Genomic DNA, 54,930 nt, shown 5'->3' with positions numbered 1-54,930 from the left:
CGGGCGGGGAGCAGCTGCTGCCGCGCGGTGGTTCAGCCCGTCGTGGTCGCTCCGCGTCGGTGCCCGTATCGCTGTGGCTGGGCAGCGTGTCGTAGACGTATCGCGCATCGCCAGCGTCGAACCCACCTCGCCGTGCGTGCCTCGCACTTGTCACCGTCCCTTTCTTCACCTGGATTCTTCCGGGGCAAGGCGGTGCCGAAGCGGGCACGACGACGTCCCCGGTACCATCGGCACCGGGGTCCTGATCAGGGACTTCCGACCGGACCACCCCGCGCCTGCCAGGGTTTGAGGGGTGGTCCGGTTTGCTTGTGAGGTTGTTGTGCGCGGCCCGGCTCCCTTCCCGCGGAACGGGTTGGAGCGAGCAGGGGAGCCGGACCGCTGACGGCGGACGGTGCAGTGTCCGCCGCCCCCGGGGCGTGGTGGGTGACATCCGCGCAGTGGCGAACGGGGCGATGTCCGCCGCACAGTCACCACGCCCACAGGAATTGAGGGCGGAAGCTGCGGGTCCTTCCCATGGGCAGCAGCTCCCGCCCGGTCTTCAGATCACCGATCGCGCTCCTGGCCGAGTCCGGCGTTGCCGAGCAGGAACTGCAACGTGTAGCCCAGGCTGCGCACGTGCCAGTCAGCGGACTGCAAGCCGGAGCCGAGGCCCTGAGTCAGCTCGTGCGGGATGGTCTTCAATCTGCTCTGCTTCTCGTACCAGGCCACGGTGCCCCGGTTCAGACGGGCGATCTGCTTCTCTGCCAGCGGCATCAGTGTCTGGACGTGCTCCACCAGTGCCTTGTGCAGATCACTCAGTTCCTCGTACGGAGGCAGTGCCGTCCGCTTCACCAGGGCGCGGACGATCGTCGCGTTGATCGCGTCGACGTCCACGTCTGCTCGAAGAGTCTTGTCGGTGCCCATGAGAGGCATCCTCTGGCCGTTCACCAGGACGTAGGAACCACCGCCAATTCCCACTTGAGGACGTCCCGGTCGGGTAAAACGTCCCTAGTGCCGTCCCCGGATACAGAGAGAGACTCGGATGCCGAACGAGAGGCTACGCGCCGCCATGGCGGCTGGCTGCTGGACGTACGCCACCCTCGCGGAGAAGGTCGAAGTGGACCCCAAGTCCGTTGAGCGATGGGTGAACCTCGGACGTACGCCGCGTCGAGCCACGGCCATGAAAGCGGCTGAAACCCTGGGAGAAGACGTGCACGCAATATGGCCATCGCTCCGGCAGTCGCGCCCCGCCCGCGCGGTGAGCCCCGAACTCGTCGCGCTCTACGACCAGCGGGCTGACCTCCCTGTGTCCGCGTTCGTGGACATGCTGGCCCAGGCCCGCGAGCGCATCGACGTCCTGGTGTACGCCGCCGTCTTCCTGCATGAGGCGTATCCCCGGCTCAACGACCTCTTGCAGGAGCGAGCCGCCGAAGGCTGCGCGGTCCGTATCGCCATCGGCGACCCCGACAGCGAGAACGTCCGACTGCGCGGCGAGGAAGAGAAGTTCGGGCACGGGATCGAATCCCGCTGCCGCCTCGCCCTCATGCACTACCGCTCCCTCATCGGGACACCGGGCATCGAGGTGCGCACCCACGCCACGACGCTCTACAACTCGATCTACCGCGCCGACGACCAAGCGATGGTGAACGCCCACGTCTGGGGCGTGAATGCCTTTGCCGCCCCCGTGTGGCATCTGCGGCGAAATGGGGTAGGCGGCATGTTCGACACCTACGCCGCCAGCTTTGACGCGGTGTGGGCGACAGCGACACTCGTAGAGGAAGACTGACCGTGGCACGCACCGAGTACTACGACGACCCGAACGCACCCGAGCCGAACAGCTTGGTGGTGGCCGCGTCCGCCGTCGTCACCGACGAGGAGGGCCGCATTCTCCTTCAGCGCCGCCGGGACAACGACCTCTGGGCACTCCCAGGCGGCGGCATGGAGATGACCGACTCCCTGCCGGGCACGGCCGTCCGTGAGGTCAAGGAAGAGACCGGGCTGGACGTCGAGATCACAGGTCTCGTCGGCACGTATACCGACCCACGCCACGTCATTGCTTACACGGACGGCGAGGTGCGCCGACAGTTCAACGTCTGCTTCACGGCCCAGGCGGTCGGCGGCCAACTCGCCATCTCCGACGAGTCCACAGAACTCCGCTTCATTTCACGAGACAAGCTGGATGAACTGCCTATGCATCACACCCAGCGCCTGCGCCTCCGTCACTTTATGGAGCGGCGGGGTAGCCCATATTTGGGCTGATGCCCCGTACCATCGACCTATGAGTCGGAGTGTCCGCGCCGCGTCGCTCATAAAAGAATCTATCCCCGGACCCCAGCGCCCCCAATTGGCGTAGTTTGTTGACCTCCAACGCGCCCATTGCCGTGGTCGGCTCTAGGGTGCTGTTTCGTAGGTCGCCGGTAGGGTCCTGGTCGATGAAGGTCCATCGTTGGATTTGTGGCAAGTGGAAGGGGTTATTAGTGGTGAGGGCTCCAGAATCACGAAAGAGTGACGCGCGCGCGGCTTTCCGGGAATCGGTTGATGATGTCCTTTCGGCTGTCGATGACTTGCCTGGCATTAATTCCGATCAGCGAAAAATGATGCGCGCGAAAGTATTGCCCTGTGTTTGTCGACCCCGTGCGACCGCGCGCTATTTCTTGCAATTATGGATCACGCGCCTGCTGGTCCTTGTGGCGTTTCTGGTGGCGGGGCTTGGCTTCGTGTCCGTGGTATGGGTTCACCGTTGGTCTGGAGAATCAGACGGAGGGGCTGTCATTGGCGGGCTACTCTCTGGAATGCTGGTAATTCTGGCTAGGATGGGCCTCTTGAGGCGGATTGGCGGGAAGCGCCGCAGATCTCGCACTCTTATGAACTTTTTCCTACTGATGTTTTTCTTTTACCTATTCTTCATTTCTGCCTACCCTCTGCTGGGGGGAGCTTGGGTTGCATTTATGGGTGGGCTCTCGATTATTTCTATTGCGTTCTTCATTGCTACATTCTTTCATGCGGCGCTTCTGGTTATAATTACGGCGCGGAGGTCGCGACTTGGGGGTAGTGTTTATGGTGGGCTTGCCCTGATGATGCTGGAGACGGCTACCTTGATCGCGGGTAGCCGAGCGGATTGGCAATCCAGCAAGACTTCGCGTCACATGATTGCGGAAATCGAGGGCCTAGCAAAGGCGTGTCAACGCGATTTGTCTCTCCGTTATCGCATCGGCCTGTGGCACGCGGATGTTTTCTCGCAGACGGCAGTAGAAGCCTTGAGGGTTGCGCACGTGGTAAGGCAGCACAAGAGGTTGATTGCTTCCGCGTCTTGCGCCCAAGATTTCGACAACGTCGCAACCTCTTTCGCTAACGGCGCAAGCGCCCTTCTAGTTAACGATCGGAGTAAATTGTTGGAGAATGCGCCTGATGCTGTATTTCGAGATCGCGTTAAGGCTATCGCTGAGCGTGTGTTTCCGTTCGTTCTGCTATTGGTCGCTGGGATCTTCATTCCGTTGCTGTTGCCCTTCTCGGGGCGCGATGAGATTGCTGGTTATATTCGGTTCATGCTGATCGTAGCGGCGGTTCTGGCATTGGTGGCTCCGCGGAGTGAAGCATCGGCGAAGATTTGGGACTTGCTAGGTAAAAATATGCCTTCGCGTTAACCCGTCGGCTGCGGAGGCGGATTAGAGGGACTGAGTAAGGAAGCAGCTCAGTTCGGCCAACCAACAGAAGTTAGTGGCATTAACGACCGGGCACGCCGCATGCGAGTTGCTCATTCTGATGGGGGAGGAGCAGGGGCTAGTCGCAAGGGGAGGCACTCCGAACCGAACCTGCGGTGGCCCGACGGCAGCCGTTGACGGCAACCGGAGTGCACATCGCCCCACCGCGAGACTCGTGCGCGCGGCAGGCGGGCCAGGGTCAGGCGTCGACGAGCTGGTCACCGCATCTGCGTGTCGAACTTGTAAACCAAGGTTCGCCGGGCCATGGAGACCTCGGGCTCATGTCCATCCATCGGCACGTCGTCGTCCAAGAGGAGGACTTGTGGGGCGTGGCCGCAACATGTGGATCGCTCGCACATGGAGTACGTGCCGCCCAATCCTTACCTTTTTCCAGCCCAGCCGGAAATCTTTTCCTTCTCTAGGCAGAGGAAGGTTTTCAAGCGTTTCCAAGAGTTCTCGCAAAGAGCTTGCAGGTAGGAATGCTTCAACAAGACGCAAGCTGACAGAAGGGATAGCTGATCCCGTTCGCCGTGAATCCAGGAAGCGTGCCGTCCCTACAACCCATTTCCATTCAATATCATAAAAGCTAGGCCATCCATGGGGGAATTTGACCTTGACGTCGCCTCCCATTCGCGCCTGAAGTCTTTCGATTTGCGATCGACCCTTGTCTACGGCATCTTCTTGTTTTCGGGCGTCGCTCAAGGTTCTGGCGTCAACAGGCCACTTAGCCTCAATGATCAGGCCTTGCATTTGACCTCTGTCGAGCGCCACGATGTCGAGATCGCCCAGCTTCTTATTTCCAGCGTCAAAGATCTTTACCTCTTCAGCAACCTCGACACCTGGAATACCCCTCAAGCGGGCCGCCCACTGACTACACAGGTCACCAAGTGCGACGCCCAGTTTTCCGGAACTGGCGTGGTCTGCCGACGCTGCGCGAAGAACCATACGTTCTGTCAGGGAGTCATGCAGCAAGTGTGGAGTTACGGTCAGTGTGTCATTCCACTGAACGAGTGGCGCAGAAAGTGGAGACCTGCCGTTTTGGCCTTTGTACGTGAACAAATCCAAGAAGCGTTCAATTTTATCGCTACGCGGGTTGTAGCGGGCGATCATCTGTGCGAGGTCGCTTCGCTTGAAAGCCGGATTCGCCATGGTCAGGCTTGGGTACCGGGCGAACACTTCAGCGCCTGTGGCTGCGATCCCCTGCAAGGTCCCAAGCAGGGGGATTGCCTCATCGAGGGTCATGCCTCCGATATTGGTGGATCTCGGCACCTCCCAGTATTGTGCGCGTAGATTGTTCTTGGCGTGCTGCACAAATAGGCCCATCACTTCCCTGGGGACTGTCGCCGAACCTCCAGGTGTCGAAGCGCGCATCGAATTTAGGTAGCAAATCGCAGGACTGAGATCAGGGCCCATCTCGGGAGTCGGCGCCGCGAGAGTATCGACTCCCTCTAAGACGATGTCTAGGACTTCCAGTCGTGGATCACTAAAGGGATCGATCCAAAACCCCCGCTTCGTCTGCGAGATTTTGGCGCGACCAGCCCTTCCTGCATTGAAGGCGATGTCGATCGCCTTCCATTTTTCGGCTAGATCGACAGCCGCTGCGGCATCTTGCTCAGTCGGCTCTCTTCCTTCTTCGGTCTGATTTCCGTAGCGAAAAGACCATTCCACCAAGTGGGCCACTACGGATGCCCACTTGCCTCCGATCTCACCATCGTCGTTTACGGGGGCGCCAGCTCCAATCCGCTCGATTTTATTGGTGAGTCGCCTTCTGGAAACCTCGAACAAAGCAATGGGGAGAGCCGATCGCCCGGATTTCCAAATCGCTAGATCACCTGGAGCTGAATTCGCGATTTCTCGGATCCGCTCGTACGGACTTTCCTGCGTCATCGGTTCCGAACCTCCCCCAAAGGCAGCGTCATCTGCCAACCGTGAAGCTTAGCTGCGCCTACAGGTCGGTGGAGGCTCAATGACCGAGGACGGCTGCGGGTCCCTGATCCATTGCGCCATTGTGGCGGTGTTCATCGCCGCAGAGGCGGCGCGTGCCCGCGCCGTGCGGCGGGCCTCGAAGAGGCAGAGAAGATTGGATCGCTCGGGCTGGGGTGTACGCCAATCTTTGAGCGGTGAGGACTGCATGCAGTCCGGGCCACTGGTAGCCACAGTTGACATCGATGCTGACATCAACGAGGGCACACACAAGCGGTCAGCCGCTCGCCGTGACTCGCTGTCGGGGAGGTCCAGCGGAGCCCTGCCCGCACCCTGCCCGAACCTACGGATCAAGAGGTTGCAGGTTCGAATCCTGCCGAGCGCGCAGCAGCTCAGAGGCCCCTTCCAGAGATGGAAGGGGCCTCTCGTGTTGGCCGTTGACGGCAACCGCCGAGCGCTGGCGATCAGACGGCGACCAGGGCATCGCCCGCGCGGTCATCTCTGTCCGGGCCACGAGCTTGTAGCCCGTGGCCGCCGCCCGCTCCTTTCTGCCGCCCCGCTCAGCCGCGCCCCCGGGCCACTCAGCGCCCCACCAGACGCAGTAAGCACCGGGAACAGCCGTCGCGGTGCGCCCCGACGTTCGCAGCGGACGGGCACTGACAGCGGCGCGACCAGGACCATGTGCCCAACCTGCCGTTGAACGGCGGCTACGCGGAGCGGTGTACATGGCCGACCGTCCGCCGGCTGCGGCCATCGCTGTTGTGCGCGGAACGGCCAGCGGCGGGAGAGGGAGCCCGGGACGAGGTATGTCGCCCGTCGGCTCCGGTCTGATGTGGCCTCGGGGAACCTTCTGGTGAAGGACGGTGCGCTCGCGGCTGTCATCGACTTCGGCACCTGCGGAGTCGGAGACCCGGCCTGCGATCTGGCGATCGCCTGGACGATGCTTACCGGCAAGAGCCGGGCCGCGTTCCGCGACCGGCTAGCGGTAGACGAGGCGACCTGGGAGCGTGGACAAGGCTGGGCGCTCTGGAAGGCCCTGGTCGTCTGCGCCGGAGCGGTTCGCGAGGGCGACGGCCTCCCGGCGGACGCGTCGTTCGTTCTGGAGGAGATCCTCGCCGCTCATTAAGGGCTGTCCCGTAAGTGACCTTCCAGGTCTCGCAACCTGACCCGGAAGGCCCATACACGGGAGTTGTGGACACCGCTCCCGTTGACCGGGCTGGGAGAGGACGCTGCGCCTCGCGGGATTCCCGCTGGCGGAGTGCCTGGACGGTGGGGCTCGGAGTCACGGGGTCCGGTTTCGCGCCTCATCGTCCACACCAGATGCATCAGGTGATCAGGCCGGCGCTGGTCAGCCAGATGTGTTCACAGGTCGACGATGCCTTTCGCAACTCCTCGCGGGATTCCTGCGAGGCGTGGTAGAAGGTCCGCTCGATCATCCAGCACAGGGCGCGTGCCATCGCCGACGCTTGCTCTGGTCCGGGGCCGGCCTCAACGCCGGCTCGTTCCAGGACGGCGGTGATGGCCGTGATGAACAAGTCAGCCGTATGGCTCCACAGCTCGCCGATCTCCGGCACGGTCAACGACAGGTCGATCGCCGTGCGCATGACCAGGCCGTGCTCGTTCCACAGCTCAACCGTGCGCTGCATGGCTGCTGCGATGGCCCGGCGCGGCTCGTCGGTCTGCGCGGTGGCCCGGGACCGCTCCCACAGGTGCTCTACGGTCCGGGCCACGAGTGCCGTGACCACTTCTTGCTTGGAGCCGAAGTAGAAGTACAGGGCGCCGCGTGTGATGCCGGCGCCCTGGGCGATGTCGCCGACGGTCATGGCGTCGTAGCCCTTCTGTGCCAGCAGAGCTTCGCAGGTGTCCAGAATGGCCCGCTCCCGGACATCGCCCTTGCGTTCGGTGGCGCGCCGGCTCCGCGCGGGGTGGTGGCTGGGCATCAGAGCTGAGCGCCCTCGGCGAAGTCGGTCGTACGGGAGAGGGGCTCCCATGCGCGGATGTCCTCGTCCACGGCCGTGCGCGCGGCGGTGACCAGTCGTAGCGCGTCCGAGCCAAGGACGAGGTGGGCCGGCGGCTGGTCGACCGACGTGATGTGCACGACGGCGTCCCCGGCCTTGGCCGGATTGCCCAACTGGTTCCCGCTGGCCTTCTGCCGCGCTTCCCGGATGGGAGTGAACAGCTCGTCGTAGTCGTCGATGGACTGCGCGGCGCGTGTCATGGACCGTCCGGCCCAGTCGGTGCGGAAGGAGCCGGGCTCGATCGCCGTGACGTGGATCCCGAACTGTGCGACCTCCTTGCCCAGTGCTTCCAGGATGCCTTCCAGGGCGAACTTGCTGCCGCAGTAGGCGGACATGCCGGGCACTGCCATGAGCCCGCCCATGGAGGTGACGGCCATCAGGTGTCCGCGGCGGCGCCGGCGCATGTGGGGCAGGGCTGCCTGCAGGGTGGCCACTGCCCCGAATACGTTGACCTCGAACTGTCGCCGCACCTCGGCCAGCGGGGTTTCCTCGAAAGTGCCCTCCAGGCCGTAGCCGGCGTTGGCGACGACGACATCCAAAGGACCGACGCTCTGCTCCACCTCCGCGACCACATTCGAGACGGCGTCGCCGTCAGTCACATCCAGGATGCGGCCGAGAGCGTGCCCGGGTTTCAGCCCTTCGAAGGCCCGCAGGTCCTCCTCGGAGCGGACCGTTCCAACGACGGTGTGCCCGGCGGCCAGGGCGGCCTGGGCGAAGGCACGGCCGAGGCCCGTGCTGACGCCGGTGATGAGCCACTTCTGCTGCTGCACTGTTTCCTCCAGAAAGGTCTCACGAGGAGCTGGGCTGCCCTCTCACCCGGAAAGTCTACACTGCGTCGAGTTTAATAAACGTGATGTTGATTCTGTCGTCGCCAACGGCACCATGCTCAGCCGAGGTCAATCCGGCCCCGCACCGACCCGCTCGCCTCGGCTGAAACGATCACGGTGTGGGTGGAGTGATCACGGCACCGGTGCCGTCCTCGACAGGGCCCTTAACGGGGCTGAGCCTGTGCTGCTTCGGCAAGTTGGTAGCCGCGGTACGACGTGAGCAAGCCGCAGATCGACCGCGCGGCCGGCCCTGGAGTCTGTCGCTGGAGGATCGCGTCCTGCTGGTCACGGCGTATTGGCGCACAAACTTGCCCATGCGCCAGCTGGCGCCGCTGTTCGGGATCTCCAAGTCGGCCGCAGACCGCATCGTCGACCACATAGGTCCCCTGCTGGCACTCCGGCAGCAGAGCCGGTTCCACAGGGACACGGTCCTCATCGTCGACGGCACCCTCGTGCCCGCCCGCGACCACTCGGTGGCCGAGCAGGTGTAATGGGCAGGGCGGCCCGCTTGGTCGGGCCGCGGGCGGCGGCTGGGGGCAGCCGCCCGCTGCTGCGGGAACTCACTTCTGGATCGGCGGGTGAGGACGAGGCTCCGGTTTCGCCGTCCTGGCGGGCGGTGAGTCCGAGCGCGGCGACAGCGAGCACCATGGCGGCGGCGGACTGGGTAGGGTCTGGGCGCATGGGAGTGAACTTCAACGATCACTACCACCAGCTGCTGCTGAAGCAGGTGCCGGACGGGGCACGGACCGCGCTGGAGGTCGGATGCGGGGCCGGGCGGTTCGCTCGGCTGCTCGCGGGGCGGGGGCTGGACGTCGACGGGGTGGACGCCAGCGCGGACGTCATCGCGGCGGCGCGGGCGGCCGGGGGCGGGCCACGGTACCGGCAGACCGATGTGCGCGATGCGGGCCTTCCGGACGGCCACTACGACTTCATCTCGTGCATCGCCAGCCTCCACCACATGCCGTTCGAGACGGTGCTGACGTTGCGGAGGGTGCTTGCCCCGGACGGGGTTCTGGTGGTCCTGGGGCTCTATCCGGTCAGGACGGTCACCGACTTCGTGTGGGCCCTCCCGGCGCGGGCCCTCCTCAAGACGGACCGCCTGCTGAGCAGGGGGCGCCCCGCGCCGTCCGTTCAGGTCCCGATCGTCTGGCCGCCGCCGCTGTCGTATGACCGGACTCGTGCGGAATCCGCTCGGCTGCTGCCCGGTTCGACGGTGCGGCGTCTGCTGTTCTGGCGGTATCTGCTGGTGTACCGGGCGCAGCCCGTGGAGGGGGCTCGAAGGTGACGTCGGCGGCCCGGGCGATGATCTCGATCTCGTCGCCCAGGGCCCATTCGGCGACGCGCGACACCATGGCCGCCGGTACGGCGTCGCTGATGCCCGCTGCCGCGGGGATGTCGTACGTCGCGTGGGCGTCGTGGGGCATGACCACCCGGAAGCCGAGCGCCAGGGCCCTGCGTGCCGTCGCGCTGACGCACATCTCGGACATCACCCCGCACACGGCCAGGGCACGTACGCCCTGTCCGGCGAGCAGGTCGCCCAGCCCTGTCTCGTGAAAGCCGTCGTCCTCCGTCTTGCGGATCACGGCCTCCCGGTGGCCTTTGCGGACCGGCAGGTGCAGTTCCCAGCCCGGTGTCTTCGGCTCCTCGGGCGCCCCTGTGGGGCCGTCGTTCTGGAGGTGGACGACGAGCGACCCGGCGGCGCGTGCCCCGGCGATCAGGTCGGTGGTCCGGTCGAGGAGCCGGGGCGCCTCGGGAACCGCGTCGGGGCCCGCGACGAAGGCCGACTGGACGTCGACCACGATCAGGGCCTGAACGGGCGGCACGGTGTCGGTCATGCGGTGATCATTCCGGACGGCCCGCGACCAGGGCGGGGACGGGGCGTTAGCGAGGCGTTAGTGGGGTGCCACTGGCGTGTTAACAGGGCACTAGCGCGGATCGGCAGGCTTGTTGATGCGAGAGACGCTCGCATCAGCAAGGGGGTTCCCATGTCGCACATCACGCTCACCAGCCGGGGCAAGGTCATCGTCGCCAGCATGGCGGCGGTGGCGGCCATGGGAGTTACGGCTTGCCAGGGCAGCGAGCCCAAGCCCGAGGGGAAGGCGCCCGTGTCTGCCGCCTCGCAGGACGGCGGCGCGGCGACGGGGTCGAAGGCGGGCCAGGGTGCGGCCGGTGAGGAGATCGGGTCGAAGGCGGGCAGCGCGGGCGGCGGGCGGTGCGAGTCCTCGTCGATGAGTCTGCGGGTGGGGAACGCCGACATCGGGGCGGGCAACATCCGGTACTCGCTGGTGTTCACCAACAAGGGGAAGAGCGCCTGCACGCTGAACGGGTTCCCCGGGGTGTCGCTGCTGGCCAAGGACGGGCAGACGATCGGGAAGGCCGCCGAGCGCGAGGGGGCCGCGGGGAAGCCCATCACGGTGGCCGCGGGGGGCAGCGCGCACGCCGTGCTGCACACGATCAACGACGGCCTTTCGGACAAGCCGTGCTGGAAGAGCGCCTCGCTGGTGAAGGCGTACCCGCCCGGGTCGAAGGACGCCATGACCGCGCGGGTCGCCTCGGGGCTGCGGGTGTGCGGGGACGAGTTCACGGTGACGGCTGTGGAGTCCGGGGCTGGTGTGTAGGCAGAGGCGTGACCCCGGGGAGAGCAATTCCGGGGTGCGTAACTACTTGCCGTAGTGGAAAGTGGTCTGCCATTCTTTCCGACATGGAAAGTAGTTCGGGCAACTCCAATAGGGTGGACGCCAGTTCGGCACGCGCCGCCCTCGATGCCGTCGACGCGTCGCGTGCCCAGGTGGCGGCTCGTATCTCCGCGCCCTGGTGGTATCACTGGGGGCTGGGGGCCGCGCTCGTGCTCGCGTTCGTCTCGATGAGTCTGCGCATGGCGTCCTCGGTCGTGCCGCTGGTCGCCGTCGTCGTCTTCGGGCTCGAGTGGGCGGTCCGCAGGGCGACGGGGGCCTCGTTCGAGCGTTACACGGCCGCACCGGGCACCGGATCGCTCTACGGCGCGTACTGCGCGGCCCTGGTGCTGCTCGCCGCGGCGGGGATGTGGCTCGAATGGGGGATGGATGTGCGCTTCGCGATCGCCGCGGCGGGGCTGGTGATCGGGGTGCTCACCGTCGCGACCGGCTATCGGGTCGATGCCGTGGCACGCGAGGGTCTCCGAGCCGGGCGATGACCGACCCGGCCTTCGACGAAGTGATCCACGCGCCGAACCGGCTCCAGATCTGCGGCATGCTCGCGGCGGTCGACGCCCTGGAGTTCTCGGTGGTCCGCGAGGCGCTGGACGTGAGCGACTCGGTGCTCAGCAAGCACCTCAAGGTGTTGCAGGGTGCGTCGTACGTCGAGGTGAGCAAGGTGCGCGGCGGTTCCTACCCGCGTACGTGGATCTCCCTCACCTCCGAGGGCAGGCGGGCTGTCGCCGGGCATCTCGCCGAGCTGCGGCGCATCGTCGGGATGGCGGAGAGCGGCGAGGAGGGAACGGATTTCCCTCAGCGGGACAGATGACGTAGTGTTGCATTCACCGACGCGGGGTGGAGCAGCTCGGTAGCTCGCTGGGCTCATAACCCAGAGGTCGCAGGTTCAAATCCTGTCCCCGCTACTTGGACGAGGGCCCGGCACCAGATCTGGTGCCGGGCCCTCGTGCGTGCCGGGCGTTTGTGATTCCGGTGGTCGTACCGTGATCCGTATGACTGATCCTGACGTGGTCCCGGTCCGTCGCTTCTGGCAGGGGCTCGGGCTGCCCGGACTCATCGACGTGCATACGCACTTCATGCCGAAGAACGTCCTGGACAAGGTCTGGGCGTACTTCGACGCCGTCGAGCCGCTGGTCGGCATCGAGTGGCCCATCACGTACCGCGAGGGCGAGGACGAACGGCTCGCGCTCATCAGGGAGTTCGGGGTGCGGGCCTTCACCTCGATGGTCTACCCGCACAAGCCCGGCATGGCGGCGTGGCTGAACGAGTGGGCGGCCGGGTTCGCCGCCCGTACGCCCGACTGTCTGCACACGGCGACCTTCTTCCCGGAGCCGGGCGTCGAGGGGTACGTGGGCGCGGCGCTCGACGGCGGGGCGCGGGTGTTCAAGTCCCATGTGCAGGTGGGGGCGTACGACCCGGGCGACGCGCTGCTCGACCCGGTGTGGGGGATGCTCGCCGAGGCCGGTGCGCCCATCGTCATCCACTGCGGTTCGGGCCCGGCGCCCGGCAAGCACACCGGTCCCGAACCGGTGGCCCGGCTGCTGGCCAGGCACCCCCGGCTGCGGCTGGTCATCGCGCACATGGGGCTGCCGGAGTACGCGGACTTCCTGGGGCTCGCGGAGCGGTACGAGGGGGTGCATCTGGATACGACGATGGCCTTCACCGACTTCACCGAGCGGAACTGGCCGTTCCCGCCGGAGGAGCGCGGGCGGCTCGGGGCGCTGGGCGACCGGGTGCTGTTCGGGAGCGACTTCCCCAACATCCCGTACGGGTACGGGCACGCCCTGGAGGCCCTGACCCGGCTGGATCAGGACGACGACTGGCTGCGGGGGGTCTGTTACGGGAACGCGGCCCGGCTGTTCGGGCTGTGAGCCGTGCCCCCCCCCGCAGCGGTGCGTCAGCTGGTGCCGAGGGGGAGGGCCTCCGCCAGGGTGCGCCACTCCTCGCGGGGGAGGGTGGTGAACGGGTCGGGGGTCACCACCTGGACCGCCAGGTGATCCGCGCCCGCCTCCAGGTACGTGTCGACGCGGCGCCGGATCGCTTCCGCGTCGCCCAGGGCGAAGACGGACGTCACGAGGCGCTCGCTGCCGCCGTCCGCGAAGTCCTTGTCCTCGAAGCCCAACCGCTTGAGGTTGTCGGTGTAGTTGGGCAGCTTCAGGTAGATGGACAGATAGTTACGGGCGATGGTGAGGGCCCGGTCGCGGTCCGGTTCGAGGACGACCTTGAGGTCCGGGGCGAGCAGCGCGCCGTCGCCCAGGATCTCCCGCGCCTGGGCCGTGAACTCCGGGGTGACCAGGTACGGATGGGCGCCCGCGGCGCGGTCGCGGGACAGCTCCAGCATCTTCGGGCCGAGGGCGGCCAGGACCCGCCGGGACACGGGGACCGGGATCGGGGCGGAGTCCAGGGCCGTCAGGTAGTCGCGCATGGCCGAGTACGGACGCTTGTACCGCTCACCGGCGAGCGCGCTGTGGCTGACGCCGAGGCCCAGGACGAAGCGGCCCTGGTGGGCCGCGTCGATGGCGGCGTACCGGTCGGCCACGTGGGCGGCCTCGTGGTCCCAGATGCTGAGGATGCCCGTGGCGACGGTGATCTGGTCGGTGGCCGCCAGGAGCGGCGCGGCCATGTCCGGGCCGGGGCTGCCGCCGAGCCAGAGGGTGCCGTAGCCGAGCGCGTCCAGCTCGGCTGCCGCCTCGCTGATCTGCTGTGACGACAGGGAGTCCGAGACCCGCAGGGCCGCGGTCCAGATGCCGATCTTGCCGAGGGCGGGGTGAGTAGCCATAACCTCGCGAACCGGAGGGTGGATCCGGCTATTCCCGGATCCTGGCCCGTTCCCTGGGACCATCCCTTTGGAGCATTCCCTTTGGGCCATTCTCGGCCCATAGGATTCTCAGGTTATTCACAGGTAGCCGAAAGGAAGCTCTCAGACCGTCGCCGGAAGCTGACGTTCATGATGGCGACCTCGCCCCATGGGCGTACCGAGCTGCTTCGACCCGACGGAAGCCCCGTCCGGGTGCTGGTTGTGGACGACGAGTCGGCCCTCGCCGACCTGCTGTCGATGGCGCTGCGCTACGAGGGCTGGGAGGTACGGACCGCGGGCGACGGCGCCGAGGCGATCCGTACGACGCGTGAGCTGCGCCCCGACGCGGTCGTCCTCGACGTCATGCTGCCCGACATGGACGGGCTCACCGTCCTGGGCCGGATGCGCCGCGAGCTGCCCGAGGTGCCGGTGCTGTTCCTGACCGCGCGGGACGCGGTCGAGGACCGGATCGCCGGGCTGACGGCGGGCGGCGACGACTACGTCACCAAGCCGTTCAGCCTGGAGGAGGTCGTCGCCCGGCTGCGCGGACTGCTGCGCAGGTCGGGGGCGGCGGCCGCGCGCAGCGAATCGGTGCTGGCGGTCGGCGACCTGGTGCTGGACGAGGACAGCCACGAGGTGTCGCGGGCGGGTCAGGAGATCCACCTCACCGCGACCGAGTTCGAGCTGCTGCGCTACCTGATGCGCAACCCGCGCCGGGTGCTCAGCAAGGCGCAGATCCTGGACCGGGTGTGGAGTTACGACTTCGGTGGCCAGGCCAACGTCGTCGAGCTGTACATCTCGTATCTGCGGCGCAAGATAGACGCGGGCCGCAGCCCGATGATCCACACCCGGCGCGGTGCCGGGTATCTGATCAAGCCCGGGGAGTAGGAATCGTGGCGCACCCGACCTCGCCGACCCCGCCGTCCGGAACCGGCCCGGCGCGCCCCTCGCGCGCCAAGCGGAACTCCCGGTCGGCCGCCCGGCGGCCCTGGTCGCTGCGCACCCGCCTGGTCGTCTCGGCGGTGTCGCTGATCGCCGTGGTCTGTGCCGTGATCGGCACGGTCACGACGATCGCCCTGAAGTCGTATCTGGAGGGCCAGGTCGACAACGACCTGCGCTCGTCCGCGGGCGGCGCCATGCGCAAGGTGGGCGAGCAGCCCAACTCGGCCGATCCGCGCAGTCCGGAGGGCATCTTCTTCCTCAACGGGCCCGGGCAGCCCATCGGAACCGCGGGGGCCCGCCTCGGGCCGAACGGCAAGTCGGTCCAGTCCGGGAAGAGCAACGACGAGCCCATGCTGCCGGACTTCTCGAACGCCGCGCAGCGGGTGGACAAGCTGACCAGCGACCAGGAGAAGGCGCTCACCTCCGTCCCCCTCGACGACAAGGTGCACGCCGTCGACCTCCCCGGCCTCGGCAGCTACCGGGCCGTGGCCAAGTGGAACCCGAGGGACGGCGGGGTCATCCTCGCCTTCCCGCTCAACCAGACCCAGGACACCGTCAACACCCTGATCCTGGTCGAGGTCTGCGTCGCCGCCGCCGGGCTGGTCGCGGCGGGGCTCGCCGGGGCCACCATGGTCGGCATCTCGCTGCGCCCGCTGCGCCGGGTGGCCGCGACCGCGACCCGGGTCTCGGAACTGCCGCTGCACAGCGGCGAGGTGGCGCTGCGGGAGCGGGTCCCGGCCTCCGAGGCCGATCCGCGGACCGAGGTCGGCCAGGTCGGGGCGGCGCTCAACCGCATGCTCGGGCACATCGAATCGGCGCTGGCGGCCCGGCAGGAGAGCGAGACGCGGGTACGGCAGTTCGTCGCCGACGCCAGCCATGAGCTGCGGACCCCGCTCGCCTCGATTCGCGGCTACGCCGAGCTGACCCGGCGCGGCCGCGAGGACATCGGGCCCGACACCCGGCATGCGCTGGGGCGGGTGGAGTCCGAGGCCGGGCGGATGACAGGACTGGTGGAGGATCTGCTGCTGCTGGCCCGGCTGGACGCCGGGCGGCCTCTGGAGTGCGCCGAGGTGGACCTGTCCCCGCTGGTGGTGGACGCGGTCAGCGATGCGCGGGCGCTGGGGTCCGACCACCAGTGGCGGCTGGAGCTGCCCGACGAACCCGCGCTCGTGTACGGCGACTCGGCGCGGCTGCACCAGGTCCTGGTCAACCTGCTGGGCAACGCCCGTAACCACACCCCGGCCGGGACGACCGTCACCGCGCGCGTGCTGTGGGGCGGCCCGAACAGCTCGCCGCGCCCGTCGCCGTACCTGGCGCCGTACGGCATGGTGCACGGCCCGTCGTACGGCCCCCAACACGATCACGGCAACGGCAACGGCAACGGCAGCGGCAACGCCAACGGCCTCGGGCCCGGTTCGCCGTACGCCTTCGGCCACGGCCCGGGCCACGGCACGCCGCCGTCCGGCGGTGGCGGCAACCCCTACGCGGCGCCGTACGGATCCCCGTACGCCATGGCGCAGGCGGCCGCGCACCCCGGCACCTTCGGGCCGCCGCAGCCGCCCTCGTACCTCTCGCTGCAGATCGAGGACGACGGCCCCGGCATCCCGCCCGACCTGCTGCCGCATGTCTTCGAGCGCTTCGCGCGGGGTGACGCCTCGCGCTCGCGCACCGCGGGCAGCACCGGGCTGGGGCTGGCCATCGTGCACGCGGTGGTCGCCGCGCACGACGGCCAGGTGACGGTGGACAGCGTGCCGGGGCGTACCGTGTTCGGCGTCCATCTCCCCGTTCACCTGGGCGTAACGCACTCACAGCCAGGCCACAGGCTGACCACACAGCCGTGACAGCGCCGCTCGCGAATGTCGTTCCATGCGAACCGACACCCCTCTCGCGGCGCCGCCCGAGACACCTCTGCAGACCTTGCCCGCGCGGCGGCATATCGCGGTCGACCGCAGCCGCCCGGTGCTCGACGTCGTGATCCCCGTCTACAACGAGGAGGCGGACCTCGAGCGGTGTGTGCGACGGCTGCACGACCATCTGACCCGCACCTTCCCCTACCGGTTCCGGATCACCATCGCGGACAACGCCAGTACGGACCGCACGCCTCATGTGGCGGCCTATCTGGACGACACCGTCGAGGAGGTGACGGCGGTCCGGCTGGAGCAGAAGGGCCGCGGGCGGGCGCTGCGCACCGTCTGGACGCTGTCCGAGGCGCCGGTGCTCGCCTACATGGACGTCGATCTGTCCACCGACCTCAACGCGCTGCTGCCGCTGGTGGCCCCGCTGATCTCCGGCCACTCGGACCTGGCGATCGGGTCGCGGCTGGCGCGCAGCTCGCGCGTCGTACGCGGCACCAAGCGGGAGTTCATCTCGCGCGCGTACAACCTGATTCTGCGCGGCAGCCTGGCGGCCCGGTTCTCCGACGCCCAGTGCGGCTTCAAGGCGATCCGCAAGGACGTCGCGGAGCGGCTGCTTCCGATGGTCGAGGACACCGGGTGGTTCTTCGACACCGAGATGCTGGTGCTGGCCGAGCGGGCGGGGCTGCGCATCCACGAGGTGCCGGTGGACTGGGTCGACGACCCGAACAGCACGGTGCACATCGTGAAGACGGCCACCGACGACCTCAAGGGCGTCTGGCGGGTGGGGCGCGCGCTGGCCACCGGGGGGCTCCCGCTGGACCGGCTGCGCCGCCCGTTCGGTGACGATCCGCGTGACCGGGAACTGAGCGGCGTGCCGGGCGGACTGGCCCGTCAGCTCGTCGGGTTCTGTGTGGTGGGCGGGCTGTCCACGCTCGTCTATCTGGCGCTTTACACGCTCTTCCGGCTCGGTACGGGCCCGCAGGTGGCGAACGCGCTGGCGCTGCTGCTGTCCGCGCTCGGCAACACCGCGGCCAACCGGAGGCTCACCTTCGGGGTCCGTGGACGGGACCGGGCGATCCGTCACCAGGCTCAGGGGCTGGTCGTCTTCGGCATCGGCCTCGTGCTGACCAGCGGTTCCCTGGCCGCCCTCGACACCGCCCCCGGCTCCCCCTCGCACGGCACCGAGCTGGCCGTGCTCATCGCGGCCAACCTCGCCGCGACCGTTCTGCGCTTCCTGCTCTTCCGGGCCTGGGTCTTCCCGTCGGACAGCGAGGCCACCACCGACCACGACCCGAGGACCAACCGATGACGACATACGACTACGGCACCCGGGAAGCCGGTCCGCCGCCCCTCCCCTCCGCCGCTCCCCAGGTCGCGCCCGACGCTTCCGGCGGCTCGCGCCTGGCGCGGGCGTGGCGGGGCCGTCCGGAGGACCCCCGCTGGGCGCGGCCCGCGCTGTGGGCCCTGCTCGCCGTGACCACGGTGCTCTACGTGTGGAGTCTGGGCGCCTCCGGTTACGCGAACCAGTTCTACTCGGCCGCCGTGCAGGCGGGCAGCGAAAGCTGGAAGGCGTTCTTCTTCGGCTCCTCGGACGCCGCGAACTCCATCACCGTCGACAAGCCCCCGGCCGCGCTGTGGCCGATGGCCCTTGCGGTGCGCGTCTTCGGCCTCTCCTCCTGGGCGATCCTCGTCCCCGAGGCGCTGATGGGCGTCGCGACGGTCGGTGTCCTCTACGCGGCCGTGCGCCGCCGGTTCAGCGCGGCCGCCGGGCTTATCGCGGGCGGCGTGCTCGCGGTGACCCCGGTCGCGGCGCTGATGTTCCGCTTCAACAACCCCGACGCGCTGCTGTGCCTGCTCATGGTCGCGGCCGTCTACTGCGTGCTGCGCGCGCTGGAGGACGCCCGGACGAAGTGGCTGGTGCTGGCCGGAGTCTGCTTCGGCCTCGGCTTCCTCACCAAGACGCTCCAGGCGTGGCTGATCCTGCCCCCGCTCGCGGTGGTGTACGCGGTGTGCGCCCCGGCCCGGCTGGGCCGGCGGATCGGCCAACTGCTGCTCGCGGGGCTCGCGATGGTGATCTCCGGCGGCTGGTGGGTCGCGATCGTCGAGCTGTGGCCCGCGTCGTCCCGGCCGTACATCGGCGGCTCGCAGAACAACAGTTTCCTGGAGCTGACCTTCGGCTACAACGGCCTGGGCCGGATCAACGGCAACGAGACCGGCAGCGTCGGCGGCGGCGGTCGCGGTGGTGGCGGCGGTGGCGGTGGCGGGATGTGGGGCGAGACCGGCATCGACCGGCTCTTCGGCTCCGACATGGGCGGTCAGATCGCCTGGCTGCTGCCCGCGGCGTTCATCCTGCTGGTGGCGGGGGTCTGGCTGACCTGGCGGGCCAAGCGGACGGACACCCAGCGCGCGGCGTTCCTGGTCTGGGGCGGGGCGCTGCTGATCACGTTCGCGACGTTCAGCTTCATGTCCGGGATCTTCCACCAGTACTACAACATCGCCCTCGCGCCGTACATCGCGGCGATCGTGGGCATGGGCGCGACGATGCTGTGGGAGCGGCGGGGGCAGGCCGAGGGCCGCGTCGGCACCGTGGCCTCGGTGGTGCTCGCCGTCACGGCTGCGGTCACGGCCTACTGGTCGTACGTGCTGCTGGGCCGGTCCGCGGACTGGCACCCGTGGCTGCGCTGGGCGGTGCTGTTCGCCGGGCTGGCGGCCGCGGTCGGGTTGCTGTTCGCGGCGCGGCTGGGGCGGACGCTCGCGCTGGGCGTGGCCGGGCTCGGTCTCGCGGCGGCGCTGGCCGGGCCGGTGGCGTACACGCTCAACACGGTGGAGACGCCGAAGAGCGGCTCGATCATCACGGCCGGTCCCACGGTGTCGGGCGGCATGGGCGGCGGTCCCGGCGGCGGCGGTCGTCCCGGCGGCGGGCGCATGGGCGGCCCGCCGGGGATGCAGGGTGGCCAGCAGGGCCAGGGTCAGCAGGGTCAGCAGGGTCAGCAGGGCATGCCGGGCGGCGGTCCCGGCGGCACGGGTGGCGCGGGCGGCCAGCAGGGCGGCGGCTTCCCGGGCGGCGGCCAACCGCAGCAGAACGGCAACGGCAACGCCCAGGGCCAGCAGGGCCAGGGTCAGCAGGGCCAGGGCAACGGGCAGGGCCAGAGCCAGGGTCAGGCCCGGAACGGTCAGCCCGGCGGCATGGGCGAAGGCGGTCGGCGCGGTATGGGCGGCGGCGGCATGGGCGGGCTGCTCAACGGCCAGCAGGTCAACGCCAAGGCGAAGGCGAAGCTGGAGAAGAACGCCGACGACTACACCTGGGTCGCGGCGGCCATCGGCTCGCAGAACGCCGCGAGCTACCAGCTCGCCACCCAGGACCCGGTGATGGCCATCGGCGGCTTCAACGGCAGCGACCCGTCGCCGACCCTCGCCCAGTTCAAGGAGTACGTGAAGCAGGGGAAGATCCACTACTTCATCTCCTCGGGCAACGGCATGGGCGGCGGTCCGGGCGGTGGCAGCAACGGCACCTCCTCCAAGATCACGACCTGGATCGAGGCGACCTACAAGAAGGTCACCGTGGGCAGCACCACGCTCTACGACCTGACGCAGAAGAAGTCCTCCAGCTGACGCCTTCAGCCCCGTAACCACGGGCCGGTGGCCGGGTTCCCCCCGCGGCCACCGGCCCGTACTCGTATAGCCGTACGGGCGCGGAAATTCGCTGTACGGCGTAGAGTTACATTTGTACGGTGTAAGGCAAACGCGCAGCCATGCATCGTACACATGTCTCCCTGGAGTCCTCATGACGGCCCCGACCGCCGATACCGGACCCGCCGCCCCGCCCGGCACCGCCTCCGGTGGCCATCCCCAGCGCTGGCTGATCCTCGCGGTGATCTGCCTCGCCCAGCTCACCGTGTTGCTGGACAACACGATCCTCAACGTCGCCGTCCCCTCCCTCGCCCGGGAGATGGACGCGACCACCGCCGACATCCAATGGATGATCAACGCCTATTCGCTGGTCCAGGCTGGACTGCTGCTCACCGCGGGCAGCGCCGCCGACCGCTACGGGCGCAAGAAGATGCTCGTCGCGGGGCTTGCCCTGTTCGGCGTCGGATCGCTGATCGCGTCCCTGGCCGAGGGGCCGGGTGAGCTGATCGCCGCCCGCGCCGGGATGGGGATCGGCGGTGCGCTGCTGATGACCACGACGCTCGCCGTCGTGGTGCAGATCTTCGACGAGGCCGAGCGGACCAAGGCGATCGGCGTGTGGGGCGGGGTCGGCTCGATCGGCGTCGCCGCGGGGCCGCTCATCGGCGGCGGCCTGCTGGAGCACTTCTGGTGGGGCTCGATCTTCCTGATCAACATCCCGGTCGCCCTGCTCGGCCTCGCCGCCGTGGTCCGGCTCGTCCCCGAGTCCAAGAACCCGACCGGGGACCGGCCCGATCTGCTCGGCGCGCTGCTCTCCACGGTCGGCATGACCGGGGTCGTCTTCGCGATCATCTCCGGGCCCGGGCACGGCTGGACCTCGACCCGGGTGCTGCTGTCGGCCTTCGTCGGCGTCGCCGTGCTGGCCGGTTTCGCGCTGTGGGAGCGTCATATCCCGTACCCGATGCTGGACATGCACTTCTTCCGTAACCGCTCCTTCGTGGGCGCCGTCGCGGGCGGCATCCTCGTCGCCTTCGGCATGGGCGGCTCGATCTTCCTGCTCACCCAGCATCTGCAATTCGTGCTCGGGTACGACGCGCTGGACGCGGGGCTGCGCACGGCGCCGCTCGCTCTGGTGATCGTGGCGCTCAACCTCACCGGCCTCGGCGCCCGGCTGCTGCCCAAGGTCGGAACGCCGCTGACCATCGTCACCGGCATGGGGATGCTCGCGCTCGGCCTCGCGCTCATCGCCGTCCTCGGCAGGGACGGCTACGGCGGCGTGCTGCTGGGCCTGGTGGTGATGGGGGCCGGGATCGCGCTGGCCATGCCCGCGATGGCGACCGCCATCATGTCGGCGATCCCGCCGGAGAAGGCGGGGGTGGGCGCCGGGGTCAACGGCACCCTCACCGAATGCGGCAACGGGCTCGGCGTCGCCGTCCTGGGCGCGGTGCTGAACTCCCGCTTCGGCACGCTGCTGCCCGCGGCCGCCGCCGGGGCGGGCTCGCTCCCGGCCGCCCTCGCCGGGGCCCGCACCCCCGAGGACCGGGCGGCCGTCCTCGACGCCTTCGCCTCCGGGGTGGAGACCAGCCAGCTGGTCGGCGCGGTGGCCGTGCTCGTCGGCGGAGTGCTGGCCGCGCTGCTGCTCCGTCGGGCCGAGCGATCTTCACAGACGGCTCCGGCGGCATAGCATCGGATATGTATGACCCGTCGCGCATCGTGTCCGCCGGATACGCGGCGGCAACGTAGCGCAGAAGGAGAGCCGCCATGGCAACCGGCAGCCGTGTCACCCGCCCGCGGTCCAGCGTCTGGCTCTCCGAGCGCAAGGCCCCCAAACGCAAGGGCGATCAGCCGGTCGGTCTCGACCATGGCAAGATCATCGCGGCGACCGTCCGGCTGCTGGACGCCGACGGGCTCGCGGGCTTCTCCATGCGTCGGCTGGCGGCCGATCTGGGGGTCACCGCCATGTCGGTCTACTGGTACGTGGAGACCAAGGACCATCTGCTCGAACTCGCCCTCGACGCCGCCATGGGAGAGGTCGTCCTCCCCGCGGCGGCCGTCCAGCCCGCGGAGGAGCGGGAACACCTGGCGGCCGACCCCCGGTACTGGCGCGAGCAGCTGCGCCAACTCACCTCCGAATACCGCCAGGTGCTGGTGCGCCACCCGTGGCTGTCCCCGCTGATGGGGGAGTACATCAACATCGGGCCGAACTCGATGGCCTTCTCGAACGCCGCCCAGCAGGTGATGCGCAACAGCGGACTGCCGGACGAGAAGATCACCAGCGCGCTCTCCCTCGTCTACCAGTTCGTCTACGGCTTCAGCACCATCGAGGGCCGCTACGCCGTCCTCTGCCGGGCGGCGGGGGTCACCCAGGACGAGCTGCTCCACGAGGTGATGAGCTCGGTCGAGGGCCGCCCGGAGTTCGACGAATCTCGCAAGATCATGGAAGCGCGCGGCGGTCAGACCGTCGAGGAGATGCGCGACCGGGAGTTCACCGTCGCGCTGGACTTCGCGATCGCCGGTATCGAGGCCCTGCGGGACACCCCCTAGCCCGCGCCCGCGAGCGGGCGGCGCGGCGGTCACTCCGCCGCCGGAAGCTCCTCGCCCTGCACGGCCTGTATGTCGAGCTCCACCCGCAGGGTCGTACCGATCGCCGCGATGCCCGCCGCGACCACCTGGTTGTAGTTCATCGCGAAGTCCTCGCGCCGCAGCTCCGCGGTCGCCCGGAAGGCCGCCCGCACCCCGCCCCAGGGGTCGGGGCCCGTGCCCAGGTAGGTCAGCTCCAGGTCCACGTCCCGCACGACACCGTGCATGGACAGCTCGCCGTGCACCGTCCACCGGTCGGGACCGGCCGCGCTCAGATGCGTGCTCTGGTAGGTGAGGACCGGGAACCGCTCCACGTTCAGGAAGTCGGGCGACTTCAGATGGCCGTCCCGCATTCCGTTTCCGGTGTCGATGCTGGTCGCCTGGATCACCGCCTCGACCCGCGACTTCTCGATGTCCTCGGCGATCTCGATCCGCCCGCCGAAGTCCGTGAACCGCCCGTGCACACTGGAGATCCCCAGATGCTGCGCGACGGCCCCCACCGTCGAATGCGCGGGATCCAGCGTCCACGCCCCGGGCGGCGGCAGCTCCACCCCGCCCTGCCGGGCCAGCACCACCGTGCCCACATCGGCCCGCCCGGCCGCGGTGACGATCGCCGTCGACGCCACCGGTGCGTACCCCACCGCGGTGATGATGATCGTGTACGGACCGGGCGGCAGCGGCTCCTCGCTGCGCACCGAACCGTCCTCGGCGGCCTGGGCGCGCAGCACCTGCCCGCCCGTCATATCGGTGACGGTCAGCACCGCGTGCTGCACCGCCCATCCGTCGCGGGTGAGGATCCGCGCCCGCAGCCCCGCTCCCCCGCCTGCTCCTGCCCCAGTGGTCGTCATGCCGTCGTTCGTCTCCTGCTCCCGTGGTGCTGTGGTCTTCGCGCCCGGACCGGGCAGCGGTGTGAGGCCGTCCCCTGCCTGATGTACACCGCTGCCCGGCTCCGGGTTCCGGGTCCGGCGAATGTGCGCCGCCCGGTCCGGGGCGGGGGCGCGTCTCCGCTCTTCGCACGCCCCTGCCCCGGGGTTCTCAGTCGCCGGGGTGGGCGAGTTCGACGTCGTGTCCGTCGATCCCGTGCCCGGCGACCGTCAGGTTGCCCGCGACCGGCGGGTAGCCGCTCGCGATGACCGTGTAGTCGCCCGCGTCCAGGTCGGTGAAGGCGTACGCGCCGTCCTCACCGGTGGTGGCGGTGGCGACCACGTTCCCGGCCCCGTCGACCAGCGTGACCCGCGCGTCCGGCAGCGGGCGCCGGCCGGCCCCGGCCCGTACGGTGCCCTGCACCCGGGCACCGGCCTGCAGTGCGATCTCCAGCCGGGTCAGGCCCTGGGAGCCGACCTCGACGGGCAGCGCGGCGGGCCGGTAGCCGGGCGCGTTCACCGCGACCGTGAAGGTCCCGGCGACCAGCTCCTCGAAGCTGAACTCGCCCCGCTCACCGGTCTTGCCGGTGGCCAGCACCTCGCCGCGGACATCGGTGACCACGACCATCGCCGCGTCCACCGGCTGCCCGTCGTCGGCGCCGCGCACGGTGCCCACGAGCCCGCTGGTGGCCGACAGCACGATGTCGAAGCCGAGCGGCTCGTCGCCGACGACGACCGTGGATGCCTGCGGCTGGTGGCCGTCGGCGGCCGCGATCAGCACGTACGAGCCGGAGCCCGGGGCGTCCAGGGCGTACGAGCCGTCGGTGTGCGCGACCGAACGGCCGAGCTGCCGACCGGCGAGCGAGATCAGCGTCACCGCGGCGCGCGGCACGGCGCCGCCGTCCGCGTTCCGCACGAAGCCGTGCACGCCCTGCCGGGGCTGGTGTCCGGCTCCGCCGTCACCGGCCGAGGCGTACGCCGCCAGGCGCTGCGGGGCGACCGCGGCGGCCGGGGCGCGGTCGGCGTCCGACGTGGACAGACCGGCGGACGGGGCGCCCACCAGGGCGGGCTCCCGCTCTTCGATCCGGTCCGGGCCGGTCTCCGCGGCGGCCTCGGCGGCCGCGTTGTCCGCGGGGGCGGGCGTGGTGGCTTCGGCGGACTGCTGCGAGCCCGAGTTGGTGCGCAGCGCGACCTCCTTGATGAAGAGGGTGAGCAGGAAGGCGAGCAGCGCGGCAGGAGCGGCGAACAGGAAGACGTCCGCGACACCGTGCCCGTAGGCGCTCTCCATGATCGAACGCAGCGGCTCCGGGAGCTTGTCCAGGTCGGGGATGCCGCCTCCGGCGCTGCCGCCCGCCTTCTGGGCCAGCGCGGCGCCCTTGGGGCCGAGGTCGGTCAGGCCGTCCTTGACGTAGTCGGTGACCCGGGTGCCGAGCACCGCGCCGAGCGCCGAGACGCCGACCGCACCGCCGAGCGAACGGAAGAAGGTGACGACGGCGCTGGCCGCGCCGAGGTCCTGCGGGGCCACCTGGTTCTGGGTGGCCAGCACCAGGTTCTGCATCATCATGCCGATGCCGAGGCCCATGAGCGCCATGTAGATGGCCAGGTGCCAGTACGGGGTGTCGTACCGCATCGTGCCGAGCAGGCCGAGGCCCGCGGTCAGCAGCGCGCCACCGCTGACCAGCCACACCTTCCAGCGGCCGGTCTTGGTGATGATCTGGCCGGAGACGGTCGAGGAGACGAACAGGCCGCCGATCATCGGGATGGTCATGACGCCGGACATCGTCGGCGTCTTGCCGCGCGCCAGCTGGAAGTACTGGCTGAAGAAGACGGTTCCGGCGAACATCGCCACACCGACGAAGAGCGACGCCAGCGAGGCGAGGGTGATCGTCTTGTTGCGGAACAGCCGCAGCGGGATGATCGGCTCGCTCGCCTTGGACTCGATCAGCAGGAAGATCAGGCCGAGGACGACCGCACCGCCGACCATCGCGTAGCTCTGCCAGGAGAGCCAGTCGTACTTGTCACCGGCGAAGGTGACCCACAGCAGCAGGAGCGAGACGGCCGCGCTGATGAAGAGCGCGCCCGACCAGTCGACCTTGACGTTCCGCTTCACGACCGGGAGCTTCAGGGTCTTCTGGAGCACGATCAGCGCGATGACCGCGAACGGCACGCCGACGTAGAAGCACCAGCGCCAGCCCAGCCAGTCGGTGTCGGTGATCACGCCGCCCAGCAGCGGACCGCCGACGGTCGCGACGGCGAAGGTCGCGCCGAGGTAGCCGCTGTAGCGACCGCGCTCCCGGGGGGAGATCATCGCGGCCATGACGATCTGGGCGAGCGCGGACAGTCCGCCGACGCCGATGCCCTGGACGACACGGCAGGCGATCAGCATGCCGGTGTTCTGCGACAGGCCCGCGACGACCGAGCCCCCGACGTAGATCAGCAGGGCTATCTGGACCAGCAGCTTCTTGCTGAACAGATCGGAAAGCTTGCCCCACAGCGGAGTGGCGGCCGTCATGGACAGCAGCGCGGCGGTGACGACCCAGGTGTAGGAGGACTGGCTGCCGTGGAGATCGGCGATGATCTCGGGAAGCGCGTTGGAGACGATCGTCGACGACAGGATCGCGACGAACATCCCGAGCAGCAGCCCGGACAGCGCCTCCATGATCTGCCGGTGGGTCATCGGTGCCGCGGCGTCGGCACCGTGGCCCTGGTGGCCGTGGTGTCCTCCTCCGCCATGCTTGGCGTGGGCGGGGTGCCCCGCGGGTCCCCGCACACCGCCGTCCGGTGTGGTCGTTGCCATGAATGTCCTTAACTTTGCGAAGGTGTACGGGTGGTGCTTTCGACCTGGTGCGGCAGGGGCCGGTGCCGGGTGTCACCGAAGCTCGTCCGCAGCCGGGCGAGAAGTTCATTGAGGCGGCCGACATCGTCGTCCGACCAGTCGCTCAGGCAGTTCGCGAGCGCCTCCGTGTAGCGCTCGGACACCTGGCTGAGCAGGGTCAATCCGCAGGCGTTGATGCTCAGCAGCCGCGAGCGCCGGTCGAGCGGATCGGGTTTGCGGTCCACCCAGCCGCGGTCGGCGACATGGGCCACATGGCGACTGGTGACCGACATGTCGATGCCGAGCAGCTCGGCGAGTTTGCTCATGCGCATCTCGCCGTAGCGTTCGAGGAGCATGAGGACGATGGCCGAGCCCGCCGGGCAGTCTGCCGGCAGGGCGCGGCCCAGGCCGCGCTTGACGGTGCCGATGGCACTGAGCTGACGGGCCAGCTCTTCGTACTGGCTCTGCGCTGCCATCGCACCTCCTTGACTTTAGGTTGCTTTAGGCAACCATAGAAGAAGTTAGTTGCTACAGGCAAATGACAGGGTGGCTTGAGGCGGTAAATTCCCCTTAAAGGCTTGTCCTCTTATCGGTCAACTGGGGTCACTGAGGTGTGAGGTGCCTGGAGTGACCCAGGGGTGGGCGGGAATCCGCTCGTTCGCTAGGGTCTGGGCCCATGGCGAACAACCCCCAGAGCCCCAGCGGCAACCAAGATCCGTCCGGATCCACCCAGATGTTCCGCGCGTTCGTCGACGAGGGCGGACGGCAGCCGCAGACGGCGGCCCCGGCGAGCGGCGGCGGCTCGCGCGTCGGCCTGATCGTCGGTGTGGTCGCCGCGATCGTCATCGTCGCGGCGGTGGCCTGGCTGGCGCTGGGCTGACCGGCCCGTCCGTTCAGGACGCCTCGGGTGTCCCGGACTCCCGGGGCTCCTCGGACTCCCCGGGCTTCGGGGGCTTCCACGGCTTCCAGTCGACGGAGACGTCCCGGGTCTCGATGTGCATCCCCAGCGGAACCCGCCAGGCGTCCACACACACCTTCCAACTCCGCGTGCGCTTCTGACCCGCGCCGATCGGCGCGGGCAGCTTTCTCTTCGACTTCAGCGTCGCCCAGTCCAGGCCGAGCGCGTCGATGACATGCGTCGACAGCGTCACCGTGCCCGATACGACGGGCAGTCCGCCGGTGTTGCGGAACTCGATGGTCACCTTCTCGCACCAGCGCTCGTCGGTCGCCGTGCGCTCGGGGTCGCCGACCTTCAAGGCGGCCGGTCCGCTGGGCGTGGAGGGCGAGGGGGGCGTGGTGCCGGATGGGGACGAGGGGGCGGGATCGTCGTTCGTACGTCCGCCCGGGGCCGTATCGCCGTCGCCGCCCTGCTGGCCGGCGGCCGGTGAGCCGGTGCTCGGGGGCCGCGATGACGGGGACGCCGAGGGGCCGGGCGTACGCGTACCGGACTCGCTGCCGGACGCGGTGCCGGACCCGGTGGTGGGGGCCGCGCCGCTCGCTTCGTCCGTGCCGGGCGTCCCCGGTGCGCTCTTCCCGTCCGTCCGGGCGTGCTCGCCGGAGTCGCCGTCCTCGTCCAGCGGCACCAGGTCCACGCCGCCCTCCGGGGGGACGGCCTTCGTCGGGGCCCGCCCGTCGCCGGGTCCTGCCGCCCCGGTCGCGACATGGCCCGCGCCGCCTCCGGCGCAGCCGCCGAGCAGCGTGCCCAGGCACAGCGCGGCCGCCGAGGCGGCGATTGCCGTGCCTCGGCGGCCCGTTGTCCGGCTCCCTGCGGGTCGCATCGGGCCAGTGTGGCTGACGGCCCGTCAGGAGTACAGGGTCAGTCCGCGATGAGTCCCTCGCGCAGCTGGGCCAGGGTCCGGGTGAGCAGCCGGGAGACGTGCATCTGGGAGATGCCGACCTCCTCGCCGATCTGGGACTGCGTCATGTTGGCGAAGAAGCGCAGCATGATGATCTGGCGCTCGCGCGGGGGCAGTTTGGCGAGGAGCGGCTTCAGCGACTCGCGGTACTCCACGCCCTCCAGGGCGCTGTCCTCGTAGCCGAGCCGGTCGGCCAGGGAGCCCTCGCCGCCCTCGTCCTCCGGGGAGGGGGAGTCCAGTGAGGACGCGGTGTAGGCGTTGCCCACCGCGAGCCCGTCGACCACGTCCTCCTCGGAGACGCCGAGCGCCGTGGCCAGCTCGGTGACGGTCGGGGAGCGGTCGAGGCGCTGGGCCAGCTCGTCACTGGTCTTCGTCAGCGCGAGACGCAGCTCCTGGAGCCGCCGCGGCACGCGCACCGACCAGCTGGTGTCGCGGAAGAAGCGCTTGATCTCGCCCACGACGGTCGGCATCGCGAAGGTCGGGAACTCCACGCCCCGTTCGCAGTCGAAACGGTCGATCGCCTTGATCAGGCCGATCGTGCCGACCTGGACGATGTCCTCCATCGGCTCGTTGCGGCTGCGGAACCGGGCCGCCGCGTAGCGCACCAGCGGAAGGTTCAGCTCGATGAGCGTGTCACGTACATAGCCCGCTTCCTCGCTGTCCCGGTCGAGTGCGGCAAGCCGCAGGAAGAGGGAGCGGGAGAGGGTGCGTGTGTCGATGGCTTCGCAGTCGTCAAGCACGTGCGGTGCGTCGTTGGTGAGCACCTTCGAGCTGCCCAGTTCTACGGACATGCCACCCCCTTGAGGTCGCGGACGGATCCCAGTTGCGCTCTCCACGTTCAAACGCAGCCTCCCCCTGAATACCGGAGGTCGGGCCGCGGCAAACGCGACTCCTGCAGAATGTCACATGTCGGCAACACGCTGTAGCGCCATGTCGACATTACAGTGCCGGAGGGGCAGGGAGGGGGTCCCTCGTCACGATGACGGTTCGATCCGATTTGCGGATCTCAGCCTCGCGAAGCTGCGGGACAGCAGCCGGGACACATGCATCTGTGAGACACCTAGTTCCGCGCTGATCTGAGATTGAGTCAGATTGCTGTAGTAACGGAGCAAAAGAATACGCTGCTCGCGCTCGGGCAACTGTACGAGGAGGTGGCGCACCAAGTCGCGGTGCTCGACTCCGGCGAGCGCCGGGTCCTCGTAGCCGAGCCGGTCGACCAGCCCCGGCAGTCCGTCGCCCTCCTGGGCGGCCTCCAGCGAGGTGGCGTGGTACGAGCGCCCGGCCTCGATGCACGCCAGCACCTCGTCCTCGCCCAGTCCCAGCCGCTCGGCGATCTCGGCGGTGGTGGGCGAGCGGCCGTGCAGCACGGTCAGGTCCTCGGTCGCGCCGTTGACCTGCACCCACAGTTCGTGCAGCCGGCGCGGTACGTGCACGGTGCGGACGTTGTCGCGGAAGTAGCGCTTGATCTCGCCGACCACGGTCGGCATCGCGAAGGTGGGGAACTGGACGCCGCGCTCCGGGTCGAACCGGTCGATCGCGTTGATCAGGCCGATCGTGCCGACCTGGATCACGTCCTCCATGGGCTCGTTACGGCTGCGGAAGCGGGCGGCGGCGTAGCGGACCAGCGGCAGATTGGCCTCGATCAGCGCATCGCGCACCCGGTTGTGTTCGGGGGTGCCGGGGGCGAAGCCGGACAGCTCGGCGAAGAGCACCTGGGTGAGGGCTCTGGCGTCAGCCCCGCGGCTTCTGCCGCTCTCGCTGGCGCCCTCACCTCTGCCGCCATCGCGGGGCGGGGTTCTGGGCGCGGTACGGGCCGACACGGTCACGCCACCCCTTCACGATGCACTCACCCGGCAAAGCGGTCATAGCATCACAAGACATGTGCACTGTGTGCAAGCACCGCTTTACTACGTGTTGGTGGTGAAATTGCCCCATTGTTGGGCAGCCGGTTCCGTCGGTACTCGGAAGGCGGAGTCGGTGATCACCCGGGTGCTGACCCCGGGGAGCCGGTCAATTGACCAGTTGGCTCATGAACTCGCCGACACTCGTCGCGGCCTCCGATATGCCCTCGAACCCCACCTGGACGAGATCGGCCGCTCGTGCCGGGGTCTTGATGATCGTGTACAGCACGAAGACGATCAGCATGTAGAGCGCGATTTTCTTGGCCTGGGCCATCTTCGTACTGCCTCTCCCGCCGTGTCCCCTGGGGCAATCGCGGCGGAGTCTATCCACACCGCACAGACATCAGTCTTATCAGTCCGATCATCTGACAGGTGATCCACAGGTGCGGGATCCGTGGAGTGGGCGTGCGGGCGACGATGGGTGGACGCTGGAGAGGGGCGGGCGGCGAAGCTCATGGAGGGAGGCGGGGAGATGCGTGTCGGTGTGCTGACCGGTGGTGGCGACTGCCCAGGGCTGAACGCGGCGATTCGCGGCATCGTCCGCAAGGGTGTCGAGGTGCACGGCCTCGACTTCGTCGGGGTGCGGGACGGCTGGCGCGGCGCCCTCGACGGCGGGATCGTGCCGCTGGACGTGTCGGCCGTGCGCGGCATCCTGCCCCGCGGCGGGACCATCCTCGGCTCCTCCCGCACCAACCCGCTGGCGAGCGAGGACGGGGTGCACCGGGTCCGGGAGACGCTCGCCGACCATGATGTGGACGCGCTGATCGCCATCGGCGGCGAGGACACGCTCGGGGTGGCCGCGGCCCTCGCGGACGAGGGGATCGCCGTGGTGGGCGTGCCCAAGACCATCGACAACGACGTCTCGGGGACCGACAGCACCTTCGGCTTCGACACCGCGGTCAACATCGCCACGGAGGCCATCGACCGGCTGCACACCACCGCCGAGTCCCACACCCGCACCCTGGTCGTCGAGGTGATGGGCCGCCACGCGGGCTGGATCGCCCTGTACTCGGGCATCGCGGGCGGCGCCAACGTCATCCTCATACCGGAGCAGCCCTTCGACGTCGACCAGGTCTGCGGCTGGGTGGAGAACCGCTTCAAGATCAGGTACGCGCCGATCGTGGTGGTGGCGGAGGGGGCCGTGCCGAAGGAGGGGCAGATGGTGGTCAAGGACTCCGCGCTGGACGAGTTCGGCCATGTGCGGCTGTCCGGCGTCGGGGAGTGGCTGGCCCGGGAGATAGCCGACCGCACCGGCAAGGAGGCCCGCACCACCGTGCTGGGGCACATACAGCGCGGCGGTACGCCCAGCGCCTTCGACCGCTGGCTGGCCACCCGCTTCGGGCTGCGCGCGGTCGACGCGGTGAACGAGCGGGAGTTCGGCGTCATGGTCGCGCTGCGCGGTACGGACGTCGTGCGCATACCGCTCGCCGAGGCCGCGGCCGGGATCAGGACCGTCGACCCCGCGCTGTACGCGGAGTTCGGCGTGTTCTTCGGCTGAGCGGGGCAGACCCTCCCACCGCGCCCCGCCCGACCTGGGCGTACGACCGTCGGCCTCCCCGGCAGCCACCGGGTGCGGACCGTCGCCCGGCGGGGTCCGGGCGGTCGTCAGGCGGGGTGCGGTACGACGGCCACCGGGCAGTGCGCGTGGTGCAGCACCGCGTGCGCGACCGGGCCGAGGCGGCGCTCGGCCACCCGTGGGCTCGTCCGGCGCCCGACGACCAGCAGCCGGGCCCGCTCCGACGCCCGCACCAGCGCCTGAGCCGGGCCCAGCAGCACCACGTCCGGCACCACCGTGACCTGTGGGAAGGTCCCCCGCCACGCCCGCAGGGCGTCGGAGACCACCTGGCTCTCCTGGTCCTCCCACAGGCCGCGGTCCTCCTCCAGCACGGTCAGCATCCAGGCGGAGGGCGAGGCCGGGGGCAGCGCCCAGGCGTGCACGACCCGCAGCAGGGCGTCCCGCTCCAGGGCGGCGCGGAAGGCGAAGCCGAGCGTCTCGGCCACCGGGGCGTGCGCGGCGAAACCGGTCACCACCTCGTCCGCGTCCGGCGGCCGCGCCGCCGGGTCGGGCACGGACACGACGGGGCAGTCCGCGGTGGCCGCCACGTGCAGCGCCACCGACCCGACCGCGAGGCCGTCGAAGCCGCCCCAGCCGCGTGCCCCGACGACCAGCAGTTCGGCGTCCGCCGCGGCGGCGAGCAGGGCCTGCTCGGGTTCGGTGTCGCTGTGCACCCCCTCGATGTCGAGGCCGGGGTGGCGGCCCCTGAATTCGTCGGCCGTCCGCCGCAGCATCTGCTCGCCCACGTGCCGCCAGGCATCCACCCCTGGCACCGGGGACACCCTGCGCGGCAGCGGCGGACACGCGTGCGCCAGCAGCAGCCCGGCCCCGCGGCGCAGCGCCTCCCGCGCGGCCCACTCCGCCGCCACCAGGCTGCGCTCTGAGCCGTCGACGCCCGCGACGACAGGGCCGGTCATCGCCTTCTCCCTCCCGGAGCGCGAATGGGCTTTTGCGTTTAGTCTAGATACGAGGGATATATCCGCGATGTTCGGAGAGTCCCCTCCACAGAACCGCGAGGGGCAGCGGCCGCCCCCGGTCCGGGCCACCGGATCGGGGGCGGTTCTGCGTATGACCGGGGGCTGCGTATGCCGGGCCGCCGCGGATGCCGGGGCTTGCGCCGCGTTCCGCAGATGGGGGTGCCGGACAAGTCCCCCGAAGGTGGGGGCGGATGTCAGGTTTTCGGGGGACGCGGCCGGATGGGGGGCGAGCGCAGGATGGGGTCCGAGGGAAGGGAAACGGACATGCGCTCGATCTCATGGCATCTCACCTCGCGCCGATCAGGACTTGCTGCCGGATCCGTCGCCGTCGTGTCCGCCGTGGCGGTCCTGGGGACGGTCACCCCCTCCGGGCGGGCCACGGCGGCGGAATACCGCCGGGAACCGGTCGGGAAGACCTCGGTTCCGGCATTCACCTCTGCCGTCGGTCACGACCGCAGACATGTGGTCTCGCCCTCCAACGGGGGCCGGGCCTTCCAGGGCGACACCCCCGGCCTCTACGCCGGGGTCCCGGGGCGCCAGACCTGCGACCGGCGGGAGCTGATCCGCGACCTCAAGGCGAACCCGAAGAAGGCCGCCGCCTGGAGCCGGGTCCAGCACATCCGGCCGGAGCGCGTCCGGGCCTACGTCAACCGGCTCTCCGGCGTCGTCCTGCGGTCGGACACCTACGCCAGGACGTACGGCTACCAGGGCCGGGTGAAACCCGCGGCCACCGTTCTCCAGGCGGGCACGGCGGTGCTCGTCAACAGGAAGGGCGTGCCGGTCGTGAAGTGCGCCTCCGGCAACCCCATCCGTACGGCCGCCCCCAAGAAGGGCGCCGAGCTGACGTTCACCGGCCCCCAGTGGTCCGGCTTCTCCCGGAACGCGCTCACCGTCATCCGCCCGGCCCCGGACGCGGTCAAACGGATCACCGTGGTGACGGCCGGCAAGTCGGAGCTGTTCCGGCGGGTGATCGGTGAGGCCAAGGGCAAGAAGGGACGGGACAAGGTGCTGTCCCCGGCCCACTACCCGAAGTACCTGGCGATGCCGGGCGAGCAGAACGCCCCGAACCTGGCGGAGGCGCCGAAGAGCATCAGGCGCCACTCGCCCCTGGGCCTGGAGACCCTCCGTCCGTCCGAGACCCCGTCGGCGGAGCCGTCCCAGCCCACGGATCCTGGGCAGCAGCCCACGGACCCCGGCCAGCAACCTTCGGATCCCGGCCAGCAGCCGTCGGATCCGGGTCAGCAACCTTCGGATCCCGGCCAGCAGCCCTCGGACCCCGGCCAGCAGCCGTCCGATCCGGCCCAGCAGCAGCCCCCGCCGCCGCCGTCCCAGCCGCCGTCCGACCCGGGCCAGCAGCCCCAGCAGCAGCCGCCGCAGCCGCCGACGGACCCGAACCAGCAGAACCAGCAGCAGCAACCCCCGCCTCAGCAGCAACCGCCCCCGCCGCCTCCGCCGCAGCAGCCGCCGCCGCAGTGACGACGCCGTCCCTGGCCCGGTCGCCCGGGCCGGGGACGGTTCCGGCTCAGGCGGTGATCTCCAGGTGCATGGCCTGGAGTTCACGTATCGCGGCCGGAAGATCCCACTCGGCGGGTGAGGTGCCCGCGTCCTCCCAGTGGACGTACACCTGGCCCGATCGGGTCCAGGCCAGGAGGTCGATGATCTGCGTGAACGCCGAGGGGGCGAACGGCGGGACCGGGTCCTCGTCGTCGCCCTCCAGGTAGGGCGTCGTCCGCAGCTTCCGCCCGGTCAGCAGACGCAGCCAGGCCGCCGCCGCGTAGGCCGACTGCGACATCACATGCAGCTCCCGGTCCTGGTCCTCGGAGTAGCACAGGCCGACCTCGGTCAGCTGCTCATGGATCGCGTCGGCATCGGTCGGCTCCCCCGCGGCAACCGCACGGATCCCCCGCACCGCCTCCGGAGTCGAGAGCTCCGGATCGTCGCTCAGCTCCTCGTCCTCCTGCTCGAGCCGGTCGAGCAGGGGAGCGATCAGGCCGTAGAGGCAGACCACTTGCTCCTGTGGGTCCAGCCCTTCGGCGAACTGATCGATGGTCTCCAGCAGTGCGGAGTACGCGGTGTCCGTCATACGAGCCTGGATAGCACGAGGGACCGACAAGCCGGAGTCCTCTAGAACGGCATGCGGCCCCGGGCGCGCCGACCGGCGGCGCCGCTGCGGCCAACCGCCTTGGAGCTGCTGCGGAACGGCTTGCTGAGGATCCGGCCCAGGATGCCGGGGGCCTTGCTCCCGGCGCGCGTGCCGACTCCCAGCGTGCGCTGGGTGCCCCGTTCGGGGTGGCGGGACAGGCGCGGGACGAAGAAGGCCAGCACGGCCAGCAGTACACAAACGCCGACGATGGCGAAAATCATGACGAAGCACTCCTCTGTGAGGCGTACCCGCCGAGTACCCGACTCGCCCGATCGCATGCCGCCCGCACCGCCGCCCGGTGCGGAAAATCCCTTTCACCCCCGCTCCGCGCCATGGAACGATCCGTCGATGACCGATTTCGTGACATCGCCTCAGATGGCCCGCCGCACTTCCGCCGCGGTCGACGCGGCCGTCGGAGCGGGGCGCGCGCTCGGTCTCACCGTGACCGACGCCGCGGTCCTCCACGACCTGTTCTCCGTCGTCGTCCACCTGGCGCCCTCACCGGTCGTGGTCCGGGTCCCCACCGTCCTGCCGCACTACGTGGACCTCGCGTCCCAAGAGCGCCGCCAGCAGACGGAATTGGACGCGACCCGGTGGCTCGCCGACCAGGGAATCCCCGTGATCCCACCGAGCCCGCTCGTGCCGCGGGAGCCCGTGCGGCGCGACGGGTTCTCGATGACGTTCTGGCAGTTCGTCGAGGAAGACCGGGACAAGGAGCCCGACTACGCGGCGAACTCCGAAAGCGTTGCCGATCTGCACGCCGCGCTGCGCGCCTACCCGGGCCACCTGTCGTTTCTGTCCGCGGCCGAACCGCGGTTCATCGCGGAAAGCCTCGCGCTGCTCGAAAAGTACCCCGATCTGATCGGACCGGCCGACCTGGACCGCGCACGACGCGAGTGGCGGGTGCTGGAACCCCTCACCCGCTCCCGGGCGGCGTTCGAGACGGCGTTCCCGGGGATCGACCTCCAGCCGATCCACGGCGACTCCCCGCCCGCGAACATCTTCTCCGGGGTGGACGGGGACCTCTACGCCGACTTCGAGCTGGTCACCTTGGGTCCCGTCGAATGGGACCTGGCCGGGCTCGGACCGGACCTCGCATCCGCCTACGACCGCGGTGCCCGGCGCAACGGCATGAGGGCGCTGAACCAGGACGTCCTGGGCTTCGTGAACGCCGTGGGCATGCTGCGGGCCGTCGCCTGCCTCGCGCTCGCGCCGCAGCTGCCCGCGTTGGCGGAGTACGTGAAACCGGCCATCGGCCACTGGCGGACGATGCCGTTCGCCGGTGGCCTGGCCGCCGACTGACCACCGACGCCTATCCGGGCTCCTGCCCCTGCCCGGACAAGGATCGCTGCATGAGCATCGTGTCGACCCAACGGCCGTGCTTGTGGCCGACGGCGGTCAGCCGGCCCGCGTCGGTGAAGCCGAAGCGCCGGTGCAGCGCTGTCGAGGCGGCATTGCTGGTGTCGGCGGCAGCGCGGTCGTCACCGCCGGTGTCCGCGATGACCGCGATCATCTGCCGCTTCCCGGCCCGGTCCGCCTCGGCGATCAGGCCGCCCAGCAGGGCGCTGCCCAGCCCCTGGCCGGTGGCGTCGGGCGCGAGGTAGATCGTGTCCTCCACCGTGTGCCGGTAGGCGGGCTTGGGGCGCCACGGAGCGGCGTACGCGTACCCGGCGACGGCGCCCGACACCTCGGCGACTAGGAAGGGCAGACCCTGGACGGTGAGGTTCCCCAGCAACTGCTCCCAGTCGGCGGCGGAGCGGGGCGTCTCGTCGAAGGTGATCACGCTGTGGCGGACGTAGTGCGTGTAGATGTCGGCCACGGCCTTCAGATCGGCCTGGGTCCCCGGCCGGACGGCCGTTCCAGAAAGGGGCATCAGCGGAAGTCGCCTTTCATGAAAGCCTTTTCGAGATCCTCCAGCGAGCGTCCGCTGGTATTCGGCAGAGTCTTCCAGGTGAGGAAGGAGAAGACGGCGCCGAGTACGAAGAACGTCCCATAGGTTCCGGTAATTCCGCCGAAGCCGCGCATCCACAGCGGGAACAGCTCGAAAAGACAGACCCAGACGGGGAAATTCAGGGTGCGTTCTGGCTGAACCCGGCTATCTGGAGCAACTCCGTGCCGTAACACATCACCGAGTTCGCCAGGACACCCGGCAACTGGCCGCGCTCGCCGTCCAGGCCGCCGTCGAACGGCTCGACCAGGGCCGGGACGGCGAGAGCCGGGAATTCAGCCTCGCCCCCCAGCTGGTGGTCCGCGGCTCGACCGGCCCGGCACGCTGACGTACCCGGCCCGGCGGCGTCTGCGCCCCTTCGGCCCTCTCCCGGCCGGGGCGGCTCACCAGTAGGCGTCGTCGCTCCAGGGCTCGAACCCCGCGTACTCGACGGGGTCGTCGTCCTCGTCCAGCCCCGCCAGCCCCTCGGTCACGAAGGTGCCGCGCTGCCAGGCGAGGAGCGCGTCGACGAGGCCGCGGTCCCACGGCCGGCCCTGCTGGGCGTGGCGGGGCCAGACGATCAGGGGCCAGGCGTCGGGATCGTCGCCCTCGGTGAGCCAGCCCAGGTAATCGCCGTCGATGGAGTTGGCGAAGGGCAGAAAGCCGCCGGGCTCGGGCCACATCGCGAGCGGAAAGTCCTCCGGATATTTCTCCTTGAGCGTCCCGTAGCCCTCCAGAGTCGACTCCACGTGCCGTACGAAACCCCGGCCGGCCGGGCGCAGCGGGGTGTGGAAGCGCAGCCAGCCGTTCCAGCACCCGGCGCCGTACAGGTCCAGGAGCGTCACGTAGTCCCGTGGCAGCCGCGTGCCCAGCTCCTCGAAGAGCCCCTCCCAGGTTCCGCCGCCCAGATACGGGGCCTCGGGCGGCGGCGACAGCAAGCGCAGGGCATCCAGCCCGGTGCCGGTCTCCAGGGCGGTGCGGCGCTCGGCCTCGGTGAGCCGGGGAACGGTGGGCTCGGGCGGCGTCCAGGGCCCGGCCTCCGGCAGAAAGGCGGTGCGGGCGACGGTGCCGGGCAGCGGGCCCATCAGGGGGCCGGGCGGGGAGGGGAGTTCCCAGCCCTCGCGCACCATGTGGCGCAGATAGCCGGTGAGCGTGAGGTCGTAGCGATGCCAGGGGAGGAGCCCGCTGCCGGGTACGGGGCCCAGATGGCGGACCACCACCGTCCACTCGTCGGGGTCCTCCGAGACGGACGTGTCCCAGAACAGCACGTCGCTGCCGCGGGTTTCGCCCCAGGCGAGGAGTCCGCCGGGCGCCGGGTGGAAGGCCGACCGCTCCGACTCCGGCAGCGCGCGGTTCGCGATGCGGGCTTCGCGGTGGGTGTCGCGCAGCCAGCCCCCGTAGTCGAAGCGGTTCTCCTGGACGCAGGGCACGTGGATCCATACGTACGCGCCGAAGTCCAGCGGTCCGTGGGCGTCGGCAAGCCGCTTGTAGTCGCCCGGCAGCGACACCCCCAGCCAGGTCTCGACCGCTGCCCAGTCGACGGGGACCGGCGCGGGCGGCCGCTCCGGGCTGGGGGTGGTGAACGCGGCGATGTCCAAGGTCACGTGTGGTCCTCCGGGTCGGACGGTCGGGCCCCCATCGTCGCTGCCGAGGACTCCAGTCGAAGCAGGGCGTCCGAGGTCGCGTCGTCCGCCGGACGGTAGGTCCAGATCCGGTGGCCCTCGCCTCCCGGCAGCTCCAGGACATGCTGGTTGAGTGCGAGGGGCCCGACTCGCGGGTGCCGGAGCAGTTTGCGGTCCATCGTCTTCTCGTAGACGTGGTGCTCGCTCCACGAGGCGCTGAAGACCTCGCTGGCGGCGGTCAGTTCGTCCACCAGCGCCGTCAATCGGGCCGACCCCGCCTCGTAGCCGACCTGTGCGCGCAGGGCCGCGACCATGCAGCGGGCGAGTTCGGGCCACTCGGCGAAGAACGACCGCGCCCGGGGGGCGAGAAAGACCATGCGGGCGTAGTTGTCCCGGGGCCCCAGCCCCTCGTGGAGAAGGGCGCCGAGCGCATTGCCGCCCACGATGTCGAGCCACCGGTTCACGAGCAGGGCGGGCACCGTCATGGAACCGAGCAGCCGGTGCACATCCGCCAGCCGCTCCACGCCCATGCCGGGCTCCGCTCCGTCCGTGGCCGCCACACCGGCGGCGAGCGCCCGCAGATGCCGCGCCGCCGCGATGTCCAGCAGCAACGCCTCGCACAGCCCGTCCACCACCGCGCGGGACGGCCGCCGTTCCCTTCCCTGTTCGAGGCGTACGTAGTAGTCGGTGCTGATCCCGGCCAGGTACGCCACCTCGTCCCGCCGCAGCCCCGGCACCTGGCGCTTCGCCCCCGGAGCCAGCCCGTGCTGTTCGGGGCGCACCCGCTTCCGTCTGGCGCGCAGGAAGCCCGCCAGTGGACCGCCGTCCCCGCCGTGGCTGCTCGAATCCTCCATGCCACCAGCGTAAGAAGGCCGCCTTCGCCGCCTTCGCCGCCTTCGCCGCCTTCGCCGTACGCCACCTTCGCCGTCGCGCGGAGCCGTCCGCACGCGCTCTCGGGGTGGGTGTGCCACTCCTACCCGCCCCCACAACCGGATGACTACCGTGCCGACGCGTGCCGGGAGCGTAAGGGTCCCTGACGAGCGCCCGGCATCAGTACAGAGCGCGAGAGAAAGAGAGCGGTTGATGTTCGTCATCACCGGAGCCAGTGGCCGTACCGGACGGGCCGCTGCTGTGCGCCTGCTCGACCGGGGATACCCCGTCCGCGCCGTCGGCCGTTCGGCCCGGCGGCTCGCCGACCTCGCCGAGCGGGGCGCCGAGGTGTGCGAGGCCGACCAGACCGACGCCGCCGCACTGACGGATGCCTTCCGCGGCGCGGACGGCGTCTACGCGGTGATCCAGCCCAACTACCTCCCCGACCACCCCGACTTCGGCGGCTTCCAGGACCGGGTGACGGCCTCCCTGACCCAGGCGGTCACCGCCTCCGGTGTGCCCCGCGTCGTCGGGCTCAGCAGCTGGGGAGCCCAACACGCCGAGGGCACCGGCCCGGTCGCCGGGCTCCACCGCTTCGAGCAGGCCCTCTCGGCCGCCCCCGGAGTGGACACGCTGTGGCTGCGGGCGGGCTACTTCATGGAGAACCTGCTGGACCACATCGATGCCGCCAGGCGCTTCCACCGCATCAGCGCCCCCTTCGCCCCCGACCTTCCGCTCCCCTTCGTCACCACCCGCGACATCGGCGCCAGAGCCGCGGAGGAACTGGCCACCGGGACCTGGCGCGGTACGGAGGTCCTGGAGCTCCAGGGCGAACGCGACGTGAGCATGCGGGAAGCCACGGCCGCGATAGCGAAGGCCGTGGGCGCGGCCGACCTCGCCTACGAGCAGATCAGCGTCGCCGCCTTCCACGCCGAACTCCGCAGGAACGGCGTGTCCGCCGACGTCGCGGACATGATGGCCGAGGTGGGCACGTCCCTGAACTCCCGCCACACCCGGATGCGGCAGCCCCGCACCGCCCGCACTTCCACCCCCACGTCCATCGAGCGGTTCGTCGAGGAGGAATTCGCACCCCGGTACCGCGCGACCGCACGGGAGTGATTACTCGCTCGGCTCCGCCGCGCAGGCGAGGTCCTGCGCGGGGCGCTGCCCGGTGGTCAGGAATGCCGTCACCGCGTCGTTCGCGCACGTGTTGGGGCCGAAGGGGTAGACGCCGTGGCCGCCCTGGTCGGCCGTCACCATCGTGGTCCGCTTTCCGAATGCCCGCCGCAGCTTCCGGGCGCCGGTGAGCGGTGTCCCCGGGTCGCGCTCGTTCTGCACCATGAGCACGTTCGACGGGCCCCGGTCGCCGATGCGCACCGGCGGCTCGGCCCGCTCGTCCGGCCAGAACGCGCACGGTCCGATGCTTGCCGCGGCCCCGCCCAGCATCGGGTACCTCAGCCGGTCGACCGCGACATCGCGCTGATACTCCCGGACCGTTCCCGGCCAGCGTGAATCACCGCATATCACGTAGAAACGGGCGGACATGAAGTTCTCCATGCCGTCCATCAACGGCGGGGTGTCGGGCGGCAGCGGCCGATCCTCGTCGAGCGCCTGCCACATCTCGGCCACCGAGGGCATGGAGGCGTCGCTGTAGAGGCGGTCGAAGGTGATCCCGCGGAACAACGTCCCGTCGATGCCCCGGACCGGCTTCGCCTCCAGCCGCCGCGCGAGCTCGAAGAATTTCGCGGTCACCTGCTCCGGTGTGGTGCCCAGGCCGTATTCGGGGTGCGCGGCCGCGAATGCCGCGAAGTCCGGGAACCGGTCCTCCATTCCACGGGCGAGTGACCGCATGGCCGTGACGTCGTAACCGCCGGGGCCCAGGTTGCTGTCGAGCACGATCCGGTCGCCGCGCCCCGGGAACAGGGTCGTGTACACGGCACCGAGGTAGGAGCCGTAGGACCCGCCGAGGTACGAGAGCTTCGGCTCGCCCAGTGCGGTCCGGATCCGGTCCATGTCGCGTGCGGTGTTCGCGGTGGTGGTGTGCGGCAGCATCCACGCCGTCCGCGACGTGGCGCACTGCTCGGCGACGGTCCGCGCGTTCGGCGCCTCCCGCGCGACATCGGCCGCGGTGTGCGCGTACGGCGGCACGTTGCCGCGGTTCCGCTGCGCCCGCGTCAGGTCGCAGGTCACCGGCGTGCTGCGGCCGGTGCCGCGCGGATCGAAGCCGATCACGTCGTAGGAGTCCAGCACATCCCGCGGCAGCTTTGAGGCGGCGAGAACGGCCGGGTAGCCGAGCCCTGTGATGCCGGGGCCGCCTGGATTGGTCAGCAGCACGCCGCGGCGCCGCGACGGCCTCTCGCTCGCCAGCCGGGAGATCGCGATCTCGATCTGACGGCCGTCGGGATCGCGGTAGTCCAGCGGGACTTCGAGTGTGGAGCACTCAAGACGGAGTGAGGCGGCCTTGCGGGGTGAGGTGGCCTTGCGGGGCGAGTCGGCCTGCTCCGAGCACGGGCCCCACCGCACGGTGTCCGGCGTGGCCGCCGCCGTGTCCGGCGTCGCCGCCGACACTTCCGGAATCACCGTCAGTGCCACCGCGGTCGTCGCCACCGTGGTGGCGGCGAGGGCGAGGGACAAGGTCTTTCTACGCATCCGATGTCCTCCTGGGCGGCGCACGGCGGTGGATGGGCGTCTTCGTCCGGTGATCGGTTGTCCCGGCATGTGAACGAGTCTGTCCGTGCGGCGCGGCAGGCACATCGGCCCGGCGGCCCGCCCCGCCTGCGACCGGAGGCGGGCCGGTGATGCGACTCCGGTCGAGGGCGCGTCATCCCGCGGACCGACTCGTCGGCCGCGCGGTGTCACGACAATGGACGGGTGAACACGGACGTCGCGCCACGGCTCGGGTGGTGGCAGCAGACCTGGCGGCTGGGCGCGGCCGCGGCGGTGGGCATACCGCTCTGGCTCTCCATCGGTGTGATGCTGCAGAAGCAGACGGGCGAAACGGGCTCGTGGTTCGTCATCGGTGATCCGCTGGTGGCTCTCGGCTGCCTGACGGCGCTTCTGTGGCGGCGGCGGTTCCCGCGCACCGTCGCCATGACGGTCGCGATCGCCTCGACCGCGTCGGCACTCGCTTCCGGCGCCGCGATTCTGGCGCTGGTTTCGATCTCCACGCGTCGCCGTCCGGCGGAGATCGGGGGCGTCGCGCTGACCTTTGTGGCCGCGTCGCAGTTCGCCGACGGGGCCTACCCGTTCCAGAGCCCGCCCGGCTTGTCGTGGTACCAGCTCGCGTTCCCGGCACTGATCGCGGGCATCGCGGTGGCCATGGGCATGGCCATCGGGGCGCGGCGCGTCGAAGTGCGGTCCTTGCGGGACCAGGCGGAGAGCGCGAAACGGGAACAGACCGCACGAGCGGCGCAGGCACGGGCCCTGGAACGGAACCGGATCGCCCGCGAGATGCACGACGTGCTCGCGCACCGGATCTCCCTGGTCGCCATGCAGGCCGGAGTGCTGGACCACCGCGGCGACCTCACCCCTGAGGAAAACCGCGTGCTGGTCCGCGGCATCGCCGACGCCTCCCACCAGGCCCTGGAAGAACTACGGGATGTCCTCGGTGTGCTCCGGGCCGACCCGGGCCGCCCGGAACCGCCCCAGCCCTCCCTCGACCACATCCCCGAGCTGGTGGCCGACGCCCGCACCTCCGGGCTGGACGTCAGGCTCACCACCACCGTGGCGGGAACGCCGTCCGATGCCGTCGGACGCACCTGCTACCGGATCGTCCAGGAAGGACTGACCAACGCCGCCAAACACGCCCCGGGCGCACGCGTACACATCACCCTCGACGGAACACCGGGCGACCACCTCGACGTCGGCGTCCACAACTCCCCGGCCACCACGGCGACCGCACCACCACCGACATCGGGATTCGGTCTGCTCGGCCTCACCGAACGCCTCACCCTCGCGGGCGGAGAACTCGACCACCACCCCACGCCCGACAGCGGATACCTCCTCACGGCGCGGCTACCCTGGCCGGACCCCACCCACGAAGAGAGAGCATGAGTGGATACCCAGCGGGAGCCGGTGCGCGTCGTCATCGTCGACGACGACCAGCTGGTGCGGATGGCGCTGCGGCTCGTCATCGACGGTGAACCGGACCTGACCGTCGTCGCGGAAGCGGCCGACGGGGACGCCGCGCTCACCGTGGTGGACGAACAGCGGCCGGACGTCGTCCTGATGGACGTACGGATGCCCGGCCGCGACGGACTCAGCACGACCCGGGAACTCCTCACCCGGCCCGCGCCGCCGCGGGTGCTCATGCTGACCACGTTCGACTCCGACGATCTGGTCCTCGGCGCACTGCGCGCCGGAGCACTCGGGTTCGTCCTCAAGGACACCCAACCGGCGCGGATCCTCGACGCGGTGCGGACCGTCGCGGACGGCAACCCCGTGCTGTCTCCGGCGGCCACGGCACGGGTGATCGCCGCGGCCACCGGCCCGCAGTCCGCTCACGCCCGCGACGCATCCCGCGAAGCCGCACGGAACCGGCTGTCCACACTGACCGAACGAGAACTCGACACCGCCCGGGCCGTCGCGGACGGACTGGGCAACCGGGAGATCGCCGAGCGGCTGTACATCACCGTCGCGACCGTGAAGGCGCACGTAGGCAACCTGTTCGCCAAGCTGGCGGTCGACAACCGGGTGCAGATCGCGCTCCTGGTCCGCGACGCGGAGGACTGACCAGCCCGGCGCGGCCGGTCAACGGTGCCCCGACGCACGGCATCCGCGCCCTCGCGACGCAGCGAGGTCACCAGCCCGCCGGTGGTCTGCGGGCTTCTCACGGGTGGCGGTCCGCCCGGCTCCTCGCGTAGTGACGGCGCGCCGCCGTTCCCAGCAGGGCTGAACCCGCGAAGCCGACCAGCAGCGTTGACCACTCAGGCATATGGGCTGCCCGCAGGAGGCCAGCGACGCCAAAGCTCGTATCCCACCCGGCCTCCGTGATGGCGGAGCCGAAGCCCTGGATGACGAGGATGGCACCGAACAGCCACAGCAGCCCCTGCCCTGAGCCGCTGTCCGTCCCCCTGAGCTGCTTCGCCATGACGAGCCTTCCCTCCCGGTGTCCGCGCATCGTTCCGATGCGACCGCATCACATCGTGCAGTCGATCCGGATACGATGCAAGTGCATCGGAACGTGGGAAGGAGTAACCCGTGCCCAGACAGGTCGACTACGAGGACCGGCGCCGACGGATCGCCGAGGCGGTCTGCACCCTGATCGCGCGCTCCGGCATGGAGGCTGTCAGCCTCCGCGATGTCGCAGCCCAGGCCAGCGTGTCCATGGGCGCCGTCCAGCGGTGCTTCCGCACCAAGCAGGACATGCTGCTCTTCGCGCTGGAGCACATCTCCCAACACGTCAGCGAACGCGCCAACCAGCGCATCGCCGCCGCCTCCACCCCCCAGGCCGCGTCGACCCTGCTGTCCCACACCCTGGCCGAACTCGCCCTGCTGGATGAGGAATCGAAGACGCAGGCTCAGGTCTGGCTGGCCTTCGTCACCCATGCCCCTGCCGACGAGAAACTGGCCGCCGTCCTGCAGGCCACCTATGCCAAGCTCCACGGCCTCATCGCGTGGCTCATCCGCTACGGCCAGGACACCCGGGAATTTGCCCAGCGCCTCGACCCCGATGGCGAAGCACACACGCTCCTCGCTCTGGCCGACGGCCTTACGGCCCACGTCCTGGCAGGCCACCACTCCCCGGCCACGGCGCTGGCCATCCTCCAACGCCACATCGACCACCTGCTGGAAAACGCATCCGACCGCGGCTGACGCGTCGCCGGTGGCCCGGTGGCCCGGCGGCCCGGGGGCTGGGCTGTCCGGCCGCGAGCAGCCTCGGTGACCAGGCCATACGCAGCGCCAGCGACCAGCCGTACACGTGGTGATGCTCTCACAGCAACGATATGCTCCCCGGGTGAGCTCGCCGCCCGACACCTCGACCGTCGCCCGCGTGGCAGCCGTGCTGCAGACCCTCGCCGCGGCTGAGGGCGAGCTCCCGGTGAGCGCGATCGCGCAGCAGGTCGGCCGCGAGCGCAGTCAGATCTCCCGCATGCTCAAGGCGCTGGCCGCCACCGGCCTCGTCGAGCAGAACCCGGACACCCGTGGATACCGGCTCGGCTGGCAGCTGCACGCACTGGCCGTCAAGGCCGGTGATCAACGTCTGGTCCGCACGGCGCAACCCATCCTGCGGGCGCTCGTCGCGGAGACCCACGAGACCACTCTGCTGTCCGTACCGCAGGGGAACCGCTCCTTCACCATCCTCCGGGAACGGTCAACTCACTCTCTCCAGGCCGGAGGGTGGGTAGGCCGCACCTCGCCGCTGCATGTCACGGCATCCGGACGCGCCCTCCTGCTCGACAGCACCAGCGAGGAGGTCCGTGACCTCGTCGAAGGGGACCTCGGTACCCCCGGCTACGGGCCCGACGCCCTGACCAGTCTGTCCGGGCTGCTCGACCGGCTTGCCCAGGAGCGCGAACAGGGCTGCACGATCGCCAACGAGGAACTCGAAGCGGGTCTCGTCTCCGTCGGCGCCCCGGTCCGCGACGCGGCGGGCCACATCGTCGCGTCACTCAACATCTCCGGCCCCACCAGCCGCATGCTCCGCTCCCTCGACAGCTACAGCACCGCTGTCAAGGCCGCGGCGCGGCGCCTCACCACAGCCCAAACCCGCACCCACCGCAGCTGAGAGCCGCGAGCATCTGAGCCGCGGTGCGCCAGGGCCGAGCCGTATCCCCAGCTCGTGCTGTGAGAGCAACATTGATTGTCGCCACAGCATGGCGTTGTTTAGCTTCCGTGAGGTGCGGCGCAACTACCGCGTCAGCGCACCATCGCTTCGAGGAGGGTGAACCGTGCTGTACGGCAAACAGACCGAGCTGGGGATCGAGAACTTCCCGGTCCGCGGCCGAACGCTCGGCGATCTCGCGCCGTTCGTCCGCAACTACGCCCGCGTCAAGCTGGCGGCCGCCCAGGCCAACCACGCGATGGGTGTGCTCGACGCGGCTCGCCGCGACGCGATCGCCACCGCGTGCACCGAGATCATCAACGGGGAGCACTCGGATCAGTTCCCCACCGCGCTGGTGCAAGGCGGGGGCGGTACGACCGCCAACATGAACGTGAACGAGGTGATCGCCGCGCGGGCCGGTGCCCTCGCCGGGATCGCGGTGCATCCGAACGACCACGTCAACGCGTCACAGTCGACGAACGACACGTACCCGACCGCGATGGCCCTGACCGTATCGGAACTGGTCGAGGGGCCTGCCGCGGCGCTGAACGAGCTGATCGCCGCGTTCGAGCGCAAAGCGACGGAGTTCGACCGGACTCCGCACCTCGGTCGCACGTGTCTGCAGGACGCCGTTTCCCTCACCGCCGGGGACACCCACCGGGCTCACGCCGCAGCGATCAGCCGTACCCGGGGCGGTCTGACGGCGGCCGTCTCGAAGCTGAGCGAGCTGTCGATCGGAGCGACCGCGGTCGGCACGGGCGTCGGGGCCCCGGACGGCTTCGGCCGGCGCTGCACCGAGGAGCTGGCCGCGCTGACCGGGCGTACGCTCACCAGCGCGGTAAACCCCTACGACAGCCTCGCCCACCTCGACCCCTATGCCGAGATCGCCGCGGCCGGTGCACGCGTCGCGATCACCATGGCCAAAATCGCGGCGGATATCCGTGTGCTCTCCTCAGGCCCCCACGGTGGCTTCGGTGACCTCACGATTCCAGCGGTTCAGGCCGGGTCGTCCATCATGCCGACCAAGGTCAATCCGGTGATTCCCGAGTACGTCATGCAGCTCAGCTTTCGCGTCCGCGGGCACAGTCACGCGGTCGACTGCGCGGTCGCGGCCGGTGAGTTGGAGCTGAACGTGATGGAGCCGGTCATTCTCGACGCGCTGACGTCGATGTTCGACGACCTCACCGCGGCAGCCGTCACCTTCGGCCGACGCTGCGTCGACGGCCTCAAGTGGAACGGGCCGCACCGGGAACGCAATCTCACCGGCGCACTCGACAGTGGGTGGAACTGTCCGCGGCCCAGGGGTACGAGACAACCACTCACCAGCTGCGTACGGACTCCCACAATGGGGGGCCGCGGACATGACCACCGACTCGCAGAGCCCCAGCACGGCCATCGCGTACGAAGACGCCCCACTCACCCGATTCCACATCAGGGTCACCGTCGCGGGCACCGGCGGCCAGTTCAGCGACGGCTTCATCCTCGGCATCATCGGCATCGTCATCGCCGCCGCCACCAACGACCTCGCACTCACCCCGCTGTGGATCGGGCTCCTGGGCGCGGCGGCTCTGGTCGGCCTGTTCTTCGGCGCCGTCATCACCGGCCCGATCGCGGACCGCATCGGACGCCGGCACATCTTCGCCTGGGACATGCTGGCATTCGCCGTGCTGTCGCTGGCCCAGTTCTTCGTCCAGAACGCCGGACAACTGCTGGTCCTGCGGCTTCTGCTCGGTCTTGTCCTCGGGGCCGACTACGTGGTCAGCAAGTCCCTGGTGACCGAGCACGCACCGCGCAAGTTCCGCGGCAGGCTCATGAGCCTGCTGGCCGTCGCCTGGGCCGCCGGCTACGTGTTCGCCTATCTGATCGGCTTCCTGCTGACCGGGCACGGCGATGACGCCTGGCGTTACATGCTCGCCATCAGCGCCGTCCCGGCACTGCTCGTCTTCGCGTTCCGGACCGGTGTTCCGGAATCACCCCTGTGGCTGGTCCAGCACGGACGCGAGGACCAAGCGGCCGCGATCGTCCGCCGTACGCTCGGCCCGGACGCGCTTCCGCCCACCGCCGCACCGGTCACCAGACGTCGCGGCGTTCGTACGCTGTTCAGCCCCGCCTACCGCAAGCGCACCGCCGTCGGCGCCCTGTTCTACGTGTGCCAGGTCGTGCCCTTCTTCGCGCTCGGCACCTTCTCGTCCCAGGTGATGGAAGCGCTCGGCGTCACCAGCAAGCTGGGAGCCGGAGCCCTCTACAACGTCTTCCTGCTGGCCGGTGCGGTCTTCGGTCTGCTGATCATCGACAGGATCTCCCGGCGGCACTTCCTGATCGGGACATTCGTCATCGGCGCCGTCCTCCTGGCGGCGTTGACGGCACTCGGCGCCGACAGTGGCCCCATCATCCCGGTGGCCCTGTTCACGGCGTTCGCGTTCGTGCTGTCGGCGGCGGTCAACCTGGAATTCGTCTATCCCCCGGAACTGTTCCCCACCGATCTCCGGGCCTCAGGTGTGGGGATCGCCGTGGCCGTCAGCCGCATCGGCTCGGCAGCCAGCACGTTCCTGCTGCCCGTGGTCGAGGACAGCTACGGCACCACCACCGCGCTGGGAGGATGCGTTGTCGTCCTCCTCCTCGGCGCCGTCGTCTGCTGGGCATGGGCGCCGGAAACCAGCAGGCAATCGCTGGACAGCGTCGACAACACCCGTGACTGACCCGTCAGATGGCGACGACAGCCGTTTCGCCAGTCAATGGGCTACTTCGCCCGGCGGCCGCCCCGGGCCGGGCGGGCCTGCGAAACACTGGGCGATGGCGAGCCACTGCTCAGCGACCTCGCCTCGGCAGGTCAGAGACGTGTCGAGGCGGTGCTTGCGTTGGGTGACCACCAGGGCGAAGTCGAGCGCGTCGCCGGTGACCAAGGCATGGGCGCTCTCCGGGCCGCGGACCCATGACCGGCCGCTGGGCAGGCGCAGCTCGACGCGCGGTGGAGACGGCGGCACGGGCAGGCCGCGGTTGGCGAAGCTGAACGCGAAGGTGATGTACCCGAGGTGACAAACGTGCCGGATCCGGTCTGTGGGCCGGCGGACGGTCTTCAGGGCGTCGGCGACATCCTGGCCGTGAGCCCAGTACTCCATGAGACGAGCTGTAGCCAGCGTCGCCGGGCTCATCGGCGGCCCGAACCAGGGAACCTTCTGTTCTCGACGCGAGAACGTAAAAGCCCTCAGCAATGCCGCGAAGGCGTCAGCCCATTCCTGTCGCAGTTGCTCCACCGAGAGCTCTTGGCGGGCTGCGATGTGATGTTCGAGGAGCTCGGCCAGAGCCACGTCCGTCGCGGGACGGGCACGCCGGAATTCACCGGGGTCGTCTACCGCCGCCTTGGCAAGAAGGTCACAACCGATCAGGTGTGACACGGTGGCTCCGACATCCCAGCCGATGGCCGGAGTTGGCCGCCGCAGGCTTGTCCCCGATGGGACGAGTGCCCGCAGCTGGTCGAACTCCGCCGTGAGATCGTCGAGCAGCTCGCGCGGGACTCCGCAGTCCATGGTGATGGCCCTTCTCCGGTCAACCCTTCGAGGTACTCCTGCCCTTGAGGCCGTGCCGCGGGGCTGCACGGTGCTTGCCGGTCAGGCGGATACGAGTTGGTTGTAGCGGCTTCGGAAGAACAGCAGGGGTGACGCCGTACTGTCGGCGTCGAGGTCGTTGACCCGTCCGATGACGATGTTGTGATCACCGGCGTCGTGTACGGCTTCGATCGTGCAGGCGATCCAGGCGACCGCGCCGTCGATGACCGGGTCTCCGTGCGACCCGGGCCGCCAGGTCACCTCGGCGAACTTGTCGCCTCCCGATACCGACAGCGCACGGCAGATCCACTCCTGGTCGGCGGCGAGAACGTTCACGCAGAAGGTGCCGCGCTCGGCGATGACCGGGAATGTCGATGACGTCTTGCCGGGCAGGAACGCCACCAGTGGAGGCGTGAGTGAGACCGAGGTGAACGAGGCGACGGTCAGGCCCACCGGCCTGCCCTGCGCATCGCGCGAAGTGACAGCGGTGATGCCACTGGGGAAGTGCCCGAGGACGGCCCGAAAGTGCGCGGTGTCGAGGACCGGGCGCCGAGAGGGTGATGTAAGCATGCTTAGATAATAGAAGCATGCTTAGATTTATTGCAAGCTTGCTGATGTTCCAGTCCAGCAGGCCGTATGCTGCACGGGTGACACGCGCTCTGCCCTACATCAACCCGTTCGACGACGGCCGGTCGCCGACCGGGGCCACCGCCGGCATGGACGAGGCGTCCTCGATGATCGATGCCGCCTTCCGGTTCGAGCGGGCGGTCACCAGAATCGGGAACACGCGACTGCGTCCGTGGAACATGACGCTGTCCAGCTACACCGCCCTGCGCATCCTGGCCAATCAGCCTCATCTCAGCCTCGCTCAGCTCTCACGCCGCTGCTACGCGCGGCCGCAGACCATGACGCGGATGGTCACGCAACTGGTGAACCGCGGCTTCGTGGCCCGCGACGCACATCCAGAGAGTGAACGGGCGCTCTCGCTCCAGGTCACCGAGGCAGGCTTGGCCGCCCTGGACGAGATGAGCGACGAGGTCCTCAAGATCAGCGAAACGTTGAACGCCACGCTGGGGCAGGAGGACATCGTCGCCACTGATGGCCGCCTGCGGCAGGCCGCGCTCGTGGTGGAGAACGAACTCCGGGACATGGGCCGCCCTGAGGAGTAGATCGACGAGCTCGACCGCAGCCCGTCCCTGTCCGGCCTGCTCCGCGCTCTTCAGGCCGGGTGAGGAACAGGTTGGGTTTCCTCCGCGGCGGTGGCTCCGGCCGCGCGGCCGAACACCGCGGCGCGCATGAGGGCGGCGCCACCGGGATAATCGCCGTAGAACAGGCCACCGACAGCCTCGCCGGCCGCGTACAGACCGGGCACCGGTGTCCCGTCCGCTCCGAGCGCCCGCCCGTCCGGGTCGATCCGGATGCCGCCGAAGGTGAAGGTGAGCCCCGCGACGGCGTGGTAGGCGACGAACGGTGGCCGGTCGAGGGGCGAGGCCCAGCGGGACTTGGGCGGTGTGATGCCGGCCGTGCCGCGACCTTCGGCCGCGCCGTCACCGGGCGGGCAGGCGTTGTTGAACGTCTCGAGCGTGTGAGCCAGCCGGTCGGCGGGCACCCCGATCCGCTCGGCGAGCTCCGGGACAGTGTGCGCGACGATGGGCACGGCTGCGCCGGCGAACTCGTCGGCCACCCGGGCCGCGGTCCGCTGGTCGAAGATCTCGAAGGCCGCGCATCCCGGCTGGCGCATGATCGCCTTGCCCATCTTCGAGTAGTTCTTGACCCACGGGCCGGGGCCCTCGTCGACGAACCGCTCGCCGTCGCGGTTGACGAGTACGCCGAGCCAGAAGCCGTGCAGCGGGAACGGAGGTGAGGCCGCACTGCGCTGCGGTGAGGGCACGGTCGGGTCGACCGCGGCCGAATGGCAGCTCGCCCAGGTCCCGGCCTTCTCCGCCCCGGCGCGAAGTGCGGCCTGGATCCCGTCGCCTGTGGCCAGACGGGTGCCGCGCAGGCGCACCGTCTCCCACTGCGGCCCCAGGTGCTCGCGGCGAAGTTCCCGGCTGGCCTGGAAGCCGCCGGTGGCCACCACCACCGCGTCGGCGGGCACGGTCTCGCCGCCGTCGCCGAGCACGGCACCCGTGACCCGGCCGTCGCTGCGCTCCACCTCCACCAGCGGTGTGCACCAGCGGATTTCCACGCCGATCCGCTCGGCGTGCGCAAGCAGGGGCCGGATCAGCTCGAACCCGCGCGACATTCCCTCGCCGGTGCACGTCAGGATCTGGCCGGGTGGAACGTGCAGGACGCCGTCGCGGACCGCGGCCCCCACGGTTCGGTTGAACGTGAAGCGAACGCCCTTCGCGGCCAACCAGCGGACCGTGTCCAACGACCGTTCAGCGAGCCCATTGACCAGTCGCGGCTCGGCTTGGCCGCCGCTCATCGCCAACAGCTCGGCCGCGTAGGCCTGGCGGGTGTACGGCGGTGCCTCGATCCGGTCGGCTTTCATGCCCGGCTCGAAGTCCTCCGTGATCGACGTCAGATCATCCGGCCCGTCATAGCAGAACAGAAACAACCCGCCGGAAAAGGCGGCGTTCCCGCCGACGTCCTCGCGGCTGCCCTTTTCCAGCAGCACCACGCGGGCGCCGGTCTCGCGGGCGGAGATCGCCGCGGAGAGCCCGGTCAGCCCGGCGCCGGCAACGACGATCGTGGGCGTACGGGTTTTCGTCACCGGTCCTCCTTGAGCCATGGTGCTGAACCGGCAGGTGTGGGTCGGGGTGGCTGAAGTGCGGGAGAGAAGACGCTCATGGGATGTCACCAGGTGAAGGAGAGGGGTTTGCCGGACTGGGTGGTGCTCGGTACGGGACCGGTGTGCCGGACGAATCCCTCGCCGGGCACGCCGACCTCGCCGGTGAGCCAGTTCGCCGTCTCCAGCAGGCGGGGCAGGTCGATACCGGTGTCGACCCCGGACAGTTCGAGCAGTTGCACGGCGTCCTCCGTGCACAGACCGCCGCCCTGGGTGCCGGGCATCGCCGGGTGGCCGCCGCTGCCGGCAAGGGAGGTGTCGATGTGGCGGATGCCGAGTTCGAGGAGTGGGAGCAGGGCGGCGAGGCCCATGCCGCGGTCGTCGTGGACCTGCACCGTCAGGTTCCCCGGCGGCACGTGCGCGAGCGCGGCGGTGACGAGTTCGCACATCTGGGGCGGCGCCGCGTAGCCGGAAGAGTCCGCGAGAATCCAATGGTCCACCCCTATGTCGAGGAGCCGCCGGGCCAGTGGTTCGAGATCCGCGCCGGTGCGCGGGGGGCCGGTCGGCCCACCCCAGGCGAAGATGACGTAGGTGCCGAGCACGATGTTCCGGTCCGCGGCGTACGCGGCCATGCGCTCCAGTTCGCGCATCGAGTCCTGCGTGGACCGTCCGATGTTGGCGCGGGCGAACTCCTCGTCAGCGGACAGCAGGAAGTACGCCGTGTCGGCTCCCGCGTCGATCGCGCGGGCGAGCCCGCGCAGATTGGCGACGCAGCAGCCGAGGCTGAGTCCGGGCACTCGCGGCACGCGGGCGAACACCTCCGCGGCGTCGGCGAGGCCCGGTACGAGATCGGTCCTGACGAAGGAGGACAGCTCGAACGCGCGGACGCCGGCGGCGATGAGCCGCCGCACGAGTTCGATCTTGGCATCGGTCGGGACCACATGGTCCTGGAAGGTCAACCGGGGGGCGATCTCCCGGATGCGTACTGCGTCGGGCAGGGACATGGCGGTTCCTCAGGCGTGGCGGGTGGGCTTGAGCCCAGCGGCGAGCGCATCCCAGGCATCAGCGCGGCCCCGGTCACGCAGCTGGTGTTTGCGCACCTTGCCGTTCGGGGTGACGGGAAGCTGGTCCACGACGCGGTAGTAGCGGGGGACCATGAAGTGCGGCATCGACCGGTCGCAGTGAGCGAACAGTTCCGTGTAGTCCATCTCGTGGCCGGGTTCGAGCTGCACGATGGCGAGGACCTCGTCCTCGCCCAGCTCTGACGGTGTGCCGACGGCGGCAGCGGCCACGGCGCCGGGGTAGGCCAGCAGGACCGACTCGACCTCGTGGGAGGAGATGTTCTCGCCGCGGCGGCGCAGGGCGTCCTTCTTGCGGTCGATGAAGTAGAAGTAGCCGTCTTCGTCGGTGTAGCCCAGGTCGCCGGTATGCCACCAGAGATCCTTCATGGTCGCGAGCGTCGCTCCGGGATCGCCGTGGTAGCCGGAGAACATGATGTCCGCCAGGCGGGGCCGGTACACGATCTCCCCGGCCTGGCCCGGCGCGGCACAGTTCCCGGACTCGTCGTGGATCTCCAGAAGGGAGGATGCGGTGGGCAGGCCCAGCGAGCCGACCTTCCGGGCGCCAAGAGGGTTGTAGAGGACGTTCTTGATCTCGGTGAGCCCGTAGCCCTCCACGACGTGTACGCCGAAGCGCTCCTCGAACGGATGGAGCACTTGGGGCGGGGCGGGTGCGGCGAACACCTTCGTCGCCCGATGGCCGCGATCGCGCTCGGTTGGGGGCTGCGCCAGGAGCATCGGCAGGACGGAGCCGAGGGCGTTGAACTGGGTGACCCGGTGGGTGCGCACCTCGTCCCAGAACCTGCTGGCGCTGAACCGGCGGCCGAGGACCACGGTCGCCCCCGCGTAGAAGGCGTGCATGGATATGTTGATCTGCGCGGCACCGTGGAACAGCGGCAGGCACGTGTAGAGCCGCTCGTCGGCGGTCGTGGCCATCTGTGCCGCGCACTCGCGCGCGGCCACCAGGGGCATCAAGTGCGGGTACACAACGCCCTTGCTCCGCCCGGTCGTTCCGGACGTGAGCATGATCGCGACCGGGTCCTGCGGCGCGATGCGGGGGAGGTCCGCCGCCGGGTCGCCGGCCGCGAGCAGGTCGCTCCAGGTGTGTGCCGTCACACCGGTCGGGATGCGGCGGGGACGGTCGCCGTCGATCAGTACGACGGTCTTGAGTGTCCGTGGTACTTCGGGCAGGTCGGCGACGAGTTCCAGCAAGGCCGCATCGGTGACCAGCACGCGCACGCCGGTGCTGCGGAGCGCGTGGTCGAGGAAGGAGCCCTTGTAGGCGACATTGATCGGGACCTCGACGAGACCGGCGCGGGCCGCTCCGAGCCAGGTGAGCAGGTATTCGGGCCGGTTGGGCAGGA

The 54,930-nt window shown here is 69.7% G+C and carries 53 protein-coding genes, 1 tRNA gene and 3 pseudogenes (2 of these 57 cut by a window edge); 30 read left to right on the top strand and 27 right to left on the bottom strand.

Annotation, left to right across the window (positions count from 1 at the left end; genetic code table 11):
* Positions 1–95, top strand: partial view of a hypothetical protein gene (locus ACZ59A_RS27785; RefSeq protein ID WP_470963704.1) — the 3' portion only. 28 nt of this gene lie to the left of the window's left edge; only the last 95 of its 123 coding nucleotides appear in the window; its start codon lies beyond the left edge, outside the window; it ends in the stop codon at positions 93–95.
* A gap of 448 nt (positions 96–543) precedes the next feature.
* Here the strand turns inward: ACZ59A_RS27785 and ACZ59A_RS27780 are convergent, their stop codons facing one another.
* A complete protein-coding gene (locus ACZ59A_RS27780; RefSeq protein ID WP_470963701.1) occupies positions 544–903 on the bottom strand; it encodes a DUF6415 family natural product biosynthesis protein in 360 nt (119 codons plus the stop codon).
* Positions 904–1,021: 118 nt separating this feature from the next.
* Here ACZ59A_RS27780 and ACZ59A_RS27775 point away from each other — a divergent pair, with 118 nt between their 5' ends.
* The 3 genes from ACZ59A_RS27775 (at position 1,022) to ACZ59A_RS27765 (ending at position 3,623) form a co-directional block, all read left to right on the top strand.
* Complete coding sequence (locus ACZ59A_RS27775) at positions 1,022–1,765, top strand: XRE family transcriptional regulator (RefSeq protein ID WP_470963698.1); 744 nt, start codon at positions 1,022–1,024, stop codon at positions 1,763–1,765.
* A gap of 2 nt (positions 1,766–1,767) precedes the next feature.
* Entirely contained in the window at positions 1,768–2,238 is a 471-nt protein-coding gene (locus ACZ59A_RS27770; RefSeq protein ID WP_470963695.1) for an NUDIX domain-containing protein, read from the top strand.
* A 173-nt stretch (positions 2,239–2,411) separates the two neighbouring features.
* Positions 2,412–3,623: a hypothetical protein gene (locus ACZ59A_RS27765; RefSeq protein WP_470963692.1), complete on the top strand. Its 1,212-nt coding sequence runs from the start codon at positions 2,412–2,414 to the stop codon at positions 3,621–3,623.
* Between the two features lie 336 nt (positions 3,624–3,959).
* On the opposite strand, the gene ACZ59A_RS27760 is transcribed toward ACZ59A_RS27765, so the two are convergent.
* Positions 3,960–5,606, bottom strand: a complete 1,647-nt coding sequence (locus tag ACZ59A_RS27760; protein ID WP_470963689.1) for a hypothetical protein — start codon at positions 5,604–5,606, stop codon at positions 3,960–3,962.
* An 829-nt stretch (positions 5,607–6,435) separates the two neighbouring features.
* Between ACZ59A_RS27760 and ACZ59A_RS27755 the strand changes: the two genes are divergently transcribed.
* The gene (locus ACZ59A_RS27755) at positions 6,436–6,729 is read left to right on the top strand and encodes a phosphotransferase (protein ID WP_470963686.1); all 294 of its coding nucleotides are present in this window, start codon (positions 6,436–6,438) and stop codon (positions 6,727–6,729) included.
* A gap of 199 nt (positions 6,730–6,928) precedes the next feature.
* Here ACZ59A_RS27755 and ACZ59A_RS27750 read toward each other — a convergent pair whose 3' ends face one another.
* Both ACZ59A_RS27750 and ACZ59A_RS27745 read right to left on the bottom strand, forming a co-directional pair.
* The gene (locus ACZ59A_RS27750; protein WP_470963681.1) at positions 6,929–7,543 is read right to left on the bottom strand and encodes a TetR/AcrR family transcriptional regulator; all 615 of its coding nucleotides are present in this window, start codon (positions 7,541–7,543) and stop codon (positions 6,929–6,931) included.
* Complete coding sequence (locus ACZ59A_RS27745) at positions 7,543–8,391, bottom strand: oxidoreductase (RefSeq protein ID WP_470963678.1); 849 nt, start codon at positions 8,389–8,391, stop codon at positions 7,543–7,545. Before ACZ59A_RS27745 ends, ACZ59A_RS27750 begins: the two co-directional genes overlap by 1 nt.
* 176 nt (positions 8,392–8,567) lie before the next feature.
* On the opposite strand from ACZ59A_RS27745, the pseudogene ACZ59A_RS27740 reads away from it, so the two are divergent.
* A pseudogene (locus ACZ59A_RS27740) lies at positions 8,568–8,933 on the top strand (helix-turn-helix domain-containing protein); the annotation flags it as partial.
* Between the two features lie 5 nt (positions 8,934–8,938).
* Positions 8,939–9,733: a class I SAM-dependent methyltransferase gene (locus ACZ59A_RS27735; RefSeq protein WP_470963675.1), complete on the top strand. Its 795-nt coding sequence runs from the start codon at positions 8,939–8,941 to the stop codon at positions 9,731–9,733.
* On the opposite strand, the pseudogene ACZ59A_RS27730 reads toward ACZ59A_RS27735, so the two are convergent.
* Positions 9,726–10,283 (bottom strand): annotated as a pseudogene (locus tag ACZ59A_RS27730) (cysteine hydrolase family protein); the annotation flags it as partial. The gene ACZ59A_RS27735 and the pseudogene ACZ59A_RS27730 overlap by 8 nt on opposite strands.
* Positions 10,284–10,433: 150 nt before the next feature.
* Between ACZ59A_RS27730 and ACZ59A_RS27725 the strand changes: the two are divergent.
* From ACZ59A_RS27725 to ACZ59A_RS27705, 5 genes are all read left to right on the top strand, one after another.
* Positions 10,434–11,066 carry a DUF4232 domain-containing protein gene (locus ACZ59A_RS27725; protein ID WP_470963672.1) on the top strand — a complete coding sequence of 211 codons (633 nt, stop codon included), beginning with the start codon at positions 10,434–10,436 and terminating at the stop codon, positions 11,064–11,066.
* An 83-nt stretch (positions 11,067–11,149) separates the two neighbouring features.
* Positions 11,150–11,620, top strand: a complete 471-nt coding sequence (locus tag ACZ59A_RS27720; RefSeq protein WP_470963669.1) for a hypothetical protein — start codon at positions 11,150–11,152, stop codon at positions 11,618–11,620.
* Positions 11,617–11,949, top strand: a complete 333-nt coding sequence (locus tag ACZ59A_RS27715) for a transcriptional regulator (protein WP_470963666.1) — start codon at positions 11,617–11,619, stop codon at positions 11,947–11,949. The genes ACZ59A_RS27720 and ACZ59A_RS27715 overlap by 4 nt, the downstream gene beginning before the upstream one ends.
* Positions 11,950–11,969: 20 nt before the next feature.
* Positions 11,970–12,043, top strand: a tRNA-Met gene (locus ACZ59A_RS27710).
* Positions 12,044–12,130: 87 nt separating this feature from the next.
* A complete protein-coding gene (locus tag ACZ59A_RS27705) occupies positions 12,131–13,009 on the top strand; it encodes an amidohydrolase family protein (protein WP_470963663.1) in 879 nt (292 codons plus the stop codon).
* Between the two features lie 26 nt (positions 13,010–13,035).
* Here the strand turns inward: ACZ59A_RS27705 and ACZ59A_RS27700 are convergent, their stop codons facing one another.
* Positions 13,036–13,917: an LLM class F420-dependent oxidoreductase gene (locus ACZ59A_RS27700; protein WP_470963659.1), complete on the bottom strand. Its 882-nt coding sequence runs from the start codon at positions 13,915–13,917 to the stop codon at positions 13,036–13,038.
* Between the two features lie 168 nt (positions 13,918–14,085).
* Here ACZ59A_RS27700 and ACZ59A_RS27695 point away from each other — a divergent pair, with 168 nt between their 5' ends.
* The 6 genes from ACZ59A_RS27695 to ACZ59A_RS27670 all read left to right on the top strand — a co-directional run bounded on the left by ACZ59A_RS27695 (position 14,086) and on the right by ACZ59A_RS27670 (position 22,904).
* Positions 14,086–14,823 carry a response regulator transcription factor gene (locus tag ACZ59A_RS27695; RefSeq protein ID WP_468043348.1) on the top strand — a complete coding sequence of 246 codons (738 nt, stop codon included), beginning with the start codon at positions 14,086–14,088 and terminating at the stop codon, positions 14,821–14,823.
* Between the two features lie 5 nt (positions 14,824–14,828).
* Positions 14,829–16,718, top strand: coding sequence for an ATP-binding protein (locus ACZ59A_RS27690; RefSeq protein ID WP_470963656.1), 1,890 nt, complete (start codon positions 14,829–14,831; stop codon positions 16,716–16,718).
* Between the two features lie 25 nt (positions 16,719–16,743).
* Positions 16,744–18,042, top strand: coding sequence for a bifunctional glycosyltransferase family 2/GtrA family protein (locus ACZ59A_RS27685; RefSeq protein ID WP_470963653.1), 1,299 nt, complete (start codon positions 16,744–16,746; stop codon positions 18,040–18,042).
* Complete coding sequence (locus tag ACZ59A_RS27680) at positions 18,039–20,345, top strand: ArnT family glycosyltransferase (protein WP_470963650.1); 2,307 nt, start codon at positions 18,039–18,041, stop codon at positions 20,343–20,345. The genes ACZ59A_RS27685 and ACZ59A_RS27680 overlap by 4 nt, the downstream gene beginning before the upstream one ends.
* Positions 20,346–20,517: 172 nt before the next feature.
* On the top strand, positions 20,518–22,044 hold the full coding sequence (locus tag ACZ59A_RS27675; RefSeq protein ID WP_470963647.1) for an MFS transporter: 1,527 nt from the start codon (positions 20,518–20,520) through the stop codon (positions 22,042–22,044).
* 77 nt (positions 22,045–22,121) lie between these two features.
* Positions 22,122–22,904 carry a TetR/AcrR family transcriptional regulator gene (locus tag ACZ59A_RS27670; protein WP_470963644.1) on the top strand — a complete coding sequence of 261 codons (783 nt, stop codon included), beginning with the start codon at positions 22,122–22,124 and terminating at the stop codon, positions 22,902–22,904.
* A gap of 29 nt (positions 22,905–22,933) precedes the next feature.
* Here ACZ59A_RS27670 and ACZ59A_RS27665 read toward each other — a convergent pair whose 3' ends face one another.
* The 3 genes from ACZ59A_RS27665 to ACZ59A_RS27655 form a co-directional block, all read right to left on the bottom strand.
* Positions 22,934–23,788 carry a YceI family protein gene (locus ACZ59A_RS27665; protein ID WP_470963641.1) on the bottom strand — a complete coding sequence of 285 codons (855 nt, stop codon included), beginning with the start codon at positions 23,786–23,788 and terminating at the stop codon, positions 22,934–22,936.
* Positions 23,789–23,975: 187 nt separating this feature from the next.
* Positions 23,976–26,480, bottom strand: a complete 2,505-nt coding sequence (locus ACZ59A_RS27660; protein ID WP_470964437.1) for an MFS transporter — start codon at positions 26,478–26,480, stop codon at positions 23,976–23,978.
* A gap of 128 nt (positions 26,481–26,608) precedes the next feature.
* Positions 26,609–27,094, bottom strand: coding sequence for a MarR family winged helix-turn-helix transcriptional regulator (locus ACZ59A_RS27655; RefSeq protein ID WP_470963638.1), 486 nt, complete (start codon positions 27,092–27,094; stop codon positions 26,609–26,611).
* Between the two features lie 200 nt (positions 27,095–27,294).
* Between ACZ59A_RS27655 and ACZ59A_RS27650 the strand changes: the two genes are divergently transcribed.
* Positions 27,295–27,498 carry a hypothetical protein gene (locus ACZ59A_RS27650; protein WP_470963635.1) on the top strand — a complete coding sequence of 68 codons (204 nt, stop codon included), beginning with the start codon at positions 27,295–27,297 and terminating at the stop codon, positions 27,496–27,498.
* A gap of 13 nt (positions 27,499–27,511) precedes the next feature.
* Here the strand turns inward: ACZ59A_RS27650 and ACZ59A_RS27645 are convergent, their stop codons facing one another.
* The 4 genes from ACZ59A_RS27645 to ACZ59A_RS27630 all read right to left on the bottom strand — a co-directional run bounded on the left by ACZ59A_RS27645 (position 27,512) and on the right by ACZ59A_RS27630 (position 30,649).
* Positions 27,512–28,396 carry a hypothetical protein gene (locus ACZ59A_RS27645; protein ID WP_470963632.1) on the bottom strand — a complete coding sequence of 295 codons (885 nt, stop codon included), beginning with the start codon at positions 28,394–28,396 and terminating at the stop codon, positions 27,512–27,514.
* 38 nt (positions 28,397–28,434) lie between these two features.
* Positions 28,435–29,265, bottom strand: a complete 831-nt coding sequence (locus ACZ59A_RS27640) for an RNA polymerase sigma factor SigF (protein WP_470963629.1) — start codon at positions 29,263–29,265, stop codon at positions 28,435–28,437.
* A gap of 183 nt (positions 29,266–29,448) precedes the next feature.
* On the bottom strand, positions 29,449–30,300 hold the full coding sequence (locus ACZ59A_RS27635) for an RNA polymerase sigma factor SigF (RefSeq protein WP_470963625.1): 852 nt from the start codon (positions 30,298–30,300) through the stop codon (positions 29,449–29,451).
* A gap of 184 nt (positions 30,301–30,484) precedes the next feature.
* Positions 30,485–30,649, bottom strand: coding sequence for a hypothetical protein (locus ACZ59A_RS27630; protein ID WP_468043369.1), 165 nt, complete (start codon positions 30,647–30,649; stop codon positions 30,485–30,487).
* 198 nt (positions 30,650–30,847) lie between these two features.
* On the opposite strand from ACZ59A_RS27630, the gene ACZ59A_RS27625 reads away from it, so the two are divergent.
* Positions 30,848–31,873, top strand: a complete 1,026-nt coding sequence (locus tag ACZ59A_RS27625; protein WP_470963621.1) for a 6-phosphofructokinase — start codon at positions 30,848–30,850, stop codon at positions 31,871–31,873.
* Between the two features lie 107 nt (positions 31,874–31,980).
* Here ACZ59A_RS27625 and ACZ59A_RS27620 read toward each other — a convergent pair whose 3' ends face one another.
* Positions 31,981–32,847, bottom strand: coding sequence for a universal stress protein (locus tag ACZ59A_RS27620; protein WP_470963618.1), 867 nt, complete (start codon positions 32,845–32,847; stop codon positions 31,981–31,983).
* Positions 32,848–33,171: 324 nt separating this feature from the next.
* Between ACZ59A_RS27620 and ACZ59A_RS27615 the strand changes: the two genes are divergently transcribed.
* Positions 33,172–34,383: a DUF6777 domain-containing protein gene (locus ACZ59A_RS27615; protein WP_470963615.1), complete on the top strand. Its 1,212-nt coding sequence runs from the start codon at positions 33,172–33,174 to the stop codon at positions 34,381–34,383.
* A 46-nt stretch (positions 34,384–34,429) separates the two neighbouring features.
* Here ACZ59A_RS27615 and ACZ59A_RS27610 read toward each other — a convergent pair whose 3' ends face one another.
* Together ACZ59A_RS27610 and ACZ59A_RS27605 are read right to left on the bottom strand one after the other, a co-directional pair.
* Complete coding sequence (locus ACZ59A_RS27610; protein ID WP_470963612.1) at positions 34,430–34,990, bottom strand: hypothetical protein; 561 nt, start codon at positions 34,988–34,990, stop codon at positions 34,430–34,432.
* Between the two features lie 41 nt (positions 34,991–35,031).
* Entirely contained in the window at positions 35,032–35,271 is a 240-nt protein-coding gene (locus ACZ59A_RS27605) for a DUF6411 family protein (protein ID WP_470963609.1), read from the bottom strand.
* A gap of 127 nt (positions 35,272–35,398) precedes the next feature.
* On the opposite strand from ACZ59A_RS27605, the gene ACZ59A_RS27600 reads away from it, so the two are divergent.
* Positions 35,399–36,352 (top strand): phosphotransferase, encoded by a 954-nt coding sequence (locus ACZ59A_RS27600; RefSeq protein ID WP_470963606.1) that lies wholly within the window; start codon positions 35,399–35,401, stop codon positions 36,350–36,352.
* A 10-nt stretch (positions 36,353–36,362) separates the two neighbouring features.
* Here ACZ59A_RS27600 and ACZ59A_RS27595 read toward each other — a convergent pair whose 3' ends face one another.
* From ACZ59A_RS27595 to ACZ59A_RS27580, 4 genes are all read right to left on the bottom strand, one after another.
* Complete coding sequence (locus ACZ59A_RS27595; protein ID WP_470963604.1) at positions 36,363–36,923, bottom strand: GNAT family N-acetyltransferase; 561 nt, start codon at positions 36,921–36,923, stop codon at positions 36,363–36,365.
* The gene (locus tag ACZ59A_RS27590; protein ID WP_470963601.1) at positions 36,923–37,174 is read right to left on the bottom strand and encodes a hypothetical protein; all 252 of its coding nucleotides are present in this window, start codon (positions 37,172–37,174) and stop codon (positions 36,923–36,925) included. Before ACZ59A_RS27590 ends, ACZ59A_RS27595 begins: the two co-directional genes overlap by 1 nt.
* Before the next feature lie 207 nt (positions 37,175–37,381).
* Positions 37,382–38,581, bottom strand: coding sequence for an SMI1/KNR4 family protein (locus ACZ59A_RS27585; protein WP_470963598.1), 1,200 nt, complete (start codon positions 38,579–38,581; stop codon positions 37,382–37,384).
* Complete coding sequence (locus ACZ59A_RS27580; RefSeq protein ID WP_470963595.1) at positions 38,578–39,453, bottom strand: helix-turn-helix transcriptional regulator; 876 nt, start codon at positions 39,451–39,453, stop codon at positions 38,578–38,580. The genes ACZ59A_RS27585 and ACZ59A_RS27580 overlap by 4 nt, the downstream gene beginning before the upstream one ends.
* A gap of 229 nt (positions 39,454–39,682) precedes the next feature.
* Between ACZ59A_RS27580 and ACZ59A_RS27575 the strand changes: the two genes are divergently transcribed.
* Positions 39,683–40,588, top strand: a complete 906-nt coding sequence (locus tag ACZ59A_RS27575) for an NmrA family NAD(P)-binding protein (RefSeq protein WP_470963592.1) — start codon at positions 39,683–39,685, stop codon at positions 40,586–40,588.
* On the opposite strand, the gene ACZ59A_RS27570 is transcribed toward ACZ59A_RS27575, so the two are convergent.
* Positions 40,589–42,118, bottom strand: coding sequence for an alpha/beta hydrolase (locus ACZ59A_RS27570; protein ID WP_470963589.1), 1,530 nt, complete (start codon positions 42,116–42,118; stop codon positions 40,589–40,591).
* A gap of 222 nt (positions 42,119–42,340) precedes the next feature.
* Here ACZ59A_RS27570 and ACZ59A_RS27565 point away from each other — a divergent pair, with 222 nt between their 5' ends.
* Both ACZ59A_RS27565 and ACZ59A_RS27560 read left to right on the top strand, forming a co-directional pair.
* Positions 42,341–43,522 carry a sensor histidine kinase gene (locus tag ACZ59A_RS27565; RefSeq protein ID WP_470963586.1) on the top strand — a complete coding sequence of 394 codons (1,182 nt, stop codon included), beginning with the start codon at positions 42,341–42,343 and terminating at the stop codon, positions 43,520–43,522.
* Positions 43,523–44,200 carry a response regulator gene (locus tag ACZ59A_RS27560; RefSeq protein ID WP_470963583.1) on the top strand — a complete coding sequence of 226 codons (678 nt, stop codon included), beginning with the start codon at positions 43,523–43,525 and terminating at the stop codon, positions 44,198–44,200.
* Between the two features lie 97 nt (positions 44,201–44,297).
* On the opposite strand, the gene ACZ59A_RS27555 is transcribed toward ACZ59A_RS27560, so the two are convergent.
* The gene (locus tag ACZ59A_RS27555; protein WP_470963580.1) at positions 44,298–44,558 is read right to left on the bottom strand and encodes a hypothetical protein; all 261 of its coding nucleotides are present in this window, start codon (positions 44,556–44,558) and stop codon (positions 44,298–44,300) included.
* A 110-nt stretch (positions 44,559–44,668) separates the two neighbouring features.
* Between ACZ59A_RS27555 and ACZ59A_RS27550 the strand changes: the two genes are divergently transcribed.
* The 4 genes and pseudogenes from ACZ59A_RS27550 to ACZ59A_RS27535 all read left to right on the top strand — a co-directional run bounded on the left by ACZ59A_RS27550 (position 44,669) and on the right by ACZ59A_RS27535 (position 48,931).
* Complete coding sequence (locus tag ACZ59A_RS27550) at positions 44,669–45,283, top strand: TetR/AcrR family transcriptional regulator (RefSeq protein WP_470963577.1); 615 nt, start codon at positions 44,669–44,671, stop codon at positions 45,281–45,283.
* A gap of 142 nt (positions 45,284–45,425) precedes the next feature.
* Positions 45,426–46,196: an IclR family transcriptional regulator gene (locus tag ACZ59A_RS27545; protein ID WP_470963574.1), complete on the top strand. Its 771-nt coding sequence runs from the start codon at positions 45,426–45,428 to the stop codon at positions 46,194–46,196.
* A 163-nt stretch (positions 46,197–46,359) separates the two neighbouring features.
* Positions 46,360–47,253: pseudogene (locus tag ACZ59A_RS27540) on the top strand (lyase family protein); the annotation flags it as partial.
* 340 nt (positions 47,254–47,593) lie between these two features.
* Complete coding sequence (locus ACZ59A_RS27535) at positions 47,594–48,931, top strand: MFS transporter (protein WP_470963571.1); 1,338 nt, start codon at positions 47,594–47,596, stop codon at positions 48,929–48,931.
* Between the two features lie 33 nt (positions 48,932–48,964).
* Here ACZ59A_RS27535 and ACZ59A_RS27530 read toward each other — a convergent pair whose 3' ends face one another.
* Together ACZ59A_RS27530 and ACZ59A_RS27525 are read right to left on the bottom strand one after the other, a co-directional pair.
* The gene (locus ACZ59A_RS27530) at positions 48,965–49,759 is read right to left on the bottom strand and encodes a TIGR03084 family metal-binding protein (protein ID WP_470963568.1); all 795 of its coding nucleotides are present in this window, start codon (positions 49,757–49,759) and stop codon (positions 48,965–48,967) included.
* 81 nt (positions 49,760–49,840) lie between these two features.
* Positions 49,841–50,347, bottom strand: a complete 507-nt coding sequence (locus ACZ59A_RS27525; RefSeq protein WP_470963565.1) for a flavin reductase family protein — start codon at positions 50,345–50,347, stop codon at positions 49,841–49,843.
* A 77-nt stretch (positions 50,348–50,424) separates the two neighbouring features.
* Here ACZ59A_RS27525 and ACZ59A_RS27520 point away from each other — a divergent pair, with 77 nt between their 5' ends.
* Positions 50,425–50,946, top strand: coding sequence for a MarR family winged helix-turn-helix transcriptional regulator (locus tag ACZ59A_RS27520; RefSeq protein ID WP_470963562.1), 522 nt, complete (start codon positions 50,425–50,427; stop codon positions 50,944–50,946).
* A 50-nt stretch (positions 50,947–50,996) separates the two neighbouring features.
* Here the strand turns inward: ACZ59A_RS27520 and tcuA are convergent, their stop codons facing one another.
* The 3 genes from tcuA to ACZ59A_RS27505 all read right to left on the bottom strand — a co-directional run.
* The gene (tcuA, locus tag ACZ59A_RS27515) at positions 50,997–52,511 is read right to left on the bottom strand and encodes an FAD-dependent tricarballylate dehydrogenase TcuA (RefSeq protein WP_470963559.1); all 1,515 of its coding nucleotides are present in this window, start codon (positions 52,509–52,511) and stop codon (positions 50,997–50,999) included.
* Positions 52,512–52,576: 65 nt separating this feature from the next.
* Positions 52,577–53,512 carry a beta/alpha barrel domain-containing protein gene (locus tag ACZ59A_RS27510; protein WP_470963556.1) on the bottom strand — a complete coding sequence of 312 codons (936 nt, stop codon included), beginning with the start codon at positions 53,510–53,512 and terminating at the stop codon, positions 52,577–52,579.
* A gap of 9 nt (positions 53,513–53,521) precedes the next feature.
* Positions 53,522–54,930, bottom strand: the 3' portion of a protein-coding gene (locus tag ACZ59A_RS27505) for an AMP-binding protein (RefSeq protein WP_470963553.1). It continues 235 nt past the right edge of the window; the window shows 1,409 of its 1,644 coding nt (coding positions 236–1,644); its start codon lies off the right edge, out of view; its stop codon occupies positions 53,522–53,524.

It is taken from the genome of Streptomyces sp. NPDC040405 (assembly GCF_055595765.1).
This window is presented reverse-complemented; position numbering and strand designations above follow the sequence as displayed.

Coding starts and splice junctions, on each gene's coding strand:
- ACZ59A_RS27780 (WP_470963701.1), bottom strand. CDS start 903: ATGGGCACCGACAAGACTCTTCGAGCAGACGTGGACGTCGACGCGATC.
- ACZ59A_RS27775 (WP_470963698.1), top strand. CDS start 1,022: ATGCCGAACGAGAGGCTACGCGCCGCCATGGCGGCTGGCTGCTGGACG.
- ACZ59A_RS27765 (WP_470963692.1), top strand. CDS start 2,412: ATGAAGGTCCATCGTTGGATTTGTGGCAAGTGGAAGGGGTTATTAGTG.
- ACZ59A_RS27750 (WP_470963681.1), bottom strand. CDS start 7,543: ATGCCCAGCCACCACCCCGCGCGGAGCCGGCGCGCCACCGAACGCAAG.
- ACZ59A_RS27735 (WP_470963675.1), top strand. CDS start 8,939: ATGGGCAGGGCGGCCCGCTTGGTCGGGCCGCGGGCGGCGGCTGGGGGC.
- ACZ59A_RS27725 (WP_470963672.1), top strand. CDS start 10,434: ATGTCGCACATCACGCTCACCAGCCGGGGCAAGGTCATCGTCGCCAGC.
- ACZ59A_RS27720 (WP_470963669.1), top strand. CDS start 11,150: ATGGAAAGTAGTTCGGGCAACTCCAATAGGGTGGACGCCAGTTCGGCA.
- ACZ59A_RS27715 (WP_470963666.1), top strand. CDS start 11,617: ATGACCGACCCGGCCTTCGACGAAGTGATCCACGCGCCGAACCGGCTC.
- ACZ59A_RS27705 (WP_470963663.1), top strand. CDS start 12,131: ATGACTGATCCTGACGTGGTCCCGGTCCGTCGCTTCTGGCAGGGGCTC.
- ACZ59A_RS27700 (WP_470963659.1), bottom strand. CDS start 13,917: ATGGCTACTCACCCCGCCCTCGGCAAGATCGGCATCTGGACCGCGGCC.
- ACZ59A_RS27695 (WP_468043348.1), top strand. CDS start 14,086: ATGATGGCGACCTCGCCCCATGGGCGTACCGAGCTGCTTCGACCCGAC.
- ACZ59A_RS27685 (WP_470963653.1), top strand. CDS start 16,744: ATGCGAACCGACACCCCTCTCGCGGCGCCGCCCGAGACACCTCTGCAG.
- ACZ59A_RS27680 (WP_470963650.1), top strand. CDS start 18,039: ATGACGACATACGACTACGGCACCCGGGAAGCCGGTCCGCCGCCCCTC.
- ACZ59A_RS27675 (WP_470963647.1), top strand. CDS start 20,518: ATGACGGCCCCGACCGCCGATACCGGACCCGCCGCCCCGCCCGGCACC.
- ACZ59A_RS27670 (WP_470963644.1), top strand. CDS start 22,122: ATGGCAACCGGCAGCCGTGTCACCCGCCCGCGGTCCAGCGTCTGGCTC.
- ACZ59A_RS27665 (WP_470963641.1), bottom strand. CDS start 23,788: ATGACGACCACTGGGGCAGGAGCAGGCGGGGGAGCGGGGCTGCGGGCG.
- ACZ59A_RS27660 (WP_470964437.1), bottom strand. CDS start 26,480: ATGACCCACCGGCAGATCATGGAGGCGCTGTCCGGGCTGCTGCTCGGG.
- ACZ59A_RS27655 (WP_470963638.1), bottom strand. CDS start 27,094: ATGGCAGCGCAGAGCCAGTACGAAGAGCTGGCCCGTCAGCTCAGTGCC.
- ACZ59A_RS27650 (WP_470963635.1), top strand. CDS start 27,295: ATGGCGAACAACCCCCAGAGCCCCAGCGGCAACCAAGATCCGTCCGGA.
- ACZ59A_RS27645 (WP_470963632.1), bottom strand. CDS start 28,396: ATGCGACCCGCAGGGAGCCGGACAACGGGCCGCCGAGGCACGGCAATC.
- ACZ59A_RS27640 (WP_470963629.1), bottom strand. CDS start 29,265: ATGTCCGTAGAACTGGGCAGCTCGAAGGTGCTCACCAACGACGCACCG.
- ACZ59A_RS27630 (WP_468043369.1), bottom strand. CDS start 30,649: ATGGCCCAGGCCAAGAAAATCGCGCTCTACATGCTGATCGTCTTCGTG.
- ACZ59A_RS27625 (WP_470963621.1), top strand. CDS start 30,848: ATGCGTGTCGGTGTGCTGACCGGTGGTGGCGACTGCCCAGGGCTGAAC.
- ACZ59A_RS27620 (WP_470963618.1), bottom strand. CDS start 32,847: ATGACCGGCCCTGTCGTCGCGGGCGTCGACGGCTCAGAGCGCAGCCTG.
- ACZ59A_RS27615 (WP_470963615.1), top strand. CDS start 33,172: ATGCGCTCGATCTCATGGCATCTCACCTCGCGCCGATCAGGACTTGCT.
- ACZ59A_RS27610 (WP_470963612.1), bottom strand. CDS start 34,990: ATGACGGACACCGCGTACTCCGCACTGCTGGAGACCATCGATCAGTTC.
- ACZ59A_RS27605 (WP_470963609.1), bottom strand. CDS start 35,271: ATGATTTTCGCCATCGTCGGCGTTTGTGTACTGCTGGCCGTGCTGGCC.
- ACZ59A_RS27600 (WP_470963606.1), top strand. CDS start 35,399: ATGACCGATTTCGTGACATCGCCTCAGATGGCCCGCCGCACTTCCGCC.
- ACZ59A_RS27595 (WP_470963604.1), bottom strand. CDS start 36,923: ATGCCCCTTTCTGGAACGGCCGTCCGGCCGGGGACCCAGGCCGATCTG.
- ACZ59A_RS27580 (WP_470963595.1), bottom strand. CDS start 39,453: ATGGAGGATTCGAGCAGCCACGGCGGGGACGGCGGTCCACTGGCGGGC.
- ACZ59A_RS27575 (WP_470963592.1), top strand. CDS start 39,683: ATGTTCGTCATCACCGGAGCCAGTGGCCGTACCGGACGGGCCGCTGCT.
- ACZ59A_RS27570 (WP_470963589.1), bottom strand. CDS start 42,118: ATGCGTAGAAAGACCTTGTCCCTCGCCCTCGCCGCCACCACGGTGGCG.
- ACZ59A_RS27555 (WP_470963580.1), bottom strand. CDS start 44,558: ATGGCGAAGCAGCTCAGGGGGACGGACAGCGGCTCAGGGCAGGGGCTG.
- ACZ59A_RS27535 (WP_470963571.1), top strand. CDS start 47,594: ATGACCACCGACTCGCAGAGCCCCAGCACGGCCATCGCGTACGAAGAC.
- ACZ59A_RS27530 (WP_470963568.1), bottom strand. CDS start 49,759: ATGGACTGCGGAGTCCCGCGCGAGCTGCTCGACGATCTCACGGCGGAG.
- ACZ59A_RS27525 (WP_470963565.1), bottom strand. CDS start 50,347: ATGCTTACATCACCCTCTCGGCGCCCGGTCCTCGACACCGCGCACTTT.
- tcuA (WP_470963559.1), bottom strand. CDS start 52,511: ATGGCTCAAGGAGGACCGGTGACGAAAACCCGTACGCCCACGATCGTC.
- ACZ59A_RS27510 (WP_470963556.1), bottom strand. CDS start 53,512: ATGTCCCTGCCCGACGCAGTACGCATCCGGGAGATCGCCCCCCGGTTG.